This window comes from Poseidonibacter ostreae, assembly GCF_009208075.1.
Classification (GTDB): domain Bacteria; phylum Campylobacterota; class Campylobacteria; order Campylobacterales; family Arcobacteraceae; genus Poseidonibacter; species Poseidonibacter ostreae.
Genome location: NZ_WFKJ01000004.1, coordinates 1 through 57,671, shown reverse-complemented (window position 1 = coordinate 57,671; position 57,671 = coordinate 1). Strand labels below are relative to the sequence as shown.

The 57,671-nt window shown below is 28.3% G+C and carries 58 protein-coding genes (1 of these 58 running past the window's edge); 35 read left to right on the top strand and 23 right to left on the bottom strand.

Annotated features, from left to right (window positions below; translation table 11 throughout):
• The 8 genes from GBG18_RS02435 to mnmL all read left to right on the top strand — a co-directional run.
• Positions 1-1,182, top strand: the 3' portion of a protein-coding gene (locus tag GBG18_RS02435) for a DASS family sodium-coupled anion symporter (RefSeq protein WP_152188065.1). 231 nt of this gene lie to the left of the window's left edge; only the last 1,182 of its 1,413 coding nucleotides appear in the window; its start codon lies beyond the left edge, outside the window; the stop codon is at positions 1,180-1,182.
• Between the two features lie 87 nt (positions 1,183-1,269).
• Positions 1,270-2,076, top strand: coding sequence for a hypothetical protein (locus tag GBG18_RS02430; protein ID WP_152188063.1), 807 nt, complete (start codon positions 1,270-1,272; stop codon positions 2,074-2,076).
• Positions 2,077-2,108: 32 nt separating this feature from the next.
• A complete protein-coding gene (locus GBG18_RS02425) occupies positions 2,109-3,452 on the top strand; it encodes a PAS domain-containing sensor histidine kinase (protein WP_193311052.1) in 1,344 nt (447 codons plus the stop codon).
• Positions 3,449-4,105, top strand: coding sequence for a response regulator transcription factor (locus tag GBG18_RS02420; protein WP_152188059.1), 657 nt, complete (start codon positions 3,449-3,451; stop codon positions 4,103-4,105). Before GBG18_RS02425 ends, GBG18_RS02420 begins: the two co-directional genes overlap by 4 nt.
• Before the next feature lie 119 nt (positions 4,106-4,224).
• A complete protein-coding gene (gene trxB, locus GBG18_RS02415; protein ID WP_152188058.1) occupies positions 4,225-5,154 on the top strand; it encodes a thioredoxin-disulfide reductase in 930 nt (309 codons plus the stop codon).
• A gap of 17 nt (positions 5,155-5,171) precedes the next feature.
• Complete coding sequence (gene dapB, locus GBG18_RS02410; RefSeq protein ID WP_152188056.1) at positions 5,172-5,945, top strand: 4-hydroxy-tetrahydrodipicolinate reductase; 774 nt, start codon at positions 5,172-5,174, stop codon at positions 5,943-5,945.
• Positions 5,946-6,065: 120 nt separating this feature from the next.
• The gene (gene purF, locus GBG18_RS02405) at positions 6,066-7,415 is read left to right on the top strand and encodes an amidophosphoribosyltransferase (protein ID WP_152188054.1); all 1,350 of its coding nucleotides are present in this window, start codon (positions 6,066-6,068) and stop codon (positions 7,413-7,415) included.
• A gap of 1 nt (position 7,416) precedes the next feature.
• Complete coding sequence (gene mnmL, locus GBG18_RS02400) at positions 7,417-8,379, top strand: tRNA modification radical SAM protein MnmL/YtqA (RefSeq protein ID WP_152188052.1); 963 nt, start codon at positions 7,417-7,419, stop codon at positions 8,377-8,379.
• A 47-nt stretch (positions 8,380-8,426) separates the two neighbouring features.
• On the opposite strand, the gene GBG18_RS02395 is transcribed toward mnmL, so the two are convergent.
• Together GBG18_RS02395 and GBG18_RS02390 are read right to left on the bottom strand one after the other, a co-directional pair.
• Positions 8,427-9,950 (bottom strand): bifunctional GNAT family N-acetyltransferase/carbon-nitrogen hydrolase family protein, encoded by a 1,524-nt coding sequence (locus GBG18_RS02395; protein WP_152188050.1) that lies wholly within the window; start codon positions 9,948-9,950, stop codon positions 8,427-8,429.
• Positions 9,951-10,036: 86 nt separating this feature from the next.
• Positions 10,037-10,933: a LysR family transcriptional regulator gene (locus tag GBG18_RS02390; protein ID WP_152188048.1), complete on the bottom strand. Its 897-nt coding sequence runs from the start codon at positions 10,931-10,933 to the stop codon at positions 10,037-10,039.
• Between the two features lie 113 nt (positions 10,934-11,046).
• Here GBG18_RS02390 and GBG18_RS02385 point away from each other — a divergent pair, with 113 nt between their 5' ends.
• The 12 genes from GBG18_RS02385 to GBG18_RS02330 all read left to right on the top strand — a co-directional run bounded on the left by GBG18_RS02385 (position 11,047) and on the right by GBG18_RS02330 (position 22,859).
• Complete coding sequence (locus GBG18_RS02385) at positions 11,047-13,101, top strand: ATP-dependent helicase (protein ID WP_152188046.1); 2,055 nt, start codon at positions 11,047-11,049, stop codon at positions 13,099-13,101.
• Positions 13,102-13,118: 17 nt separating this feature from the next.
• On the top strand, positions 13,119-13,967 hold the full coding sequence (gene truB, locus GBG18_RS02380) for a tRNA pseudouridine(55) synthase TruB (RefSeq protein WP_152188044.1): 849 nt from the start codon (positions 13,119-13,121) through the stop codon (positions 13,965-13,967).
• Complete coding sequence (locus GBG18_RS02375; protein WP_152188042.1) at positions 13,964-14,728, top strand: 4-(cytidine 5'-diphospho)-2-C-methyl-D-erythritol kinase; 765 nt, start codon at positions 13,964-13,966, stop codon at positions 14,726-14,728. Before truB ends, GBG18_RS02375 begins: the two co-directional genes overlap by 4 nt.
• Positions 14,721-15,197, top strand: coding sequence for an SsrA-binding protein SmpB (gene smpB / locus GBG18_RS02370; protein WP_152188040.1), 477 nt, complete (start codon positions 14,721-14,723; stop codon positions 15,195-15,197). Before GBG18_RS02375 ends, smpB begins: the two co-directional genes overlap by 8 nt.
• 465 nt (positions 15,198-15,662) lie before the next feature.
• Positions 15,663-17,129, top strand: coding sequence for a cytochrome-c oxidase, cbb3-type subunit I (gene ccoN, locus GBG18_RS02365; RefSeq protein ID WP_152188038.1), 1,467 nt, complete (start codon positions 15,663-15,665; stop codon positions 17,127-17,129).
• Positions 17,130-17,143: 14 nt separating this feature from the next.
• Positions 17,144-17,827, top strand: a complete 684-nt coding sequence (gene ccoO / locus GBG18_RS02360; RefSeq protein ID WP_152188036.1) for a cytochrome-c oxidase, cbb3-type subunit II — start codon at positions 17,144-17,146, stop codon at positions 17,825-17,827.
• A 10-nt stretch (positions 17,828-17,837) separates the two neighbouring features.
• Complete coding sequence (locus tag GBG18_RS02355; RefSeq protein ID WP_152188034.1) at positions 17,838-18,056, top strand: cbb3-type cytochrome oxidase subunit 3; 219 nt, start codon at positions 17,838-17,840, stop codon at positions 18,054-18,056.
• A gap of 1 nt (position 18,057) precedes the next feature.
• The gene (locus GBG18_RS02350; protein ID WP_152188032.1) at positions 18,058-18,945 is read left to right on the top strand and encodes a c-type cytochrome; all 888 of its coding nucleotides are present in this window, start codon (positions 18,058-18,060) and stop codon (positions 18,943-18,945) included.
• Between the two features lies 1 nt (position 18,946).
• Positions 18,947-19,210: a DUF4006 family protein gene (locus GBG18_RS02345; protein ID WP_373279282.1), complete on the top strand. Its 264-nt coding sequence runs from the start codon at positions 18,947-18,949 to the stop codon at positions 19,208-19,210.
• 105 nt (positions 19,211-19,315) lie between these two features.
• A complete protein-coding gene (locus tag GBG18_RS02340; protein WP_152188031.1) occupies positions 19,316-19,951 on the top strand; it encodes a hypothetical protein in 636 nt (211 codons plus the stop codon).
• Positions 19,952-20,509: a hypothetical protein gene (locus GBG18_RS02335; protein ID WP_152188029.1), complete on the top strand. Its 558-nt coding sequence runs from the start codon at positions 19,952-19,954 to the stop codon at positions 20,507-20,509. It abuts the gene before it with no gap.
• The gene (locus GBG18_RS02330) at positions 20,499-22,859 is read left to right on the top strand and encodes a PD-(D/E)XK nuclease family protein (protein WP_152188027.1); all 2,361 of its coding nucleotides are present in this window, start codon (positions 20,499-20,501) and stop codon (positions 22,857-22,859) included. The genes GBG18_RS02335 and GBG18_RS02330 overlap by 11 nt, the downstream gene beginning before the upstream one ends.
• A 44-nt stretch (positions 22,860-22,903) precedes the next feature.
• Here GBG18_RS02330 and GBG18_RS02325 read toward each other — a convergent pair whose 3' ends face one another.
• The 6 genes from GBG18_RS02325 to plsY all read right to left on the bottom strand — a co-directional run bounded on the left by GBG18_RS02325 (position 22,904) and on the right by plsY (position 28,146).
• Positions 22,904-23,878, bottom strand: a complete 975-nt coding sequence (locus GBG18_RS02325; protein WP_152188025.1) for a virulence RhuM family protein/type II toxin-antitoxin system death-on-curing family toxin — start codon at positions 23,876-23,878, stop codon at positions 22,904-22,906.
• Between the two features lie 15 nt (positions 23,879-23,893).
• Positions 23,894-24,988 carry a peptide chain release factor 2 gene (gene prfB, locus GBG18_RS02320; RefSeq protein WP_152188024.1) on the bottom strand — a complete coding sequence of 365 codons (1,095 nt, stop codon included), beginning with the start codon at positions 24,986-24,988 and terminating at the stop codon, positions 23,894-23,896.
• A gap of 39 nt (positions 24,989-25,027) precedes the next feature.
• Positions 25,028-25,663 carry a c-type cytochrome gene (locus GBG18_RS02315; RefSeq protein WP_152188022.1) on the bottom strand — a complete coding sequence of 212 codons (636 nt, stop codon included), beginning with the start codon at positions 25,661-25,663 and terminating at the stop codon, positions 25,028-25,030.
• Between the two features lie 118 nt (positions 25,664-25,781).
• On the bottom strand, positions 25,782-26,879 hold the full coding sequence (locus GBG18_RS02310) for a porin (protein WP_152188020.1): 1,098 nt from the start codon (positions 26,877-26,879) through the stop codon (positions 25,782-25,784).
• Between the two features lie 332 nt (positions 26,880-27,211).
• Positions 27,212-27,526 carry a dihydroneopterin aldolase gene (locus GBG18_RS02305; protein WP_226896410.1) on the bottom strand — a complete coding sequence of 105 codons (315 nt, stop codon included), beginning with the start codon at positions 27,524-27,526 and terminating at the stop codon, positions 27,212-27,214.
• Positions 27,523-28,146, bottom strand: a complete 624-nt coding sequence (gene plsY, locus GBG18_RS02300; RefSeq protein WP_152188018.1) for a glycerol-3-phosphate 1-O-acyltransferase PlsY — start codon at positions 28,144-28,146, stop codon at positions 27,523-27,525. Before plsY ends, GBG18_RS02305 begins: the two co-directional genes overlap by 4 nt.
• 112 nt (positions 28,147-28,258) lie before the next feature.
• On the opposite strand from plsY, the gene nadA reads away from it, so the two are divergent.
• The 12 genes from nadA to ribD all read left to right on the top strand — a co-directional run bounded on the left by nadA (position 28,259) and on the right by ribD (position 39,661).
• Positions 28,259-29,248, top strand: a complete 990-nt coding sequence (gene nadA, locus GBG18_RS02295; protein ID WP_152188016.1) for a quinolinate synthase NadA — start codon at positions 28,259-28,261, stop codon at positions 29,246-29,248.
• A complete protein-coding gene (nadC, locus tag GBG18_RS02290) occupies positions 29,245-30,066 on the top strand; it encodes a carboxylating nicotinate-nucleotide diphosphorylase (RefSeq protein ID WP_152188014.1) in 822 nt (273 codons plus the stop codon). The genes nadA and nadC overlap by 4 nt, the downstream gene beginning before the upstream one ends.
• Positions 30,067-30,128: 62 nt before the next feature.
• Positions 30,129-31,115 carry a DHH family phosphoesterase gene (locus tag GBG18_RS02285; RefSeq protein ID WP_152188012.1) on the top strand — a complete coding sequence of 329 codons (987 nt, stop codon included), beginning with the start codon at positions 30,129-30,131 and terminating at the stop codon, positions 31,113-31,115.
• Positions 31,099-32,484: a M23 family metallopeptidase gene (locus GBG18_RS02280; RefSeq protein WP_226896411.1), complete on the top strand. Its 1,386-nt coding sequence runs from the start codon at positions 31,099-31,101 to the stop codon at positions 32,482-32,484. Before GBG18_RS02285 ends, GBG18_RS02280 begins: the two co-directional genes overlap by 17 nt.
• Positions 32,481-33,386, top strand: coding sequence for a UDP-3-O-acyl-N-acetylglucosamine deacetylase (gene lpxC, locus GBG18_RS02275; RefSeq protein WP_152188010.1), 906 nt, complete (start codon positions 32,481-32,483; stop codon positions 33,384-33,386). Before GBG18_RS02280 ends, lpxC begins: the two co-directional genes overlap by 4 nt.
• Before the next feature lie 9 nt (positions 33,387-33,395).
• Positions 33,396-33,848 (top strand): hypothetical protein, encoded by a 453-nt coding sequence (locus tag GBG18_RS02270; RefSeq protein ID WP_152188009.1) that lies wholly within the window; start codon positions 33,396-33,398, stop codon positions 33,846-33,848.
• Between the two features lie 12 nt (positions 33,849-33,860).
• On the top strand, positions 33,861-34,742 hold the full coding sequence (thrB, locus tag GBG18_RS02265; protein ID WP_152188007.1) for a homoserine kinase: 882 nt from the start codon (positions 33,861-33,863) through the stop codon (positions 34,740-34,742).
• A gap of 36 nt (positions 34,743-34,778) precedes the next feature.
• On the top strand, positions 34,779-35,054 hold the full coding sequence (locus GBG18_RS02260) for a DUF448 domain-containing protein (protein WP_152188005.1): 276 nt from the start codon (positions 34,779-34,781) through the stop codon (positions 35,052-35,054).
• Entirely contained in the window at positions 35,044-37,764 is a 2,721-nt protein-coding gene (gene infB / locus GBG18_RS02255; RefSeq protein ID WP_152188003.1) for a translation initiation factor IF-2, read from the top strand. Before GBG18_RS02260 ends, infB begins: the two co-directional genes overlap by 11 nt.
• Before the next feature lie 2 nt (positions 37,765-37,766).
• Complete coding sequence (gene rbfA / locus GBG18_RS02250; RefSeq protein ID WP_152188001.1) at positions 37,767-38,123, top strand: 30S ribosome-binding factor RbfA; 357 nt, start codon at positions 37,767-37,769, stop codon at positions 38,121-38,123.
• On the top strand, positions 38,123-38,551 hold the full coding sequence (rimP, locus tag GBG18_RS02245; protein ID WP_152188000.1) for a ribosome maturation factor RimP: 429 nt from the start codon (positions 38,123-38,125) through the stop codon (positions 38,549-38,551). Before rbfA ends, rimP begins: the two co-directional genes overlap by 1 nt.
• A 99-nt stretch (positions 38,552-38,650) precedes the next feature.
• The gene (ribD, locus tag GBG18_RS02240; RefSeq protein WP_152187998.1) at positions 38,651-39,661 is read left to right on the top strand and encodes a bifunctional diaminohydroxyphosphoribosylaminopyrimidine deaminase/5-amino-6-(5-phosphoribosylamino)uracil reductase RibD; all 1,011 of its coding nucleotides are present in this window, start codon (positions 38,651-38,653) and stop codon (positions 39,659-39,661) included.
• Between the two features lie 53 nt (positions 39,662-39,714).
• Here the strand turns inward: ribD and efp are convergent, their stop codons facing one another.
• The 7 genes from efp to pheS all read right to left on the bottom strand — a co-directional run bounded on the left by efp (position 39,715) and on the right by pheS (position 49,161).
• Positions 39,715-40,275: an elongation factor P gene (gene efp, locus GBG18_RS02235; RefSeq protein WP_152187996.1), complete on the bottom strand. Its 561-nt coding sequence runs from the start codon at positions 40,273-40,275 to the stop codon at positions 39,715-39,717.
• 95 nt (positions 40,276-40,370) lie between these two features.
• Positions 40,371-41,957 carry a phosphoglycerate dehydrogenase gene (gene serA, locus GBG18_RS02230; protein WP_152187995.1) on the bottom strand — a complete coding sequence of 529 codons (1,587 nt, stop codon included), beginning with the start codon at positions 41,955-41,957 and terminating at the stop codon, positions 40,371-40,373.
• Positions 41,958-41,969: 12 nt separating this feature from the next.
• Positions 41,970-43,625 (bottom strand): 30S ribosomal protein S1, encoded by a 1,656-nt coding sequence (locus GBG18_RS02225; RefSeq protein ID WP_152187993.1) that lies wholly within the window; start codon positions 43,623-43,625, stop codon positions 41,970-41,972.
• Between the two features lie 65 nt (positions 43,626-43,690).
• A complete protein-coding gene (locus GBG18_RS02220) occupies positions 43,691-44,527 on the bottom strand; it encodes a 4-hydroxy-3-methylbut-2-enyl diphosphate reductase (RefSeq protein WP_152187991.1) in 837 nt (278 codons plus the stop codon).
• Positions 44,528-44,530: 3 nt separating this feature from the next.
• On the bottom strand, positions 44,531-45,811 hold the full coding sequence (gene aroA, locus GBG18_RS02215) for a 3-phosphoshikimate 1-carboxyvinyltransferase (RefSeq protein WP_152187989.1): 1,281 nt from the start codon (positions 45,809-45,811) through the stop codon (positions 44,531-44,533).
• 42 nt (positions 45,812-45,853) lie between these two features.
• Positions 45,854-48,172 carry a phenylalanine--tRNA ligase subunit beta gene (pheT, locus tag GBG18_RS02210; protein WP_152187987.1) on the bottom strand — a complete coding sequence of 773 codons (2,319 nt, stop codon included), beginning with the start codon at positions 48,170-48,172 and terminating at the stop codon, positions 45,854-45,856.
• On the bottom strand, positions 48,169-49,161 hold the full coding sequence (gene pheS, locus GBG18_RS02205) for a phenylalanine--tRNA ligase subunit alpha (protein WP_152187985.1): 993 nt from the start codon (positions 49,159-49,161) through the stop codon (positions 48,169-48,171). Before pheS ends, pheT begins: the two co-directional genes overlap by 4 nt.
• 132 nt (positions 49,162-49,293) lie before the next feature.
• Here pheS and GBG18_RS02200 point away from each other — a divergent pair, with 132 nt between their 5' ends.
• Positions 49,294-49,623 (top strand): histidine triad nucleotide-binding protein, encoded by a 330-nt coding sequence (locus GBG18_RS02200; protein ID WP_152187983.1) that lies wholly within the window; start codon positions 49,294-49,296, stop codon positions 49,621-49,623.
• 55 nt (positions 49,624-49,678) lie between these two features.
• Here GBG18_RS02200 and accA read toward each other — a convergent pair whose 3' ends face one another.
• From accA to GBG18_RS02160, 8 genes are all read right to left on the bottom strand, one after another.
• The gene (gene accA, locus GBG18_RS02195) at positions 49,679-50,620 is read right to left on the bottom strand and encodes an acetyl-CoA carboxylase carboxyl transferase subunit alpha (RefSeq protein ID WP_152187981.1); all 942 of its coding nucleotides are present in this window, start codon (positions 50,618-50,620) and stop codon (positions 49,679-49,681) included.
• Between the two features lie 72 nt (positions 50,621-50,692).
• Positions 50,693-51,949: a beta-ketoacyl-ACP synthase II gene (locus GBG18_RS02190; protein ID WP_152187979.1), complete on the bottom strand. Its 1,257-nt coding sequence runs from the start codon at positions 51,947-51,949 to the stop codon at positions 50,693-50,695.
• Positions 51,950-52,071: 122 nt separating this feature from the next.
• On the bottom strand, positions 52,072-52,302 hold the full coding sequence (acpP, locus tag GBG18_RS02185) for an acyl carrier protein (protein WP_121627540.1): 231 nt from the start codon (positions 52,300-52,302) through the stop codon (positions 52,072-52,074).
• 94 nt (positions 52,303-52,396) lie between these two features.
• Entirely contained in the window at positions 52,397-53,140 is a 744-nt protein-coding gene (fabG, locus tag GBG18_RS02180; protein ID WP_152187977.1) for a 3-oxoacyl-ACP reductase FabG, read from the bottom strand.
• Positions 53,141-53,201: 61 nt separating this feature from the next.
• Positions 53,202-53,966 carry a 7-carboxy-7-deazaguanine synthase QueE gene (locus tag GBG18_RS02175; protein WP_152187976.1) on the bottom strand — a complete coding sequence of 255 codons (765 nt, stop codon included), beginning with the start codon at positions 53,964-53,966 and terminating at the stop codon, positions 53,202-53,204.
• Complete coding sequence (locus tag GBG18_RS02170) at positions 53,959-54,492, bottom strand: 6-carboxytetrahydropterin synthase (protein WP_152187974.1); 534 nt, start codon at positions 54,490-54,492, stop codon at positions 53,959-53,961. Before GBG18_RS02170 ends, GBG18_RS02175 begins: the two co-directional genes overlap by 8 nt.
• A 2-nt stretch (positions 54,493-54,494) precedes the next feature.
• On the bottom strand, positions 54,495-55,175 hold the full coding sequence (gene queC / locus GBG18_RS02165; protein WP_152187972.1) for a 7-cyano-7-deazaguanine synthase QueC: 681 nt from the start codon (positions 55,173-55,175) through the stop codon (positions 54,495-54,497).
• A complete protein-coding gene (locus tag GBG18_RS02160; RefSeq protein ID WP_152187970.1) occupies positions 55,168-56,391 on the bottom strand; it encodes a molybdopterin molybdotransferase MoeA in 1,224 nt (407 codons plus the stop codon). The genes queC and GBG18_RS02160 overlap by 8 nt, the downstream gene beginning before the upstream one ends.
• Before the next feature lie 93 nt (positions 56,392-56,484).
• On the opposite strand from GBG18_RS02160, the gene GBG18_RS02155 reads away from it, so the two are divergent.
• Both GBG18_RS02155 and GBG18_RS02150 read left to right on the top strand, forming a co-directional pair.
• Entirely contained in the window at positions 56,485-56,880 is a 396-nt protein-coding gene (locus GBG18_RS02155) for a hypothetical protein (RefSeq protein WP_226898688.1), read from the top strand.
• Positions 56,880-57,551 (top strand): 16S rRNA (uracil(1498)-N(3))-methyltransferase, encoded by a 672-nt coding sequence (locus GBG18_RS02150; protein WP_152187966.1) that lies wholly within the window; start codon positions 56,880-56,882, stop codon positions 57,549-57,551. The genes GBG18_RS02155 and GBG18_RS02150 overlap by 1 nt, the downstream gene beginning before the upstream one ends.
• Positions 57,552-57,671 lie beyond the last annotated feature (120 nt).

Genomic DNA, 57,671 nt, shown 5'->3' with positions numbered 1-57,671 from the left:
AGAACTTGGGCTTTAAGTGGTTTTTCAAATGGAGTAATATGGTTAATCTTTGCAGCATTTATGTTCGCTCTTGGTTATAGAAAATCTGGCTTAGGTAAAAGAATAGCTTTATTATTAGTAAAACTTCTTGGGAAAACGACTCTAGGTCTTGGATATGCAGTTGCTTTTGCTGATGGAATCTTAGCACCGTTTATGCCATCAAATACAGCAAGAAGTGCGGGAACTATTTTCCCAATAGCTATTAATATTCCACAAATGTTTAATTCAACTCCAGATAATGAGCCTCGAAAAATTGGTTCATATATTTCTTGGGTAGCAATTGCCGCAACTTGTGTAACTAGTTCTATGTTTTTAACAGCACTTGCACCAAATTTATTAGCAGTATCTTTAGTAGAAAAAAGTACAGGTATTACAATTGCATGGGGTGAATGGTTTAGTACATTAGCAATTATAATGATTCCTTTATTTTTACTAGTTCCATATTTAACATATATTGTTTACCCACCTGAACAAAAAAAATCTCCAGAAGCACCTGCTTGGGCTGCTAAAGAGTTAGTTTCAATGGGTCCTATTAGTAAAAAAGAGCTTATTATGTTAGGTCTTGGAATACTTGCTCTTGTTATGTGGATATTTGGTAAACAAATTGGAGTAAATGGCACAACAGCAGCCTTAGCAGTATTATGTTTACTTGTTTTAACAGATGTTATTACATGGGAAGATGTTATTACTAATAAAGCTGCAATAAATGTATTTATTTGGTTTGCTACTTTAGTTGCAATGGCGTCTGGCTTAAAACAAGTTGGATTCTTAAAATGGGCAGCAGGTTTAATTTCAGGTGGTTTAGTTGGCATGGATCCAGTTTCAATAGTAATACTTTTAGTTGTGTTATTCTTTGTATTTCACTATTTCTTTGCAAGTGTTACTGCACATACAGTTGCACTACTACCACTATTTTTAGGAGTTGCAGCAAATTTATTACCTGCAGAGATGATTCAACCTTTAGCATTACTATTAGTAGGTTCTTTAGGACTTATGGGGATTTTAACACCTTATGCAACTGGACCATCACCTATTTGGTATGGAGCTGGATATATTTCACAAGCAACATGGTGGAAATTAGGAGCAGTATTTGGAGTTATATATTTAAGTGCACTAGTTCTTTTAGGATATTCAATTCTTTAAACTCTCTATATTTAAAAAAAGGTAACAAGTCTATTTTGTTACCTTTTTTATATCTAATAGTTAGCAATAATCTACTATAATTGCTTTATGAAAAAACTATTAATTTTTAACATCCTTTTATCAACATTTTTTTTCTCATCTTTACTTTTTGCAAATTCTTCTGTTTTGATTATTAACTCTTATCACAAAGGTTATGAGTTTAGTGATAAGATAGTTTATGGATTAGAAAAAGTATTATATAAACATCAAGATATAGATTTTAATATTTTATATATGGATTCAAAAAGAATTACATCAAAAGAGTATTATAAAAATTTAAAAAATCTTTATAAAGTGCAACTTCAAAATCGTAATTATGATTTAGTAATAGCTGTTGATAGATTTGCTTATGATTTTGTTTTAGAAAACTACAATGAGTTTTTTTCTAAAGAATCTATTTTAGCTGTGGGAATTGAAAACTTTTCTCAAGAAAAAGCAAAAAAATATAATGTTGAAAATAAAGTTTCAGCTTTACTTGAAAAAAGAGACTTAGATTCAAATGTCAAACTAATAGAGACAATAATTCCAACAATTAAAAAACTATATGTAATAAATGATAAAAGCATAAATGCAAAACATACAGAACCATTGATAAAAGAGTTATTTGATAATTTTCATAATAAATACGAATTAATTTATTTAAGAGAAGATAATCTAAAAAATTTAGAGAAAAGATTTTCAAAATATGAAGAGAATAGTGCAATTTTATTTATTCGTTTTTATAAAAATAGTGATGGAAAACTAAATAAAAACCAAGCAATTGCTAAGTTTATAAAAAACTCTAAGGTTCCAGTATTTATTACAGACTCAATTTTAATAAAAAAGGCTCTGTTGGTGGGAAAATTGTTGATTTAGAAAAGTTTGGAAATAGTTCTGTTTTAATGGCTTTGGATATTATAAAAAATAAAAACTACGAGATTAAAAACTTTAATGATTTTGATTATGTATTTGATGCTAAAAAATTAGATCAATTTATACTTGCAGTAAATCAAGTACCTTATGAGTATGAAATTGTAAATAGAAGATTGACTTTTTATGATAAAAATAGAGGTTTAATAGATTTCGTTTTTACAATATCTCCTATTTTAGTTCTTCTAATAATTGGTTTATTTCATAATATATATTTACGTAAAAAAACAGAGAAGATGTTAATTCAAAGAATAGAGTTTGATTTAGTATTATTAAATGCTATTGAAAGTCCAATATTTTGGCAAAATAAAGATGGAAAAATTATTGATTCAAATAAAAAGTTTTGTAATTTCCTTAGTTTACAAAGTGAAGATATTTATGGTAAGAAATTAAAAGATTTTAAAGATAATGAAAATGCCTTAAAACTTTTATCAATATTTGATAAATATAAAGAGAATAAGAAGCTAAATACTCTTTTTAAATTTAAAACATCAAAGAATGAAAAGAAAATTTATTTTATAAAACAAGCTTCGTATTGTGATAGTAAAACAAAAGAGACAGGAACGGTTACTATTTTTACTGATATTACAAAAGAAAAAGAGTTTGAGTTAGAGCGTGAAAAGAATCAAGAGTTTGTAATACAGCAATCAAAACTTGCAGAAATTGGAGAAATATTTTCCTCAATTGCACATCAATGGAAATCGCCTTTAGTTGAAATTACAACAATAGCACAAGAGAGTTTTTATAGTTCAAACTCTAATACTAATGAAGATGAATCTTATGTAAAAGATATAATGACACAAGTTGATTATATGAATAAAACAATTAATGATTTTCAAAACTTTATTGTTCCCTCAAATGAAAAGAAGGTCTTTGATGCAAAAGAGTCTATTGATTCAATTTTACAGATTGTAAGTCATAATATCAAATATAACTATATAGATGTAGATATAAAAGTTTTTGAAAATACAAATACGAATATATATGGATATAGAAATGAGTTTATGCAATCTACTTTAAATATTATAAATAATGCTAAAGATGAACTTCTAAAAAATGATTTGAAAAATAGGAAAATAGATATAGAGTTTTATAATGAAGATGATAAATTAATTATAAAAATACAAGATAATGCAGGTGGAATTGAAAAAGCTAAAATAAAAAAGATTTTCAAACCTTATTATTCTACTAAAAAAGATGGACATGGAATTGGTCTGTATATGGCAAAAATGATTATAGAAGATAAAATGGATGGTAAAATCGAAGTTGAAAATATTAATAATGGAGCTTGTTTTAAAATGATTTTAGGGAATGTAGAGTGAAAATATTAATTCTTGAAGATAATGAAAGACTAATAAATGTTATGAAAATGGCTTTAGAAAAAGAGAGTTATAAAGTTGATACTTTTATAGATGGAGATGAGGCTTTAGCTGTTCTTGATAATGGATATAATTGTTTTATTTTAGATATTAATGTTCCTAATATTGATGGTATTTCACTTCTTGAATTATTAAGAATTAATCATAAAGATACACCTGTGATTATAATTAGTTCAAATCATGACTTGGAAAAAGTTCAAAAATCCTATGAATTGGGTTGTGATGATTATATAAAAAAGCCTTTTTATATCTTAGAATTAGTTCAAAAAGTAAAAAAATTATGTGTAATACAAAGAAGATTTCTAAAATTTGATGAGGTTTATGAATTTGATTTTATAAATCATATTTTGTATAAAGATAAAGAAGAGATAGAATTAACAAAAAAAGAGATACTTTTTTTAGAACTTTTTTCAAAAAACCTGCATCATGTAGCAAGTTATGAAGAGATCTCAGAGTATGTGTGGGAAGGTGATGACACTAATCTTACAAATATTAGAGCAATGATAAAAAGGCTAAGAAAAAAAATACCAAATGATTCAATAGTAATAACAAAAGGAATGGGGTATTCTTTAAATAAGAATGTAAAACTAATATAATAAAATTTATACAAAAGTTAAAATGGTTTTAATTAAACTATAACTTACAAAGATTTTAGTATTATTAGCTTTTTAATAAATACTATAAATTATAAACACTAAAATATAAGGAATTTGATATGTTAGATTTAGCAATTATTGGAGGAGGACCTGCAGGATTAACAGCTGGTCTTTATGCAACAAGAGGTGGTTTAAATAATGTTACAATGTTCGAAATGGGAATGCCTGGTGGACAAATAACAACTTCATCAGAGATTGAAAATTACCCAGGGCAAAAAGAAGTTGTAACGGGAATGGCTTTAATGGAAGATTGGCCAGAACAATGTAAAAGATTTGGTTTAAAACATGAAATGAACCAAGTTATGTCTGTTACAAAAAAAGATGAAGTTTTTACACTTACAACTGCAGATGGAAAAACTCAAGAAGCTAAAACAGTATTATTAGCAACTGGTTCAGTTCCTAGACGTGCAGGATTTAAAGGTGAAGATAAATTATTTGGACGAGGTGTTTCAACTTGTGCGACTTGTGATGGTTTTTTCTATAAAGGAAAAGAAGTTGCAGTAATTGGTGGTGGAGACACTGCTTTAGAAGAAGCTGTTTACTTATCAAAAATGTGTTCAAAAGTATATTTAGTTCATAGACGGGATACATATAGAGCAGCACCTTCAACTATTGAGCATATGAAAAATGCAGATAATATTGAAGAAGTTACAAACTGTGATATTGAAGAAGTTTATGGTGATAATATGGGAGTTACAGGTTTAAAAGTTAAATCTAAAATCTCTGGAGATATCAGAGATATTCCAGTTCCAGGTGTATTTGTTTTTGTAGGTCGTGATGTATTAAATGACTCATTAAAACAAGAAGATGGATCATTTTTATGTGAAACTAATAAAGCTGGTGAAATTGTTGTTGATTTAAGAATGAGAACAAATGTAGCAGGATTATATGCAGCTGGTGATGTTAGAATTGAAGCTTCTAAACAAGTAGTTTGTGCAGCAGGCGATGGTGCAACTGCAGCTGTTAATATTATTGAATATATTGGATAAAAGGGAAATTATAAAATATGATTAAAGTAGGAATTCTAGGTAGTACAGGAAGAGTTGGTTCATTATTAATTGATGATTTAGAGCATGATGAGCAAGCAAGAGTAGGTGCTGTTCATGTTTTTGATAAATTAACAAAACAATTACCTGAAGATACAGTTGTTACAAATGATATGAAAGTATTATTTGATTCTTCAGATGTAATTATTGATTTTAGTGCACCAGGTGCTACTGAAGCTTTATTAACAGAAGTTGTAGAAAATGGTGCAAGAAAACCTTTAGTAATTGCTACTACTGGATTTACAAAGCATCAACAAAACTTATTAATTGAAGCTAGTAAATTAGTACCTATTTTATATGCTACTAATATGAGTTTAGGAGTTGCTGTTTTAAATAAACTTGTAGCTCTTGCTTCTAAAACACTAGCAGATTTTGATATTGAAATTGTAGAACAACATCATAAACATAAAGTTGATTCACCTTCAGGAACAGCTCTAACACTTGCTGAACATGCAGCTGATGCTAGAGGTTTAGTTCTTGATGAAGTTAGAGTTTCTGGACGTGATGGACAAATTGGTGCAAGAACTAAAGATGAAATTGCAGTTATGGCATTAAGAGGTGGAGACATCGTAGGTCGTCATACTGTTGGTTTATATAATGATGGTGAATTTTTAGAATTAAATCATACTGCAACTGCTAGAAACACTTTTTCAAAAGGTGCTATAAAAGTTGCTAAATGGATAATTGCAAAAGAACCAAAATTATACTCAATCAATGACGCTTTAGGTCTATAAAAAGTAAATAATAAAATAAAATAAAACTAAGAGAAAAAAGACATTTTGACTGCAAGCAGTATTTGCTTCTTGCAGTCGTGCATCACTTTCACTTTTTTCTTTTTTTATAAGGTTAAATAAATGTGCGCAATAGTTGGAATTTATGGTAATGATAATGCTGCTAGATTAGCATCTTTAGCTCTGTTTGCAATGCAACATAGAGGTCAAGAAGCAACTGGTATTTCTTCATCATGTGATGGAAAAATTCACACGATAAAAAATAGAGGTTTAGTTTCAGATGTTTTTAAAGAGTCTGCATTAAAAGTACTAAAAGGTAATATGGCTATTGGTCATAATAGATACTCAACTGCAGGTGGAGATTCTATTTTAGATGCTCAGCCTGTATTTGCTAAGTATAAACTTGGTGAAATATCTATTGTTCACAATGGAAATTTAATCAATAAAGAAGAAGTGAGAAATGACTTAATTGATAAAGGTGCCATTTATCAAACAGGAATGGACACTGAGAATTTAATTCATCTAATTGCTAAAAATACAAAAGATAGATTAAGAGATAGAATTAAAGAAGCTTTAGAGCGAACTGTTGGAGCATACTGTTTTATTGTTCAATCAAGATCAAAACAGTTTGTAATTAGAGATAAATATGGTATTAGACCTTTATCTTTAGGAAAATTAAAATCAGGTGGTTATATTGTTGCATCTGAAACTTGTGCATTTGATTTAGTCGATGCTACATTTATAAGAGATGTTAATCCAGGAGAGATGTTAATCTTTAGTGAAGATTTTGAAGAACCAGAATCAATTCAACTTTTTGAACCAGAATTTAGACCATGTGCTTTTGAATATGTATATTTTGCAAGACCAGACTCTGTAATTGATGGAAAAAATGTATATAGAACAAGAGAACAAATGGGTAAGGCCTTAGCTAAAAATGATGCTAGTTCAACTATTAAGTATGATATGGTTGTTCCTGTTCCAGATTCAGGTGTTCCAGCTGCACTTGGTTATGCTGCTGAGAGTGGAGTTCCTTTTGAGTATGGAATAATAAGAAATCACTATGTTGGAAGAACATTTATTGAGCCAACACAAGAGATGAGAAACTTGAAAGTACGAATGAAGCTTTCACCTATGAAATCTTTAATTGCAGGTAAAACATTGCTTGTAATTGATGACTCAATTGTTCGAGGTACTACATCAAAAAGAATTGTAAAAATGCTTAAAGATGCTGGTGCAAAAGAGGTTCACTTTAGAGTTGCTTCTCCTGAAATAAAATTCCCTTGTTATTATGGTATTGATACACCTAATAAAGAAGAGTTAATTTCTAATAATATGAATAAAGATGAAGTATGCAAGTATATTGAAGCAGATTCTTTAGAGTATTTATCTGTAGATGATTTAGTAACAGCTATTGGATCTGATAGAAACTATGCATTAGAAAGCTTTGACGGGGATTATTTCGTAAAAGAGTAAAATGAATGAATTAAAAAATGTTTTAACTATTGGAAGATATTTCAAAAGTAAATTTGGTGAAAAAATATATAAAGTTCCTATCTCAATATCTGGGTTTACATGCCCAAATATTGATGGAACAGTGGCAAAAGGTGGTTGTTCTTTTTGTGAGAATGATTCCTTTTCTCCTAATTTACAAGAAAAGAAAACAAAGTTTAAACTAAACCCAAGAATAGAAGAAAATCCGTATTTAGATAATCAACTAAAACAGCTTGAAATGCAATTTAATGCAACAAGACAAAGATTAGAAAACAAGTTTGGAACTAAAAAATATATTGTTTATTTTCAATCTTTTACAAATACTTATGCGCCTTTTTCAACACTAAAAGCTTTATATGAAAAAGCTCTAAGTTTTGATAATGTAATTGGACTTAGTATTGGTACAAGAACAGACTGTGTTACTGATGAAATTTTAGATTATTTAAAAGATTTATCAAAAGATAAAGAGATATGGATTGAGTATGGAATACAATCTTTTTATGACGATACACTTGAGACTATTAATCGTGGTGATAGTGTAGAAAACATGAAATATTGGATTACTAGAAGTAAAGAAAAAGGTTTAAATGTTTGTGGACATTTAATATATGGACTTCCTAATGAAACTCAAGAGATGATGCTAGAGAGTTTTAAGCAAACAGTTGAATTAAATGTAGATTCTGTTAAGTTTCATCCTTTGTATGTAGTTAAAAATACATTACTTACAAATGAGTTTAGAAAAGGAAGATTTACTCCAATTAGTGAAGAGTTATATATTGATACAGTTGTAAAATCAATTGTTGATTTACCTTCAAATATTTCAGTTCAAAGAATAACAGCTGGAATTGATGATGATAGTTTATTATCACCTGATTGGTGTAGAAATAAACACTCACAAATGAAAAAAATTAGAACAGCTTTAGAAGAAGTTGGTTTTAATTATTAATTAATTTTAATTAGAAATTGAACCCTTAGAGTATATACTCTAAGGTTTTATTTTTTTAATTCAATCTCATATATATCAGTTCTTCTGTCTTTTAAATTTGTAACACTTCCTAAACTATGTAACTCTTTTAGCAATTCTAAATCAACATCAGCAATTAAAATCATCTCTGTATTTGGAGTAGATTCAGCTTTTATTCCATTTGCAGGAAATGCAAAATCACATGGTGTAAATACAGCAGATTGAGCATATTGAATATCCATATTACTAACTTTTGGAAGGTTACCAACACAACCAGCTATTGCTACATAACACTCATTTTCAATTGCTCTTGCTTGTGAACAAAATCTTACTCTTGAGTAACCATTTTGAGTATCAGTTAAAAATGGAACAAATAATATATCCATTCCTTCATTTGCAAGCATTCTTCCTAATTCTGGGAATTCACTATCATAACAAATAAGAACACCAATTTTTCCACAATCAGTATTGAATGTTTTTACTTCATTTGCACCTTTTAATCCCCAAACTTTCTTTTCATCAGGAGTTACATGCATTTTTGCATATTTTTCAACTGAACCATCACGTCTACATAAGAAACCAACATTATATAAATCGCCATCAACTAGTTCAGGCATACTTCCTGTAATAATATTTATATTATATGCAATTGCTAATCTTGAAAACTCTTCTTTAAATTTAGGTGTAAATTTAGCTAATTCTCTAATAGCCTCAGCTTCTCCTAAATGATTAAATGCAGCCATTAAAGGAGCATTAAAAAACTCAGGGAATAGGGCAAAATCACTTCGGTAATTTGATACTGCATCAACAAAATATTCAGCTTGTTCTAGAACTTCTTCAATATTTTTATAAGGTCTTACTTGCCACTGTATAAGTCCTAATCTTATTACAGTTTTTTGTTGCATTGGAGCCTTTGAAGGTTTTGAATAATAGATATTATCCCATGCTAATAATGAGGCATATTCACAACTTTCAATATCCCCTTCTAGATAGTTTTTTAAAACTCTTTTTACATAAAAATCATTTGATAGTTGAAAATTTAATACAGGGTCATAAATCTCTCTTTCTCGAACTTTTGAAATATACTCTTTTGGTGTTAATTCCTTAGAATACTTTTTATAATTTGGAAGCCTACCTCCAAATATAATACCTCTTAGATTTAGTTCTTCACAAAGCTCTTGTCTAAATTCGTATAATCTTCGTCCAAGTCTTAACCCTCTATATTTTTTGCTAACAAAAACATCTACACCATAAAGTGTATCTCCATTATCATCATGAGTGTTAAATGAATAATTTCCAGTAATTTCTTTATATGTATGTGAATCATCAAACTTGTTATAATCTACAACAATGCTAAGTGCAAATGCAGCAAGTTCTCCATCAACTTTTATTCCAACTTGTCCTTTTGGAAATTTTTTTAGAAGAATTGTAAACTCTTCTAAAGTCCAAGATGAATCATCTAAATGTCGATATTCATCATTCATAAGAAATACTATTTTTTTATGATCTTCAATTGTAAGATATGTAAGTTCTATTTTATCAATTGCATCCATTTTATGCCTTTAATTTTAAGTACATATATAAGTAGTTATATAAGGATGTGTATTATAAGATAATTATTAGGAATTAATCCTAATAATTATTTGATTTTAAGTAGATAGTCAACAACATTGTCAATAAAGGCATCATGTTTTCTATCTTTTCTATATGCAATATATAGTTTTCTTACCATTTTTTGATTATTTATTCTTGATTCAAATAATGCACCTGATTTAAGTAATGATTCAATTGCATTTCTTGAAACAATAGAAACAGTTGGTGTCATAGTTTTGTCTGAATGTAAAACAGTCTGTACAATAGTTGTTGCACTTGTAACTTCACTTGTAACATCAAAAGTATCACAATCAGGAAAATCAGCTTTATCAAGGTTTTCTTTAAAAATAGCTCTTGTATTTGATTCAGGATTTCTACAAACCCATTTATATGATAATAAATCTTCAGCTTTTGCTTTTGCTGGTAATTTTTGATTGGAAAATATTACTATTTCATCTTCCATCCATTCTCTATAAATAATATCATCATTAGCTACATAGTTTTCAACTAATGCAATATCAATTTTTTTATCTAATAAATCCTCAATAGCTTCATGTGAAACTGAAACATTTATTGAAACTTCATTATTAATATTCTCTTTTAGATTGTTTAAAAATCTTGGTAATATGTAATTCCCAATAATAAATGATGCACCAAATACAAAAGTTACATCTTTATTCATAATCTTTAGTAATTCTTTTTCTCCATTAGAAACACATTTTTCTATTTTTAAAGCAATAGAGTAAAGCATTTGACCCTCTTTTGTAAGTCTAATACCATTCTTTTTTCTATCAACTACTTGAATATCTAAATAATCTTCAATAAATCTCATTTGTTGTGTAACCGCAGGTTGTGAAATACCAAGTTTTGCTGAAGCTTTTGAAAAAGACTTTTCTCTAACAACAGTTAAAAAAGTCTGCAATTTAGCAAAATCTGTTAGCATTATATCCTCCGTGAAATAATTTATGATTATCATAACATTTATTTATATATAGAATAATTAAGAATAATGAATTTATTTAATATATGCTATAATTATATATTATGGGAGAAGAAATGTCAGAAAATTTATTATCATTATTAAATGATTCGCAAAAAAGTGCAGCTGAACACATTGATGGTTCACTACTAATTCTTGCAGGTGCAGGTTCGGGGAAAACAAAAACAATTACGACAAGATTAGCTTATCTAATTTCTATAGGAATAGATCCAAGTTCAATATTAACCTTAACTTTTACAAATAAAGCGGCTTCTGAAATGAGAGAAAGAGCACACAGCTTAATTAATCAAGCATTTTTAAATACTCCACCTTTATTATGTACATTTCATAAATTTGGATTATTATTTCTAAAGTTTCATATGAGTGAACTAGGAAGAAAAAACAACTTTATTATAATCGATACAGATGATAAAAAAAGAATTATAAAATCTATTGATAAAGAGATTACAACATCACTTTTAGTATCTGAAATATCTAAATATAAAAATACATTAATATCACCAACAGAAGCAATTGCAGCTGCTCAATTAAAGCTATATCAGCAAATTGCACTTGTATATCAAAAATATCAGGAATATCTTTTAAAAAACAATCTAGTAGATTTTGATGATTTGTTATTATTGCCTTATGAAATATTAAAAAAGAATCAAAAATTAGCAGAGCAAACAAGCCAAAGATATCAATATATTATGGTTGATGAGTACCAAGATACTAATGAACTTCAATATAGATTATTAAGACTTTTATGTTCAACTCACAATAACCTTTGTGTAGTTGGGGATGATGATCAAAGTATTTATGGTTGGAGAGGTGCAACTATAAAAAATATTCTAAATTTTTCGAAAGATTTTGAAGATACAAAAGTAGTGAAATTAGAAAAAAACTATAGATCTACAGATACTATTTTAAATCATGCAAATCAATTAATTGAACACAATCGTGATAGATTAGGTAAAAAATTAGAAGGAACTAGGAAAAAAGGTGATTCAATAAAAGTTTATGAATCACATGATGAAAATGAGGAAACTAGAAAAATAATTGATGATATTAAATCATTATTAGATAGTGGAACTAATGCAAAAGATATAGCAATATTATTTAGAGTTAATGCACTTTCAAGGTCGCTTGAAGAAGGCTTTAATAAAGCTGGATTAAACTACAAATTAGTAGGTGGTATGAAGTTCTATGAAAGAGCTGAGATTAAAGATTTAATAGCATTTTTTAGAATTTTAACAAATGCAAATGATAACTTCTCTTTAAAAAGAATTGTGAATAAACCAAAACGTGGTATTGGTAAAACAACAATTGATAAACTTGAAGCAAAATCAATAGAAACAAAAAAACCAATTTTTCAACTTATTCAAGAGTTAAATGCTGATGAATTAGCAGGAATTGTTGGTAAGAAAAATTCAAGAACATTAAAAGTTTTTGAAGCTTCAATAATGGATTTAAAAGATGTTTTAGAAGAATCAAAGATGAAGTTTTTAGATGCATTTGAAGATACATTTGATTACAGAGCTTCATATGATAATGTTCCAGATGGTTTTGAGAGACAAGGAAATGTTGATGAGTTCTATGGATATATTAGAGACTATTTTATTCAAAATCCTCACTTAGAGTTAAAAGACTTTTTAAATGAAATTGCTTTAGAGAGTGAAAATGGTGAATATAATAATGAAGCTATTTCTATGATGAGTATTCATGCTTCAAAAGGTTTAGAATTTAGAAACTTGATTATAATTGGACTTGAAGAAGGATTCTTCCCGCTAACAGGAGATGGTTCTGATATTGAAGAAGAAAGAAGACTTGGTTATGTTGCAGTTACAAGAGCTATGGATAACTTAACTCTATCTTTTGTGCATTCAAGATTTTATAAAGGGAAAAGAGCAATTTTACAAAAAAGTAGATTTTTAAGTGAATCTGGACTTATTAAAGGTTCTTTAACAATTGAAAAACACTCAGCTTATAGAAAAGGTGACTTAGTACAGCACAAAATTTTTGGTATGGGAAGAGTTCAAAAAGCAAATAAAGCTGGAAAAGATTATAAGCTTACAATCAATTTTGGTGGTACATCAAGAGATATTTTATCATCATTTGTTGAAAAAATATAGAATAAGACAAAAGCATCATGCAAAAAAGACTTTATAATAAAGAACCCTTAAATAAGTTAGTAGTTGTTAAAAAACCAATTTTTACATCTTCTAATTCATATTTAAATAGAATAAAAAGAAAATACAAAAATAAAAAAGCAGGATTCTCTGGAACTCTTGATCCTTTTGCTTGTGGATGTTTAATTGTAGCTTTTGGACAATATTCAAAACTATTTAAATATCTTTCAAAAACTCCAAAAACATATAAAGCAGTTATTTGGTTAGGAGTTCAATCAGATTCTTTTGATATAGAAAATGTAACAAGTATAAATGAGTCAAAAACTTTAGATAAGCAAAATATAATAAAAGAGATTGAAAAACTAAAAGGTGAAATAGAATACACTCCTCCAAAATTTTCAGCAAAGAAAATTGATGGAAAACGAGCTTATGATTTAGCACGTGATGGAATTGAGTTTGAAATGAAAAAATCTATAATGAATATTTTAGATACAAAGTTTATAAACTATAATCATCCTTTTATAACTTTTGAAGCTAGTGTTAGCGAGGGTTCATATATAAGATCATTAGCACAAATATTGTGTGAAAGATTAAATGCAAAAGGAACTTTATCTTATTTAGAAAGAATTAACGAGGGAAAATTTTTTTATGAAAATGAAAAAGATTTAAATCCTTTAGATTATTTAGATATTCCTGTAAATAATTACTTAGGTACAAAACAGTGGTTATTTGATGGTAAAAAAATCTCTATTGATTATTTAGAAACAAAAGAAAATGGAAAATATTTAATTGTTTTTGATGATTTTTTTAGTATTGTTGAAATTATAGAAAAAGATGTAACTTACTTATTGAATAAGGTAACAAGATGACAAACTATAAGTCATATGCAAAAGTTAATATATTTTTGAAAATTGCCAATAAGAGAGATACTTATCATGAACTCGTATCCAGATTTGTACGAGTTCATAATTTGTACGATAATATGTCATTTGTTAAAACTAATAAGAAGGCTATGGATATTATAGGAGATTTTGGATGTAAATTAGAATCCAATACTGTATATAAAGCATACATTTTACTAAAAAAATACAAAGGTGTTGAAGAATTTTTTAATACTTATAGTGTAAAAATAGATAAAAATATCCCTGAGTTTGCTGGACTTGGTGGTGGCAGTTCAAATGCTGCTACATTTCTTATTATGGTAAATAAATATTGTGAATTAAATCTATCAAAAGATGAACTTTGTAAAATTGCAATGAAAATAGGTGCTGATGTTCCTTTTTTTGTTTATGAATATGATAGTGCAAATGTAAGAGGTATTGGAGAAATTGTAGAAAAGTTTGATGAAGAAGTTTTAGATATTGAAACTATTACACCAAAAATTGAGTGTAATACAGGTGAAATATTTAAAGTTTTTAGAGAAAAGTTTTATAAACAAATTTCAAAAGAAGATGCTAAACGCTTATTATCAATGAATTCTTTAGATATTTTAAAAGAGTTCAATATATATGAAGCAAATGATTTATATGAACCTGCTATTACTACAAAACCAGAATTAAAAGAGTATGCAAAGAAAAACTGGTATTTTAGTGGTAGTGGAAGTTCATTTTTTAAGGTAAACAATGGCTAAGAAAAAAGAAGAAAAAAAGAATTTAGTTTTCAAAAATAAAAAAGCTTTTCATGATTTTACAATCATGGAATCAATGGAAGCTGGAATTGTATTAGAGGGTAGTGAAGTAAAAGCTATGCGTGAAGGACGTGCAAATTTAAAAGACTCATTTGTTCGTATTATTAAAGGGGAAGTGTTTTTATTTAATATGCATATTTCTCATTTAAATACAGCTCATGTAACATATAGACCAGATGAACGAAGAGAAAGAAAACTTCTTTTACATAATAAACAAATTGCAAAACTTTTTGAAAAAGTTACTAAAGATGGAATCTCTATTGTTCCTTTAAAGATGTATTTCAATGCAAAAAATAAAGTAAAAGTTCAAATTGCTACTGCACAAGGTAAAAAACTTCATGATAAAAGAGAAGATTTAAAGAAAAAAACTATGCAAAGAGAGACTCAAATAGCTATCAAAAACTGGAAGTAATTATAGTAATTAATTGCTTCATCAAAGTAGCATGAAAATGACAAAAAATAATTATTTTTTTACTTGTAAAAACTTCACAAATGAAATTATGATTAAAATTAATTTACTAGCTTAGATAAAATAAAATTTAGATTTTTCTTTTTTCTATTATGGTTTTGATAATTGTTATGATTATATGTATAGCCTAAATATAGCGAAACAGGACAAATTATATCTCTTTTAGACAAATATCAATATTTAAATAACTATAACTTAAACTTATAATTCTTCAAATATTAAGAAATACACTCTTTATCTCAAACTTTATAATTCCCATAAGTTTAGATTTATCGCTTAATATTATTTTTTATTAAATATTATTCTTAAATTGTACTAAAATTAAGTAAATATTTAGAGCATTTTAGTTAAGATATTTTCATAAGTGACGTATTGTGACTTGTATATAAAATTAGTAGGAGGAGATTGATGCAAAACGGTGCACAAATTGAGTACGATTACTCAGTTGCAAAAGCCTTTACATTTGCAACAATTTTGTTTGGTATCATAGGTATGACAATTGGTGTTGTACTTGCGTTTCAATTGGCGTTTCCTGAGTTAAATAACTTAGCTGGGGAGTATGGTACGTTTAGTAGATTAAGACCTTTACACACAAATGGTGTTGCTTTTGGTTTTACTTTAAGTGGTGTTTTTGCTTCGTGGTATTACATTGGGCAAAGAGTATTAAAAGTTTCTTTAAAAGAATCTCCATTTTTAATGGGCGTAGCAAAATTACATTTTGCAATTTATTTTATCACTATTCTTTTAGCTGTAGTTACTCTATTCATGGGTATTACAACTTCAAAAGAGTATGCTGAATTAGAATGGCCATTAGATATTTTAGTTGTTGTATTCTGGGTTTTATGGGGAGTATCAATCTTTGGACTAGTAGGAATTAGAAGAGAAAGAACTCTTTATATTTCTTTATGGTACTTTATTGCTACTTTTATTGCAATTGCAATGTTATATTTATTCAATAACATGGAAGTTCCAACTGCATTAGTATCAGGATATGGTTCATGGATACATTCAGTTTCTATGTATGCAGGTACGAATGATGCATTAGTACAATGGTGGTATGGACACAATGCTGTTGCATTCGTTTTCACAACTCCAATTATTGCAATGATTTATTATTTCCTTCCAAAAGAATCAGGTCAAAATGTTTATTCATATAAACTTTCGATTTTAGCTTTCTGGGGATTAATGTTCGTTTACTTATGGGCTGGTGGTCATCACCTTATTTATTCAACTGTTCCTGACTGGATGCAAACAATGGGTTCTGTAATGTCAGTTGTATTAATTTTACCATCATGGGGATCTGCTATTAATATGCTTTTAACTATGAAAGGTGAGTGGCAACAGTTACAAACTAATACACTAATTAAGTTTATGGTATTAGCATCAACATTCTATATGTTATCAACTATTGAAGGTCCTATTCAAGCGATCAAATCAGTAAATGCAATTGCGCACTTTACAGATTGGATTCCAGGTCACGTTCATGATGGTGTTTTAGGATGGGTTGTATTTATGGTAATGGCAGCATTATTCCATATGGTTCCAAGAATGTATAAAAGAGAACTTTACTCTAAATCATTAATGGATACACAATTCTGGTTACAAACTACAGGTATCGTTTTATACTTTACTTCTATGTGGATTGCAGGTATTACTCAAGGTATGATGTGGAGAGCATATGATGAATATGGTTCTTTAGTTTATTCATTCATTGATACAGTAACTGTATTACAACCATATTACACAATTAGAGCAGTTGGTGGGTTATTGTACCTTATTGGATTCTTTATGTTCGCGTTTAATATTTATAAAACTATTAAATGTGGAAGAGTATTAGATAAAGAACCTACAAACACTACACCTGTAGCTGCGTAAGAAAAGGAGAAAATATGTTTCATTGGTTTGAACAAAGACCGTTTTTCTTTGCGGTTCTAGTATTCGTGTTTGTTGCATTTGCAGGTATTATTGAAATTATTCCAGATTTTGCAAAACAAAGTAGACCTACTGTTGGTACTAAACCTTATTCAGTTTTAGAATTAGCTGGTAGACAAGTTTATATTAAAGATAGTTGTAATGCGTGTCATTCACAACTAATTAGACCATTTAAATCAGAAACTGATAGATATGGTATGTATTCATTATCTGGTGAGTATGCTTATGATAGACCATTCTTATGGGGATCAAAAAGAACTGGTCCAGATTTAATGAGAGTTGGTAATTATAGAACTACTGACTGGCATGAAAATCACATGATGGATCCAGCTTCTGTTGTACCTGGAACTGTTATGCCAGCATATCCTCATCACTTTGAGAATATTACTGATTTAGATACAGCATATGCTGAAGCTTATACAGTTAAAACTGTTTTCGCTACTCCATATGATCAAGATTTAGATGGTGACGGTAAAGTTGACGTTGAGTTAGGTGATCACGCGACTGCTATAGCAAAAGCTAAAGCAGATGCACAACTTATTGCAGCTGATATGAAAAACAAAGCTGTAAAAGATGCTGTTGCAAACGGTCAGATTCCTGAAATAGTTGCATTAATTGCATATTTAAATTCTTTAAAATAAGAGGTTAAAAATGGATTATGAAACATTATTGACTATTCAAGGTTATACGAAGTTCTTTTTAATTTTATTTGTATTTGTTGTATTTTACTCTTATGCTTATTCTATATATAAAAGAGACAAAACTGGTGAAACAGATTTTGAAAAGTATTCAAACTTAGTTCATGATGATGCATCATCCTCTTCTCCTCTTGAAGAAAGAGAAAATAATATAGATAACAAGGAGAAATAGTATGAAATCTATGGTTATAGGTGGAATTATTCTTGTCATCGCATTAATAGCAGGAACTTACTTTGCGGCAGGTGATGCTTTTATCGGTGACGATTATATTAATAGTTTAACAATGTTAGGTGCAATTGCGATTATTGTAATTACAGTATTCGTTTCACTTAAATATGTTAATCAAATGAAAAATGATACAGCTAGTGGTGAATTAGCTGAAGAGAGTTGGGACGGAATTGGTGAATACCAAAATAAAGTTCCTACAGGTTGGGCATTAGCATTTATTGGAACAATTCTTTGGATGTTCTGGTACTTTACTATTGGTTATCCAATTAATAGTTTCTCTCAAATTGGTCAATGGAATGAAGAAACATTAGACTATAATGCAAAATTTGAAAAGAAATGGGAAAACCCTTCTAAAGAAACTTTAGAAGCTATGGGTCAATCTACTTTCTTAGTTCAGTGTTCACCTTGTCACGGTGTTGATGCTGAAGGTATTGAAGGTAAAGCGCAAGATTTAACTAAAAGAATTGCAAAAGATCAAGTTGTTCATGTTATTAACAACGGTTCTAATAGTTTAAAAACTGCATATCCTGGTGGAATGCCAGCTGGTATGGCGTTTGGACCAGATGTTGAGATTATTGCTGAGTATGTTGCTGGTGGATTTAAAGGTGAACAACCTGCTGCTTATGCTACTTGTGCAGGATGTCATGGTGCAGATGGAAAAGGTATGCCTTACGTTGCTCCAAATATTAGAGAATATGATGATGCACTTGTAAGTGCTGTGTTAAAAGATGGTAAAAAATCAAATATCGGTATCATGCCAAGTTTTGATGGAAGATTAAATGAAACACAACAAAAAGCTCTTGCTGCATACTTAAGAAGTTTAGGAGAGTAAGATGGCTGGAAATACACAAATGAACGAGAACGAAAGAGGAATCTTTAAGTTAAGTGGTATTACTGGTATGTTAATTGCTACAGTATTGTTATTAACAATACTTGTAGTATTAACTATTAGTGGTATTAAAGTACAACAAGATCAATCAACTAATTTTTATAAAATAAACCAAGATATTAATGGTTTAACTTCTGGAAGTGTTTTCTCTGATAGAAAACAAAAAACTCCTGAAGAGCAAAATAAAAATTATATTCTTGCTAAATAAAAGGAGCTAAGATGGACAAAATTATAGGATTATTACTAGTAGTATCTGCGGTTATGACTTTATATTTTAGCTTTTTTAACGACGCAAAAATATTTATAGGTTAATATGAAGACTATTAAAAGTTTAAGAATAGGAGTGATTTTTTCACTCCTATTTTTTTTATCACAAAATATATCAGCAAATGAGTTTATCTTAAGTGACGATGGATTAATTGATCCAAGAGCAAAAGAAAAAATCACTCAAATGGGTTTAGAATCTAAAGAAAAATTAGGTGTAAATATTTACCTTTATGTAAAATCTACTTATGGTTTAGGTCAAAAGATTAAAGGTGAAGATAAGATTATCTATCTAAAAAATCATGAAGCACAAGTATTAAAAGTATTAAAAGAACCATATGCTTTAATGACTATGTCAATTGAAGAACAACATGTTAATTTACTAGTAAGTAAAAGTTTAGAAAAAATTATAGATAAAAATGATATTTTAGATGGATATGTAGTACCACTACTAGCTTCAAAAGATAAAAATACATTATTTGCAAAAGTAAGTGCAGCAACATTAAATGGTTATGCTGCTATGGCAGATATTATAGCTGAAGATAAAAATATAAAATTAGAAACAAGTATAGGAAGTCAAGGTAAAATAGCAAGTACAATATGGAGAGTAATGATGTATACTCTAGTTGTTATTGGGCTATTGGTTTATACATTTGTTGTTTTAAGAGAAAAGAGAAGAAAATAGATGAAAAGAAACTATTGGCCATTACTATTTATTAGTATATTTACTTTTACATTAGGAATGATTATTTGGACTGTTATGAGTGCAATTAAACTTCCTGTAAATGAAGATGAAAGTTTTTTAAGAAGCTACCAAGATGTAGATGCTAACTATAATACTATTATGATTTCAAATCAAATTTTCTTAAAAAAGTATGATTTTAATCTTAATATAAATGGTAAAGATTTTGATTTAACAACAGATGATATTAAATACTCTCAAAGAGTTTTAGAAAAAAAATCTTTACATAAAAATTTATTAAAATATGGAAAGAATGATTTAATATTAGTTGTTCGTGATAAAGTTACAAAAGAAAAAAAGAGTGTTGATGTTTTATTAAAAGTTACAAAAAGTATTTCAAATAAGTTTGATATACTTCTTAAAAATGATAACTTTAAGAATAATGAAAATGAATATACAACATCATTTGAAATTACTGATAAAAACAATTGGAATATTACAGGTAGCTTTAGAGTTGATGGTACAACAGGATCAATTTATATAAAGACAAATGCAAACTAAACAAAAACTTTTAGTTTTTCCAACATCAAGAGCTGTAAGATCTTTTATATCCTTACAAAAAGACAAAAATACTTTGTTACCATCAATACTTACAATTGATGAGTTTTTAAAAAAATCAATATCTTTTGATAATAAAAAATATATTGATGAAGAACAAAGATTTTTGTACTTAAAAGAATCTATCAAAAATACTGATATAAAAAAACTCGGAATCTCAGACAACTTTACAAAATTTTTAAAACAAAATGATTATATTTATCGTTTTTTTCTTGAATTATCAAGTGAGAAAGTTGAAATAAGTAAAATTAGAGATGCTGATACATACGAATATTTTAACGAACACTTATCAATCTTAGAACAAATCAGAAAAAATTATATTAATATCTTAGATGAGAATTCTTGTGTTGATAGAGTTAATATGTCAATGCACTATAAAATAAATAAAAATTTTTTAAAAAGATTTGATTGTATTGATTTTATATTTGAAGGATATTTTACAAATGTTGAGTTTGATATTATCAAAGATATTGCTTCAATTGTAGATTTAAATATAAGTTTTTATTCAAATGAATATAATCAAAAATCTTTAGAAAAATTTGATTTTTTAGAAGAGAAAATTGAGCTAAATAAAAAATATGAAATCTCACTTTCTAATAAATCTTTAATCAACAAAGATGAAATAGAAAATAATCTGATATCTCTTGATATAAAAGGTTTCAATTCAAGAATAAATCAAATCGCATATATAAAATCAAGTATCACAAAAGCTGTATCAAATGGAGTTAATCCATCTAATATAGCTTTGGTATTACCAGATGAGAGTTTTGCCTCTTGGCTTCAGTTATTTGATAATGAACAGTATTTTAACTATGCTATGGGAAGAAATATTAAAAATTATAAGTTATATCAAGTAGCTTATGCTATAAACTCATATCTAAATGAAGATGAAGTAAAAAATCTTTCTAATTTAGAGTATTTAAAAATTGAAAAAACTTTTATAGATAAAGAGATAAAAACTATATGGAATAAAATCTGTACAAAAGAAAATTTTGATTTTATTTGTGCATATATAAAATCAAATGAAGAAAATATTGAGATTATTGAAAAGTATGATGAAGTAATTTATAAGTTAAATTTCCTTCTTTTTTCAAATGAAAACAGTATTTTAGTAAAAGATTTATATAAAATATTTTTACAAAAAATATCTAAAATAACTCTTGATGATGTAAACTCAGGAAAAGTTACTGTTTTAGGATTATTAGAGACTAGAGCTGTTAGTTTTGATACTGTGATTATTTGTGATTTTAATGAAAACTTTATTCCTAAGCGATCTATAAAAGATAAGTTTTTATCAACAAAAATAAAAAGTATTGCAAATCTTCCTACTTCACAAGATAGAGAATCTTTACAAAAATATTACTATAAAAGATTGATAGATTCTTCACGTAATCTTTATATTTGTTATGTGAACTCAGACACAAATCAAATTTCAAGATTTGCAAATGAGTTATTTCCAAATAAAATTGATACAAATCGAAGTGATAATTTATATAAACATATTCTATACAATAATCACAATATCACTCATTTTGAAGGTGATATTATAAAAAATATTGACTTGACACAGTTTGAATGGTCAGCAACTTCATTTAAAAACTTTTTAGAGTGTAAAAGAAAGTTTTATTTTCAACATATTTTAAAAATAAAAGAGCATACAATTTCACTAAAACCAAAAGGTTTTGAATTAGGAAGTATTGTTCACTCTATTTTAGAAAAATATTATATCAATCAGTCAAATGATTTATCATATAAAATTATTGAAGATTTATTTTATGAATATAGAACTTCAAATCCTTTTTTAGCACTTGATTTAGAGATTTGGAAAAAGAAACTTTATGATTTTTATCTTTATGATAAACAAAGACTAGAAAATAGAAAAATTATAGCACTTGAAAAGAATTTTAATATTATTTTTGATGATATTAAAATAAAAGGTGTTATTGATAGAGTTGATATTTTTGAAGATACTTATGAGGTAATTGATTATAAAACATCAAGTTCTTTGAAAATTGATTCTCTAAAAAATTATGAAAAATCAAAAGATTTCCAATTAGAATTTTATTATTTGGCTATGAGTGAAATATATAAAACAGATAAAGTTAATGCTTTTTATTATGATTTAAATAATACAAAACTAGAAGAAGAAATAGCACTAGATAAAAAGTTAGAATTATTAACTCAAAAATTCTCAGAGATTAAAGAGTTATCAAAAAAAGAGATAAGTTTCCAAAAGTGTGAAGAAAAAGTAGTTTGTACCTATTGTCCATATTCAACGATATGCAATAGGTAAACTTAAACAATAACTATTTTAAATTTGAGATTAAAACATATTCTTTAATTTTCAAAGATAAGATGCTTTATAAGCTTTATTAAAATATTTTTCTCTTTTGGATTACTTGATGCTATTAGTAAAGTAAGTGCTGTTAGAGCATTTTCATTTATCTTTTTTTCTCCATTTTCTTTGTATAGATAATTACATTTATCTAAGAAATAAACAAATAAAAAAGATGCTGTTCTTTTGTTTCCATCATTAAAGGGATGATCTTTAATTATAAAATATATTAAATTCGAAGCTTTATCTTCAATACTTGGATAAAGCTCAACTCCTCCAAAGGTTTGGTAAAGATTTCCAATAATACCTTTAAGATGATTATCTTTTTCATTTCCAAAAAGTTCACTTGCTTCTTTTTTTGCCATAAGGTTTGATTTTAATGTTGAGATAACTTTTTTAGTCTCTTCATAACTTAATTCATATCTTGAAGTTTTTCCATCAAAATCTTCTATAGTTGATTTGTCATAGTTTTCAAGAAGACTTAGTGTTTTTGTGTAGTTTTGAAGAAGTGATAAAATTTCTTTTTCTTCTCCAATTTCTTTTGTAGCTAAAAATTCTATAGTTTGTTTTAAATTATTTAAAATAGTTTTTGTTTGCTTTATTTTATTTTCATTTATTGCATATCCATCTAGTAGATAACTTTTTAAAATAGAAGTTGCCCATTTTCTAAAGTTTGTTGCTAATTTTGAATTGACTCTATATCCAATGGCTATAATCATATCTAAATTATAAAAGTCAACTTTTCTTGAAACTTCCCTTTTCCCTTCTTTTTGAACTATTTCCATTTTGGAAATAGTTGAATAGTCAAGTTCTTGATCATCAATTATATTTTTAATATGTTTATTAATAGCAGGAATTTTTGTACCAAATAACTCTGCAATTTGTTTTTGGTTTGCCCAAATAGTTTCATGTTCACTATCACTTTTAAACTCTATTTGACCATTTGCTGCTTGATATATTTCTATTTTATTTTCCATTTTGAACCATTCTTACTACTTTAAATTAGAAATTAAAACGTCCTCTATTATTTTTGTAATATCTCCATCAAGTATTGCATCTACATTTGAGTATCCAATATTGCTTCTTGTATCTTTTACTTGTTGATATGGTTGCATTACATAAGATCTGATTTGATGTCCCCAACCAATTTCTGACTTTTCAACACCATCTTTTGCTGCTTGCTGTTTTTCTAATTCAAACTCATAAAGACGTGATTTTAACATCTTTAAGGCACTTGCTTTATTTTTGTGTTGAGATCTGTCATTTTGACATTGAACTACTATATTTGTTTCTATATGTGTGATTCTAATAGCACTTTCTGTTTTATTAACATGTTGACCACCAGCTCCACTTGCTCTATATGTATCAATTCTAATATCTTTATCTTCTATTTCAATATCAATATTATCATCAACTTCTGGACTTACAAGAACTGAAGCAAAAGAAGTATGTCTTTTTGAGTTTGAATCAAAAGGTGAGATACGAACAAGTCTATGAATACCATTTTCTGTTTTTAAATATCCATAGGCATTTTCACCTTTTATAATAAATGACACATCTTTGATACCAGCTTCCTCTCCTGGTTGGTAATCAAGAGGTTCAATCTTAAAGTTTTGTCTCTCTGCCCATCTTAAATACATTCTATAAAGCATTGCAGCCCAATCTTGTGATTCTGTTCCTCCAGCTCCTGGATGAATAGTAACGATTGCATTTGAAGCATCATCAGGATTTGAAAGCATTACTTGTATTTCTGTAGATTTAATAAGCTCTTCTAAATCTTGGGCTTCTTCAAAAAGAAGTTCAAATGTTTCTTCATCTTTTTCACTAGTTGCTAATTCATAAAGTTCATTTGTTCCACTTAGAGCTTCATTTGCTTTATTAAACTTAGAAAGTTTTGATAATATTCTATTTTTTTCAATACCAATTTTTGTAGCATTTGCTACATCATTCCAAAAGTTTTGGTCTGCTTCTAGATTTATGATTTCATCTAATCTGATTCTTAATAAATCAGGTTTTAAAATACTTTCAATATTTTCTAATTTAGTATTTAATAGTTTTAAAATTTGCGAATATTCGTATGCGTCCACTTATATATAGTCCTAGTGTTTATTTTTCATTTTATATGTTTATTTGTTTACTGAGTCTAAATAATCTTTTATTTTTGCTAATTGTGCTTTAGTTGTATTTGCAGCAATTGGTTTCATAACCATATTATAATCATATCCATAATCACTTCTATTTGTGTATTGACCAATAGCATGTTCCATATCATCAAGTGAAAGATCTTTTAAAGGTTTTGCTACATTATAAGCTGATATTTCACCTTTATCTCCATGACATGATTGACATTTGTTTATATAGATTTCTTTACCTTCAATTTTACTTTTAAGTATTTTTTCTATTTTTAACTCTTTTTCTTCTTGAACTTTTTTATCTTCAAGTCTTTTTAAAATCTTATCTTCTAAGTCTTTTTGATTTAAGTTCGCATTTGCAGCTACTAAAGTAGTAGTTGTAGTACCTTTTTTTAGTATATAAATAAAGCTGTATTTTGAGTCTTTTGTTGTGATTTTTATATCATCAACACTCCAACCTTTTGCTTTCATATCATTTAGTGTGTATGTACTTTTACACTCTCCACCATCAAGTTTTGTAGCTTCGATTGTAGACATTGAGTTGTGATTTTCTTTAAAACACATTGTTGTTTGTGAAAAAAGTGCAGTAGTTGCAAAAAGTGTAATTGTAAGTGGTGCTAATAGTTTCATATAAATCCTTTTAAAAGAAACAGTTTAGCATAAATATTCTTATATTTTAGGACATAAAAAAAGGCTAGAAGATAAATCTTCTAGCCTTTAATAAGTTTAGTAAAATACTATCTAAGAATTAGAAAGAGTATCTAGCTTCAACTCTACCTCTAGTATAATCAGAACCTTTATCTTCAACATCAGCAAATCTTACATAAGTTGTTAAGTTTTTAGCAACTTTATAAGTAATTTGACCTAATGCTTCAGTAACGTCATTATTTATTCTATTTCCTTCTTCACCTGCAGAATATGCAGCTCTTAAAGAAATAGCTGGAGTAACTGCTACAGATGCGTCAATTGTAAATGCAGAGTAATCATCTCTTCCTGAAGTACCAACATTCCATAATAATGCTTCAGCAGGTGCTTCTAACTCTTCAGCTACAGAACCAGAACCATTATCTCCTGTTTTTGCATAAGATAATTTAGCTGAAACAATTCCAACTTTTGCTGAAACGTAAGCTTTAGCTGTACTTCTATCATCTGCTAATGCAGCTGTAGTATATGATGGGTGTCCCATATCAATTTCAGATTCAGTATATTCAGCACCTATCTTAATCATTGCAACTGAAGCATCAGCTTTTAAGTTAAAAGTTTTTGCAGCATCTACAACATCTGCGTATTGTCCTAATACAGAAACAGGTCCAAAAGTACCCATTGCAATAACAGAATAAACATCTTCTTCAGTACTTAAAGAGTTGTTAGCAAATGCAGCTGCACCTACTGTAACGTTTCCTAAGTTATATAAAGCAACAACACCGTCACCTTGAGCACCATCAGTAATTCTTCCTGGAATATTTTGTTGACCAGCATTAACTGTTATTGCACCTTGGTTGTATGAGAAGTAGTAATCTTCAATATCTAAATAATCTTGGTTATCAGTACCAGTTACTTTTGTAGCTCCTGCATCAGTAGTATTTCTAGTAGTATCAATTTTGAATACGGCTTTAACATTTTCAGTTACTGGAACTTTAACACCTACTTCAATTTCAACATCAGTATCATTATTTCCTGCAGCTGGAGTTAATCCAGTTGTATCAGATCTATCGTTTGCTCTAAATCTAAATTGACCAGATACATCTACACCTTTGATTGCTTCTTCTAAAGATGCTGCGTTTACGTTAGTTAATCCTGCTACTGCTACTGCAGCTACTAAACTTAATTTTGCTAATTTTCTCATATTTTGTTCTCCTAAATTTCGAAATCTTTTTTCAGTTTGTCGGAGCGCGCGAACTCATTCAAAATGATTTATTTGAACCTTTTCCGACATCCCGTTACGGCTATTCTACACCACTAAATTTTAAAGTTTTCTTAAAATAAGAGTTTTATCTGTTATTTAACTGTTAATTTAAGGTTAATTTTAGATAGAAAGCCGTTAATACTTATACATTGGGATTTTAGGATTATTTAATTTTAATAGAAAAATTATAAATTTTTTAAAGTATTTAACTTAGATATTTTAATTATTGATTATTTGCTTTATACAGTCTGTATAGTTTGAATAGTTTATTTTCAGTTTGATACTGAAACAATACAGTTTTTTAAAATATCTGGTTTTGATATCATTATATATAGGTTTTTTATTTTATAGTTTTTATATAGTTTTTTTTCAAAGTAAAGTATCGCATCTTCTATAAGTAAAAACTTTTTCTTTTTCATTTGTGTTTGTATAAATGCTGATACTTTACTATAGTCAATAAATTCATCTTTTTTAAATGTATATTCAAAAGATATATTTATTACTACTTTTTGTTTTTTTATTCGCTCGAAATCTAGAATTCCTATAATACATTTAAAGCTTAAGTCTTTTATCTCAACTTTCATCATACAACTCTTTTCTCCTCCCCCTTGATTACTCTAATGATATTTGGAATATGTTTGTAGTATATAATGAATGCAATAATATACATAGGAATATTTGAACCTATATTTAATCCATCATTTAAAAAACTTGCAACTACAATTACAGCTGTAAGTCCAAGAAGTGAAGATAATGAAGAAATTTTAAGTAACTTTGCACAAATAATCCAAACGCTCGCACCTATTAAAGTAGGAATTGGAATAAGTGCTATAAATACACCAAGTCCTGTTGCCACTCCTTTTCCACCTTCAAGTCCTAAGTATATTGAATAACAGTGACCAAGTACAGATAAAACAGCAATTCCCCAAAGTGTAGAGTCACTAGCTCCCATACTCATAGCAACAAGTAAAACAAGTGTTCCTTTAAGTGCATCAAGTATAACAGTTGCAGCTCCAAGCTTTTTAGCTAGTGCAGGATTTGTTTCTTTTACTACTCTTAATACATTCGTAGCTCCAATTGAACCACTTCCCGCACTTTTTACATCAACTCCTGCAAAAAACTTTGCAAGTAGTAGTCCAAAAGGAATAGATCCTATTAAGTAAGCGCTTATGTAAAATAAAATATTTGAGTTAGTGAAAAAATCCATTTATTACCTTTTATATTAATGTTTAGTTTTTATTATTTGTTTTAATTAAATGGATTATAACAAACATTTTGTTATATTATCATTTATAAAAACATTTAATTGAAGGTTTGTTTTGAATTTAAAAGAAGAAATTATAAAGCTAAAAGAAGAACTAGATGTAACATTAGTAGCTCACTTCTATCAAAGAGATGAAGTTTTTGAGTTAGCTGATATTACAGGTGATTCTTTAGAATTAGCAAAAAGAGCAAAAGCTACTGATTCAAAGTTTATTGTATTTTGTGGTGTTGGTTTTATGGGTGAAAGTGTAAAAGTAATGAGTCCAGAAAAAACTGTATTAATGCCAAAAATTGCATGTTGTGCGATGGCAAGAATGATTGATGAGGGTTATTATGAAGAAAACCTTGTAAAAATCAATGAAGCTGGAATCTCAAATGATGATATTTTACCAATTACTTATATCAACTCAAGTGCAGCAGTAAAAGCTAGAGTTGGAAAAATGGGTGGAATGGTTTGTACTTCATCAAATGCATATAAAATTATTGAAAAAGGTCTTAAATCTGGAAAGAAAATATTTTTTGTACCAGATAGATGTCTAGGTCAAAACTTTGCAAAATCTTTAAATCTAAAATCTGCAATAGTAGGTGATGGAAGTGATTTAAAAGAAGCTGATATTATTTGTTATAACGGTTTTTGTTCAGTTCATCAACAATTTACTGTTGAAGATATAGAGTTTTATAGAGAAAAATATCCAGATATTTTAATAGCTGTTCATCCTGAATGTGATCCAAAAGTTTGTGATGCTTCAGATTTTGTAGGTTCAACTTCTCAATTAATTACATATATTAAAGAGTTGCCTGAAGATCAAAAAGTTGCAGTTGGAACTGAATTTAATATGGTAAATAGATTAAGAACAAAAAATACTTATATTTTATCTTCAACGAAACCTGAATGTCCAACAATGAATGAGACTACTTTACAAGATGTTTATAATACTTTGAAATCAATCAAAGATGATAATATTATAAAAGAAACAGAGATTGTTGTCTCAGAAGAGAATATTAAATATGCAAGACTAGCTCTTGAAAGGATGTTTGAAGTATGATTAATATTAAAAAGTTTGTAAAAAATGCAATTATAGAAGATAATGGAAGAGGAGATTTATTCTTTGATGTTGCTCCAAAAGGTAGATTTACAGCTCGAGCTATTGCTAAATCTGATGGAATAATTGCAGGAATTCAATACGCAAAAGTATTAGCAAGAACTGAAAAATTTGATTGTAAGTTTTTGAAAAAAGATGGTGATGAAATTAAAGCAGGTGAAGTTATTGCTGAGCTTGAGGGAAAAGCATCAATTCTTTTATCAAGTGAAAGAACTTTTTTAAATATGCTTCAACATGCATCTGGAATTGCAACAATGGCAAATAAGTATGCAAAACTAATGGAAGGAACGGGTGTTGTTTTACTTGATACTAGAAAAACAAGACCACAGCTTCGTGATTTTGAAAAATATGCTTCAAGAGTTGGTGGTGCAATAAATCATAGACTTGGACTTGATGATTGTTTAATGCTAAAAGATACTCACTTAAGAACTATTGATAATTTAAAAGAGTTTGTAAAAAAAGCTAGAAAAAGAATTTCATGGGTTACAAAAATTGAAATTGAGTGTGAAACTTTTGAACAAGTAAAAGAAGCTATGGACGCTGGTGCTGATATTATTATGTGTGATAATATGACACCTGAACAAATCAAAGAAGTTGTAAAGTATAGAGATGAAACTTATCCTCATATTTTATTAGAAGCTAGTGGAAATATTGATTTAGACACTATTCGTTCATATGCTCTATCAGGAGTTGATGCAATTAGTAGTGGAAGTATAATTCACCAAGCGACATGGTTAGACTTTTCAATGAAGTTTGACTAATCATTAACTTTTGGTTAGTTTTAATTATATAAGATTAAGAGTTTAAATTATAAGGATAGGTATTGAAAAAAGATTTCATAGTAAGTAATAAAATTGATATGTCAGCATATACTAAAGCTTTAGAGTTAATTGAGAAAAGTAGATATATATTGATTATTACTCATGTAAATCCAGATGCAGATAGTATCTCTTCTGCACTTGCTTTATCAAATTTATTTTATGAAAATAAAATAAAACATAAAGTTTTTAATATAAGTTCTGATTTACCACAAAATTTAGATTTTCTTAATAGATTTGACAAGATTACAGATCAATTACCAAAGTTTTTTGATTTAGCGATAAGTGTTGATTGTGGAACATATCCAAGACTTGGGTTTAAATTAGATGAAAATATTCCTCTAATTAACTTTGATCATCACAAATCAAATAATGACTTTGGTACTTTAAATATAGTAGATCCCCTGAAAAGTTCAACAGCTGAAATAATCTATGATTTTTTTAAGCATAATGGTTTATATATCACAAAAGATTCAGCAACAGCACTTTATGTAGGAATATATGATGATTCTTTAGCTTTTTCACTTTCACGTTGTGATGAATTGACATTTGATAAAGTTAACTTTTTAGTTCAATGTGGAGCAAGTCCTTCAGGTATTGCAAATAAACTTTTAAGAAGAGACTCTTTAGCAAAGTATAGAATAATACCTAAAGTTTTAGATAGTTTAGAGCTATTTAAAGAAGGTGAAATTGCTACAATACATGCTAAAAAAGAGTGGTTTGAGGAAACTGGAGCGCATAATAGAGATTGTGAAGATGCCTTAGATATGATTATGAGTATGGCAATAGTAAAAGTTGCATTTTTTATAAGAATTGTTTCAAATAGAGTTAGAGTATCATTACGTTCAAAAGGTAGTGTAGATGTATCAAAAATTGCAGGATATTTTAATGGTGGTGGCCATTTTAATGCTGCTGGATGTTCAATAGATACAGATGATATAGAAAAAGCAAAAGAATTAGTTTTAAAGGAAATTTTTGAGTTATACAAATAGAAGAAATAAAAACAAAGCAAAGATGGTATTAATATATATAATTATTGCAATAATAATAGGACTTGGAGCTTTTGTATTTTTATCTCCTACTTTTGAGAAAAATAGTCCTAAAATTTCATTAGAAAATGAAATTTTTTGGAATTTGACATCACCTTTAAAGGTTAATTTTACAGATGATAATGAAATTTCATCTTATGTAATTACATATTTTGATGATAATAATGAGATTAAATTAGATACAAAAACATTAAGTTCATCAAAAGGTTCAATTGATTTAAATATTATTGCACCTAAAATTGATTTAAATGCTAAAACTAATAATGCAATGCTTAAAATCGAAGTTTCAGATACAAGTAAATGGAACTTCTTTATGGGAAATAAAGCTAGCAAAGAGATTAAAATAAAAGTAGATAAAAAAAGCCCAATAGCTAATGTATTATCAAACTCTTATTTAATAAAACAAGGTGGAAGTGCTGCTGTTGTTGTTGAAGTAAAAGACGAAAATTTAAAAGATTTCTATATCTCTTTTAATAATGAAGAGAGATTTGAACTATTTCCATTTTATAAAGATAATTTTTATATAGCAATTATTGCATGGCCAATTGAAATAGAAGAGTTTCAAAGAGTTAATTTAGTTGCCATTGATAAAGCAAGAAATAAAACAGTTACAAAAGTACCTTTATATATAAAAGAGTTAAAAGCAAAACCTGATAATATTAAAATATCAGATAAGTTTATTAATAAAGTAAGTAAAAATGTACTTATGAAAAGTGGGTATGATATTCCTACTAGTCAAGCAGAAATTTTTGTTAAGCAAAACAAAGATGTAAGAAAAAGAAATATTGATACTATTAAAAGTGAAACAAGAAACAATATGTTTAAAGAAAAAGTTTCAAAATTTGATATAAAAGAGTTTAAACAATTACCATCATCGATGACTTTTGCAGGTTATGGGGAAAGACGTCATTATACATACAATGGAAAAAAGATTCATGAAGCTTGGCATCTTGGTATGGATTGGGCAAGTGTTAAAAAAGCAAAAATTTTTACTACAAATCCTGGAAAAGTTATCTTTAATGACTACTTAGGAATTTATGGTGAAACAATTATTATTGATCATAAATTTGGTTTAGCAACACTTTATGCACACACAAGTAGATCTGTAGTAGAAGTAAATGAGGAAGTAAAAGCAGGACAATATATAGCAAATACTGGTTCATCAGGTGCTGTATTTGGTGACCATTTACACTTTGGAGTATTAATTCAAGGAATTGAAGTTAATCCATCTGAATGGCTTAGTAAATATTGGGTAAGAGAAAATATTACTAAAACAATTGACAATGCAAAGAAAGTGATTAACAGCAAATGAAACAAAGAACATTAGCAAAAGAAGTTGAAATTGTAGGAATAGGTCTGCATAAGGGTGTTCCTGTAAAGATGAAACTAGAACCCCTAGAAGCAGATGCAGGTATAATTTTTTATAGAGTTGATGCAGGAGTTACAATACCTTTAGCAATTGAAAATGTAGTAGATACTAAAATGGCTACTGTTATTGGAAAAGATGGTGTTGTTATTTCTACTATTGAGCATTTATTATCTGCCTTATATGCATATGGAATTGATAATTTAAGAGTTGTAATTGATAATGATGAAGTTCCTGTTTTAGATGGTAGTTCATCTGGATATTGTATGCTTATTGAAGAAGCTGGTATTAAAGAACTTAATAAAAGTAAAAAAGCTATTAAAGTAAAAAAAGCAGTTGAAGTTACTACAGAAGATGGAAAAAGAGTAACCTTAAAACCTTCAAATAGAATTATTTATGATTTTGAAATATCTTTTGACCATCCATCAATTGGAAAACAAAATTTTCATTTTGATTATTCTATTGGTGAATATAAAGAAAATATTTCAAGAGCTCGAACTTTTGGTTTCTTACATGAAGTGCAATATTTAAGAAGTATAGGATTAGCTCAAGGTGGTTCTATGGAAAATGCAATTGTACTTGACCAATCAAAAGTCTTAAATCCAGAGGGTTTAAGATTTGATGATGAGTTCGTAAGACATAAAATACTTGATGCAATTGGTGATATGGCATTATTAGGTTATACAATGATTGGTGAATATGATGCAGTTGCAGGAAGTCATCATTTAAATCACTTATTAACAAAAAAGCTTTATAAAGATGCTTCAAACTATGAAGTTATAGACTTAGAAGAAGCTAGTGAAGAAGCTGAAGTATTTGAATTAGCATATTCAAAAGTAGAAGTATAAGGTTCTTGATTGATTGAAGTTTTAGTAATTAGTATTTCAAAGCCATTATTAATTGGTATTTATGAAAACAAAATATTAATAAAAGAGTATAAATTAGAAGGTAAAACTTCTGATTTATTACCATCTTTATTTTCTAATATTTTAAAAGAGTTTGATATAAAAAGAATAAATTATGTGAACTCTCCTGGCTCTTATATGGCAATAAAAGTTGCTTATATCTTTCTAAAAACTATTAGTATTTCCAAAAGTATTGAATTTATGGCTTGTAATGGCTTTGAATTTAATGAAAACTCTCCAATAAAAGCATTAGGAAAAAAATACTTTATTCAAGATGAAAATGGGATTAAAGTTGATTTTTTAGAAAAAGACGATATAATTCGCGACTTTAAATTACCTAATAGTATAGATAAAATAAATTTTAATAAACAAACACTGCCAATATATAATTTACCAGCTGTTTAAATAAGGAAATAGATGAAAGTAAGTGTTCCCGCAACTAGTGCAAACTTGGGACCAGGTTTTGATTCATTAGGCTTAGCAATTGCCATGAAAAACCAAGTAATAATTAAGCCATCAAAATTTCATAGTGTATCATTAAAAGGTGAGGGCGCTAATAACCCAGTACTTAAAGATAACAATATGTTTATTTCGATTTTTAACGATTTTTATCATAACTTAGCAGTTAGAAAAAGACATTATAGATTTGAATTTTATAATGAAATTCCACTATCACGTGGATTAGGAAGTTCTTCTGCTGTAATTGTATCTGCAATTGCCTCTGCTTATGCAATTGAGGGAATAAAACTAGAAAAAGATAAATTATTAAATTTAGCACTTGCTTATGAAAATCATCCTGATAATATAACACCTGCTGTTATGGGTGGATTTAATGTGGCAACTGTACAAGATAATGAAGTAAGATTTATTAATAAAGCTATTCCAAATATTTTAAGAGCTGTAGTTGTTGTTCCTAATAGACCAATTTCAACTCAATTATCAAGAAAAGCACTTCCTTATAAATATTCAAAAGAAGATACAATTTTTAATATTTCACATTCATCACTATTAACAGCTGCTTTTATGAGTGAAGATTGGAAAATGCTTAGATCTGCATCATTGGATAAAGTTCATCAAAAATATAGAATGAAACAAATGCCAGAGTTATTTGATGTACAAAAAACTTCATTAAGATCAGGCTCTTTAATGAGTACACTTTCAGGTTCTGGTTCTACACTATTTTCTATCTGTTTTGCAGAAGATGCAAGAAAAATAGAAAAAGCACTTAAGAGTAAATTCCCACATTTCAAAGTATTTATAAGTGACTTTGATAACAGTGGTGTACGTGTAGAAATTTAAGTTTTTTTGATATTAAGAATATTTTAGGTATAATCGTTGGCTAATTTAAAAATAACACTTCGAACATGTATTGTTTGTAGAAAAAAAGCAGAACAAAAAGAACTTTTTAGATTAAAATGCGAAGATAAAAAACTTGTATCCTATAACAATTATGGTAGAAGTTTTTATATCTGTAGGGATTGTATTAATTTATTACAATCAGATATTAATCAAAAAGCCTATAGAAAAATAGAAAAGTCACTTTTTAGAGAGTGCAAAAATAAAGATAAGTATGTTGAACAACTTAAGGAGATGCTAACAGATGTCAGATAAAGTAAGAGTTTATGAAATTGCAGAAGAGGCAGGAGCTTCTAGCTCAGATGTAATTGCAAAAGCAAAAGATTTAAATATAGAACTTAAATCAGCTCAAAGCGCAGTATCATATGAAGATGCTGAAGAAATTGCAAATTATATAATGACTGGTAAAAGTTCTAAGTTACAAAAGAAAGAACCAGTAAAAGTAAAAAAAGCTGCAGTAAAAAAAGTAATAGAAGAGACTAAAGTTGAAGCTACGGAAACAAAAGTAGAAGAAAAAGTAGTGGATACAAAAGTTGAAAAGAAAACAACTGTTAAAAAAGTTGGTATCTCTAAACCTAAACCTGTAGAAACAGAAGTATCTCCAAAAGAAGACATAGTAGAAGCAAAGAAAGCACCTGAAGAAAAAGTTGAAAAAGAAGCGGAATCTGCAAAAAAAGTTGATGATGCTGATTTGGAAGTTCCTAAAATTAAAAAGATTATTCCTAAAAGAAGAGGTCTTAAAATTGTTAAGAAGAAAAAGCCAAGAGAAGTTGAAGCTCCAAAAGTAGAATTCAATACTCCAGTAGCGGGCGCTCCTAAAAAACAAATGAAATCACTTAGTGAAATTTTAGGTAACAATAATGAAGAGAAAAAAGATTTAGCAGAAGTTAAATCTAAACCTAAAAAAGAAAAAAAGAAAACAAATGTAAGAGCTCAAGATCATGGAAAAAGACTTGATGTTCATAGAAAAACTCCTGATGAATTCTCTAATAGTACAGATTCAATTTTAGGTGAAGAAGTATTCTTACTTGATTTAGGATTAGCAGATAAATCAAAATTACTTGAAGAACCAAAACCTCAAAACCAAAACAAACAATCTAGATCTTCTAGACCAGCTGCTTTTGGAAATAGACCACAAGGTTTAAAAAGAGGTAAGAGAAAGAAAAGATTTAAAAGAGCAGAAGAAGAAGTTGAAATCACTGATGTTACAATTCCTGAAGAGTGTAGAGTATATGAATTTGCAGAAGCTTGTGGAAAAACAGCATCTGAAGTAATTTCTGTATTATTTGGTTTAGGAATGCTTGTTACTAAAAATGACTTCTTAAAACAAGACGAATTAGAAATTCTTGGTGAAGAGTTTGGTATTGAAGTTACAGTAAGAGATGCTTTAGAAGATGTAAATTATGTTGAAGAGTATGCTGATGAAGATATTGATGAAACTAATTATGTAACTCGTCCTCCAGTTGTTACAATTATGGGACACGTTGATCATGGTAAAACTTCATTATTAGACAAAATTAGATCTGCAAAAGTAGCTTCAGGTGAAGCTGGTGGAATTACTCAACATATTTCTGCATATACAGTTGATCAAAATGGTCAAAAAATTACATTCGTAGATACACCAGGACATGCCGCTTTCTCTGCTATGAGATCAAGAGGTGCTGATGTTACTGATATTATTATAATTGTTGTTGCTGCTGATGATGGTGTTAAACCTCAAACAGAAGAAGTGATTTCACATGCAAAAGCATCTGGATGTCCAATTATTGTTGCAGTTAATAAAATTGATAAAGAATCAGCAAATATGGATATGGTTAAAGCTCAAATGGCAGAGAGAGAAATGACTCCTGTTGATTGGGGTGGAGATGTTGAATTTATTGGAGTATCAGCTTTAAATGGTACTGGTATTGATGATTTATTAGAAAATATTTTAATTCAATCTGAGATGTTAGAGCTTAAAGCAGATCCAACTGCAAAAGTAAAAGGTGCAGTTGTTGAATCATTACTTGAAAAAGGTAGAGGTCCAGTTGCTACTATTATTGTTCAAAATGGTACATTAAAAGTTGGTGATAATATTGTTTGTGACACTACTTATGGTAGAGTAAAAGCAATTACTAATGATCAAGGTAAACCAGTAAAAGAACTTGGTCTTTCTGAAACAGGTAATGTTTTAGGTTTAAATGATGTTCCTGTTTCTGGTGCTGTTATGGTTGCTCAAGATTCTGAAAAAGAAGCTAGAGAAATTGCAACAACTAGAGCTGAACACGCACGTGCTAAAGAGTTATCAAAATCTACTAAAGTTACTTTAGAAGAGATGAGTGGTTTAATTGCAGAAGGTAAAATCAAACAACTTCCAGTAATTATTAAAGCTGATGTTGGTGGTTCTTTAGAAGCTATTAAAGGTTCATTAGAAAAAATTGCTAATGAAGAAGTAAAAGTTAAAGTTATTCATGCTGCTGTTGGTGGTATTACTGAATCAGATTTAGTTCTTGCAGGTGCATCTGAGGGTTGTATTATCTTAGGATTTAATGTAAGACCTACAGGTTCTGTTAAATCTAAAGCAAAAGCTGATGGTGTAACAATTAATACTTATACTATTATCTATGATTTACTTGATGATGTTAAAGATGCATTATCTGGAATGATGAGTGCTGTTATTAGAGAAGAAAATACAGGTCAAGCAGAAGTTAGAGATACATTCGTTGTTCCTAAAGTAGGAACTGTTGCAGGATGTTTAGTAACTGATGGTAAAGTTATCAGAGGTGGTCATGCAAGAATCATTAGAGATGGAGTTGTTACTTATACAGGTAAAATTTCATCATTAAAAAGATTTAAAGATGATGCTAAAGAAGTTGCTAACGGTTATGAGTGTGGTATTATGTTTGATAAATTCAATGATATTAAAGTTGGAGATTTCATTGAAACATTTATTCAAATTGAAGAAAAAGTTTCGATTGACGACTAATTATGAAAAGTGTTAATTTACAAAGAACTGAATCTTTATTAATGGAGTTAATTCCTGAAGCACTGTCTGATTTGGCAGATGCTAGGATTAACTCTTTAGCAATTACAGGTGTTAACTGTAAAAATGGTAAATATGATGCACAAGTTTATTTTGATGGTTCTGATTTTGATAAAAAAGAGATAAATCAAATAGTATCATTATTAAATAAAGCAAATGGAAGATTAAAGTCACATATTCTAGCAAGTACTGGTTGGTATAAATGTCCTGATTTTAAATTTGTTAATGATACTTCATTAGAAAAATCAAGAAATATTGAAGCATTATTTGCTCAAATTAATAAAAATAAAAGTGAAGATTAATGAATTTAGAAGAATCAATTAAATTAACGGTTGAAAGTTTAGGCGTAGAATTATACGATATTACGACTGCTAGAGAACACAGTGATACTATTTACAGAGTTAGTATTACATCAAAAGATGGTGTAAACTTAGATAAATGTGCTGAAGTTTCAAGAATGATTTCTCCAATATTAGATTTAGATGAACCTCTTGGTGGAAATTATAAACTAGAAGTTAGCTCTCCTGGAATTGAAAGAAAATTAAAATCAACTAATCATTTTATTGCTTCAATTGGCGAAAATGTAAAAGTAAAAGATATTGCAACTGAAGTTTACAAAGGTAAACTTACAAGTGCAGATAAAGAAAAAATCACAATTGAAACTGAATTTGGAGAAGAAACTATAGAATACGGTTCTATTTTATCTGCTTCAACTTATTTTGAATGGTAATAATAGAGCCAAGCTCTATTATCCTTTAACTCCTAATTAATTACTCTTTAAATATACTAACTTTCAAAATTATATACTATTTACGAAAGAATTAAACTAATGAAAATAAATGACGAATTTTTTATGAAACTTGCCCTTGATGAAGCTTGGAAATATCAGTTTTTAACTTATCCTAATCCTGCTGTTGGCTGTGTAGTTGTAAAAGGTGAAAGTGAAATATTAGCTATTGAAGCACATAAAGAAGCTGGAATGCCACACGCAGAAGTTAATGCACTTAAAGCAGCTTTTTTAAAATACCATCCAAATGATTTATTAAAAACAAAAAAGACTTCAAATGAGATACATGAATATTTAATCTCTAACCATAAGGATTTTTTTAATGACTGTAAAGTTTATGTAACACTTGAACCTTGTAATCATATTGGAAAAACACCAGCTTGTGCAAATCTATTAAAAGTAATAAAACCCAAGAAAGTAATAATAGCACATGAAGATATCAATAAAGAGGCAATAGGGGGCATTAATACATTAAAGGATGCTAATATTGATGTTGGCTTAGGATGTATGAAAAAAGATGCCTATAACCTTTTATATCCTTTTATAAAATGGAATAGTGGAAGTTTCATCTTTTATAAAATGGCTCAAACATTAAATGGTTCGATTGAAGGACAAATATCTGAAAATAGAGCAAAAGCTTATGTTCATGCATTAAGAGATAAAAGTGATTTAATGCTTATTGGTGGAAATACAGTAAGAACAGATAGACCAACTTTAGATGCAAGATACATAGCCGGTCGTGCACCAAATGTAATGATTTATTCAAAGAATAAAATCTTTGATAATAAAATACCACTTTTTCATGTACCCAATAGAGATGTAATTATAAGTGATGATTTATTCAAACTACTTGATTATAAACTTATTATGGTTGAAGGTACTTATAATCTACTTGATATTTTAAGAGAAAAACTTGATTTTATAATATTGCTAATAAATCCAAAAATAAAAAAAGGTTTAAATGCTTTAAATGAAATTGATATGGATTTTGAAATAATACACGAGAATTATATAGGTAATGAGAAGATAGTTTTTTTAAAAAGAAAAAATTAGGCAAAAAAAAACCTATATCGTTTGATATAGGTTTTTTTATGAAAAGAAGTTAATTACTTAACTTTCTCAACGTATTCACCAGTCTTAGTATCACATTTAATAATGTCACCTTCGATTAAGTGAAATGGAATTTGAACAACAGCACCACATTCTAGAGTTGCTGGTTTTCTTCCACCTTGTGAATCACCTTTAAAGTTAGGTGGTGTTTCAACAATTTTCATTTCAACAGTAGCTGGTGGTTCAACAGTAATTGCTTCACCTTTAAAAAACATCATATCAACATTCATCCCGTCAATAATCCACTTTTCAGCATCACCTACTTGTTCATAAGTTAAACCTATTTGATCGTATGTTTTACTATCCATAAATTGTAACATCTCACCATCGTCATATAAAAATTGCATAACTTTTTGTTCTAAATCTGGAATACTAAATTTATCACCTGCGTGAAATGTTTTTTCAATAGTTTTTGCGTTTAAAAAGTTTTTGATTTTACATCTTACAAATGCTGCACCTTTTCCAGGTTTAACATGTGCGTAATCTGTGATTCTATATGGAATACCATCCACTTCAATCTTCATACCTTTTTTTAAATCACTCATTCCTAAAGCCATATTTCTTCCTCCAATTATATTCATTCTTCATATGTAATTTACGGTTCCAAATCTAAAGAAGTGAAGCAGTTCACTTCTTTTATACGATCTTTGCCTTAAATTTCTGCATAAGCAACAGATATTGCTGCTTCTAAGTTTTCTAATCTTTTTACTGTATTACTACAGATTTTTTCATCAACAAGAATAACAGCTAAAGCACCATCTTTCCCTCTAGATAATCTAAAGTCAGCAATATTAATATTATCATCACCTAAAAGTTTTCCAACTTCTCCAATAACACCAGGAATGTCATTGTTTCTCATAATAATCATTTTACCTTTTGGCTCAATATCAAATACAAAGTTATTGATTTCTACTATTCTTTGAACATTTTCATCAAAAACAGTTCCAGAAATTGTATTTACACCTTTTTCAGTTGTAATTTTAACTGTAACTTTATTGCTATAACCACTTGTATTATGTGTTACTTCACAAGAATCAATAGTTATACCTTTTTCTTCTGCCCAGAATTTAGAGTTAACATAATTAACTTCATCTCCAGAAGAAACTGTAAGTGCTCCTACAGTTGCAAAAGTGTTTAATGAATCTAAATACTCAGAAATCTCACCTTGTGCACATACTGAAATAGATCTGATTGCAGATTTATCAATTTGTGCAGAAAGGAAAGCCATCTTTTGAGTTAATTCAATATATGGTTTTACAAATGCTGGAATTTTACTTTCATCAATTGGTAAATTTAAAGCATTAGGGTAAGCAATCCCACGTGCAGATTCAATTGCATTTTCAGCAGCTTGAATTGCAATTTGCTTTTGTGATTCTTTAGTATTTGCACCTAAGTGTGCAGTTACAGTGATATTTGGTAAATCTAATAATGGGTGATCAATTGCAGGTTCTTTAATAAAAACATCAATTCCTGCCATTGCAATTTTTCCAGATTTAAGGTTGTTAAATAATGCATCTTCATTATATAATCCACCTCTAGCACAGTTAATTAAAACTACACCATCTTTCATTTTTGCAATTTCTTCTTCACCAATCATATCAAGAGTTTCTTGATTTTTAGGAGTGTGAATAGTGATAAGGTCACAATCTAAAATATCTTGAAAATTATTAGTATATTTAATACCTAAATCAGTTGCTTTTGTTGAAGGAATATATGGGTCGTATGTTACTACGTCCATTTCAAATGATTTAGCTCTTAATGCAACTCTATGTCCAATGTTACCAAAACCAATAACACCTAATTTTTTACCATAAAGTTCATTTCCATACCAGTCTTCTCTTTTCCAGATTCGATCTTGTTTTAATTGGTTATGAGCATATGGGAATTTTCTCATACAAGATAACATATGTGTCATTGTTAATTCAACAGCTGCTATCGTGTTTGCAGTAGGAACGTTCATAGCAATGATTCCTCTTTTGCTACAACCTTCCATATCTACATTATCATAACCAACACCAGCTCTAATAATAGCTTTAAGATTTACAGCTGCATTTAAAAACTTCTCATCAACATCTGTTGAGGATCTAGTAATTGCTACATCTGCATCTTTAATTACATTTAAAAGTTCAGTTTTATCAATATCTGCTGCATATACATAGTTTACATCTTCAGTATTTTGAAGAATATTTAATCCATCTTCATGTATATGGTCACAAACTACGATTGTGTGTTTACTCATTTTTATTAAGTCCTAGTTTTTAATTTGGTCTTTTAATAAATCACCTAAAGTCATAGATGAAGTATCATTTACTGATTTAAGAACTTCTCTTTCTTGTTGTTGCTCTAATCTTTTAACAGATAATCTAACTCTATTTCTTTTAGTATCAATGTTAACTACAACAGCTTCGATTTCATCACCACTTTTAATTTCTTCAATTACTAATGGCTCTACATCTTCATTTCTAATTAAACCATCAAGGTTATCTTCTAATTTAATGAATACACCGAAATCTTTTGCATCTTTAACAGTTCCTTTAACGATATCACCAATTTTGTGAGTATCTTGGAATCTTTTTGCAGGAGAATCAGCAATTTCTTTAACAGATAATGAAATATTTTCTTTTTCTCTATCAATTTTGATAATTTTAACTTCTACTTCATCACCTTTTTTGAATAAGGCTTTACATTTAGCATTAGTTTCCCAAGAAGATTCTTCATTATGTAATAAACCATCAACATCACCAATAGTAACGAATGCACCAAAATCAGTTAAAGTTGCGATTTTACCATTAATTACATCACCAACTTTATGTTCTTTAGTGAATTTAGCAAAAGGTTTTTCTTGTAAGTTTTTAAGAGATACTCTTAATCTTTTAGCATCAACATTAAGTTCAATAACTTCAACGTTAACTTCTTCACCTAAAGTTAATAACTCTTTTGGGTTTTTAACGTTTTTATTCCATGAAATTTCAGAAATATGTAATAAACCTTCAATATCATTTCCTAAATCAACAAATGCACCATAAGATTCGAAGTTAGAAATAGTAACAGTAATAGTATCACCTACTTCTAATTCATCTTTAATTTCTTCCCAAGGGTTAGAAAGTGCAGCTTTAATTGATAATGATAAGTGTTGTTTTGCTTTATCATAAGATAATACAACTACAGTAACTTCGTCACCTTCATTGTAGTAATTTGCAGGATTTACAGGACCTTTGTAAGAGATTTCATTGTAATTAACTAAACCGTCAATTCCATCTAAATCTACAAACATTCCATAAGAAGTGATTTTTTTAATAATACCATTAACTGGTTCTGCTTTTTCTAAGATATCAGCAACTCTAGAATCTTTAATTGCTTTACCTTCTTCAATTAATTTCTTTCTAGAAACAATAATTGAATTTTGTGCTTCGTTTACTTTTAAAACTTTCGCTTTAACTTTTTTACCAACAGCACCAATTGCTTTTAAGTAAGACTGAGCCATAGGCATGAAGTATTCACAACCTTCTTCGTCTTCAATAATAAATCCACCTCTTTGCTTAACAGAAATGATTTTACCTTCAATCGTTACATTTTCAACATCTTCACCATGTTTTTTAACAAATTCGTCAAATTTTAATTTTTGAAGAACTTTCTTATGTGAAATATTAGGTCTTTCACCTCTATTTCCCATTAACATAACAGGGATTGTATCACCCTCTTTAAATGCAACTTCACCATTAATTGTAATTTCAGATAAGTAAATCTGACCTTCAACTTTTTGACCAACATCAACTAAAACTCTATCACCAGAGATTTCAACAATTACACCATCAACTACAGAGTTATTCTCAGCATTCTCGAAAGACTCGTTAAGCATTTGCTCAAAATCAAAATCTTCGCCTAAATCAATATCATCGATACCCATTTTATTCCTTCATATTAACCGTTTTTATTTAATGCACGATTATACAAAAAGAATACTTAATTTACTTAATTGTAACTTTCTACTGAGTTTACTACTTGCTGAATTATCCAATCAGGTGTACTTGCACCCGCCGTTATACCGCATAATGTTTTATTTTCAAACCATTTACTATCTAGTTCTGATTCGTTTTCTATGAGATAAGAATCTATACAATTTTCTTTACAAATAGAGTGAAGTTGTTTTGTATTTGAAGAATTTTTTCCTCCAATTACAACCATAACATCTACTTCACTTGAAAGTTCTCTAGCTGCATCTTGGTTCTCAAATGTTGCATCACAAATTGTATTAAAGACTCTAACTTCTTTATTTTTTAGAATTAATGAATTTACAATTTCAAGATATTTTTCTTTCTTTTTAGTTGTTTGTGCAATTGTTGCTATCTTATTATGCTTAAAGTTTAGTGCTTCTAAATCTGATGGTTCTAAGACAATATGAACATCTTCTTGATCTTGTCCATAAGATTGAACACCTTTAACTTCTGGATGATCTGCATCCCCAAAGATTAAAATAGAATAATCTTCTTTTGACATTTTTTTAACTATTTGCTGAGGAGTTGTAACAAAAGGACAAGTTGCATTTATAACTTTTGCATTTTGTGCTTTTAAGTTTTTTAAATCATCTTTTGGAATACCATGAGTTCTAATAATGATTGTATCATTATCTTTTACATCTTTTAATTCTTTATAAAGACCAACATTATAATCATTTTTTAATCTATTTATTTCATCTTGATTATGAATTAAAGGTCCCATTGTTGATGCATTTTCATAAGATTCTGCTATTTTAATAGCTCTTTTTACACCAAAACAAAATCCATAATTTGAAGCTAATTTAACTTTCATTTTCTAAGTCCTTAATGAATCTAAAATTTCTTTAAAATTAGGAAAAGAAGTATCAATACATTGCGTATCTTCTATTTCCATATCACAATTTAATCCTGCAACTGCAAAACTCATTGCAATTCTGTGATCTCCACAAGAATTAATTATTGCTTTATTAATATTTCCACCTGTTATTTCATAACCATCTTCAAACTCTTTATAATCAACACCACAAAGTTTTAAGTTATCAATTACAGCAGTAATTCTATCTGATTCTTTAACTCTTAATTCTTGCGCATTTGATACTTTTGAAGTTCCTTTTGCTAAAGACATTGCAATTGATAAAGCTGGAAGTTCATCAATTAGCCATGAGATATTTTCATCTACATTTACAGCATTTAATTCATTATTAATTACTTCAATATCTCCTATTGGTTCATAAATATTCTCTTTTTCAATAAAATTAACTGTTACACCCATTTTCTTTAATACATGATATGCACCAATTCTAGTTGGGTTTAATGTAACATTTTTTATTAATACTCTTGCATCTTTTGTAATAGCAGCTGCAAGTGCAAAAAAGAAAGCTGATGATGGATCTGTAGGAACTGTGATATTTAAAGGCTTTAACATTCCTTCTAAAGGATGAATATTTATAAAACCTTCACTATCTGTTGAAAGATTTGCACCCATACCTTTTAGCATTCTTTCTGTATGGTCACGTGTTAGTTCATTCTCTTTATACTTTGAGATACCAGTTGCTCTTAAAGCTGCTAAAATCATTGCAGATTTTACTTGTGCTGAATCTACTGGTGAATGATAAGTAAAAGGTTTTAATTCTTTTACTCCTCGTATAAATAAAGGAGCTTTATTTCCATGCTCTCTTCCATCAATAGAAGCACCTATACTTCTTAGTGGTTTTGCAACTCTGTTCATTGGTCTATTCATTAAGTATTTATCACCAACAAGTGTAAATGCACCATCAACTGAAGCTAATAGACCACAAAACAGTCTCATTGCAGTTCCAGAGTTTCCACAATCTAAGATATCTTTTGGTTCACTTAACTTTGATGTTGGAGTAATTTCAACAGTTCCCCCATCTCTTTTTATTGTTGCACCTAACTGCTCTACAATACTTAGAGTATTTAGTGTATCTTCTGCTGTTAAATAGTTTTTGATATAAGATGTTTTATCAGAAAAAAGTGAAAACATTGCACATCTATGAGATATTGATTTATCACTTGCTATTGAATCTATTTCAATATTAAATGCTTTGTCTAATTTCTTTATACTAAATTTTTCCACTTTTTTAACCTTTTAATATTTATTAATTACTTTTTAATTGTTTTATCTTAATCCAATAGATAATTTTGCTTCTAAAGCTTCTAATATATTATTCATAGAAGCTGTAATATCTTCTTCTTCCATTGTCTTCTCATCATTTTGTAAAACAAATCTAATTGTAAGACTTTCATTTTCACCTAAGTTTTCATCAGTATAAACATCAATTAGATTATATTGTTTAATGTTGACATCATCTAAAGAATTGATTACGTTTTTTATCTCTTTATATGCTAAAGTTTTTGGTGTAATAATACTTAAATCTTTTTTAGATGCTTGGAATTTTGAATAAGATTTTGTTTTAACTAATTCATTTTTAATTGAATCAAAATCAATTTCAGCAATAAATGTATCTGATAAATCGTAATCTTCACATACACTTGGATGCACTTTTGAAATAAAACCTATAATTTCACCATCAACAATTACATTTGCATTTTGATATGGATGTATAAAATCATTAGTAATCTTTTCCATTGGTTCTAAATCAAATTTACCTATAGTATTTAAAATCTTTTTTGCAAATTTAAATAAATCTACATTTCCTGGTTTTCCAGAGTTTGATACATCTTCAAGTTCGTTTGCACCTGTTTGAATAAATGATATCTTTTTTGATTCATTTCTATTTTCATCAAAAATTGTTCCAATTTCAAAAAATGATGTTGCTTTTGCACCAATTTTATAGTTACTTGCACATGCTTCAATTAAATTTAAAACTATAGTTGTTCTAAAAGTATTTAACTCTTTTACAATTGGATTTAATAATTCTAACTCTTCTTTTACTACAGGGAAAGAGTATTTCTTTAAACTTTCTCTTGAAGCAAAAACATAAGTTAATGTTTCATCAAAACCATTTTCGCAAGCTTTTGCTCTTAACTTATTCTTTTTGATTAAATCATTTGTTGTATGGTTTATTCTATTTACTTCATCGATTGCCATAGGTTTTGCTTGAATATTATCAATACCAATTATTCTTACAATCTCTTCAGTTACATCAGCAATATTTTTAATATCATGTCTAAAGAATGGAATTTTTACATTTAAAATGTGATTTAGTGTATCCTTAACTTCAAATCCTAATGAACTTAAAATTCTTTCAACTTCTAACTCAGGAATATCTTGACCTATAATTGCATTAACTTTTGCTATTGCTACATCAAGAGTTGCTTTTTGGCTATCTTCTATAAAAGATTTTCTACCTTTATAGATTTTTGCTCCTAGTGATGAAAGGAAAGTTGTTAAATAATCAATTCCATAAGAGATATCAGGTTCAGAACCTCTTGAAGTTCTGTAATAAATTTCTCCTGTAGTAATCTTTGTTTCAAATACTTGCATAGAAAGTTTTTCTGGATTTAAATAAGATGCTTCAATAATAAAATCTGTATCACTATTATCTATTTTTTTATGGTCAATACAAATAGTACTTAGCTCTTCTTTCCCATAAACAGTATCAAAATTATTTTCATCTTTTCTGATTTCTAATAAGCTTAGGTTATCTTCAGTTTTTGATTTGTTTTTTTCATAAGCATTTAAAATCACACCAGTGCAATGTGTTGCATAAGTTAGTGCATTTTTAACGTCATTATCTTCTTCATGTTTACCAATAATTGCAGTTCTTAATTTTGTCATAATATCTAATTTAAAATCTTTTAAATCTACAGCTTTAAAAATTAAAGATGCATCAATATCACTTGCTTGAATATCAAGAATTTGACCAATTCCTAAATCATTATGAGTAACATTTTTTTCAAATGTATTTAAAGGAATGTTATAAAAAGCACTAAGTTCTCTAGCAACTCCATTTATACTTAAACAGTCACCTCTATTAGCAGTTAGTTCAATTTCAATAATATCATCATTTAAAAGTTTATACTCACTTAACTCACGTCCAAGAATTAATTCACCAATTGAATCATCAAGTTCTAAAATTCCATCATTAAGTTTTGCAAGTCCTAACTCAGTTGATGAACAAATCATTCCATTTGACTCAACACCTCTAAGTTTTGCTTTTTTAATTTTAAAATCAGGTGATAATTTACATCCTACAACTGCAACTGGTACGAATTGTCCTGCATCAACATTTTTTGCTCCACAAACAATTTGTACAGTTTCAACTCCTATATCAACTTGACAAATATTTAATTTATCAGCATCTGGATGTTTAACTTTTTCTAAAACTTTTCCTACTACAACTTTAGGTGCAATTGAAACTTGTTCTAAACTATCTACTTCTAAACCAATAGAGTTTAATGTTTTGCAAATATCATCAGTTGATATCTCACTGATATCAATAAATTCTTCTATCCAAGTTCTTGTTATAATCATTTAAATTGTCCTAATAGTCTTGTATCACTTTCAAATAGTGATCTTAAATCTCCAATATTATGAATAAGCATTGCAAACCTTTCAACACCTAATCCAAATGCATATCCAGATTTATTTTCATATCCAACTGCTTTAAATACATTTTGATCAACTACACCACAACCTAATACTTCAAGCCATCCTGTATGCGAACAAACTCTACATCCATCACCTTTACAGAATACACATGAAATATCTACTTCAGCAGAAGGCTCTGTAAATGGGAAGAATGATGGTCTAAATCTAACATCAACATCCCCAAACATATGATGTAAAAACTCAACTAATACATGTTTTAAATTTGCAAATGAAATTTTATCTGCCTCATCAACTACTAGTGCTTCAATTTGGTGAAACATTGGAGTATGTGTAATATCAAAATCACGTCTAAATACAGTTCCTGGTGCTATCATTCTAATAGGAGTATCTTGTTTTAGCATTGTTCTAATTTGAACAGGAGATGTATGTGTTCTTAAAAGTGTGTAGTCTTTATTGTAAAAAGTATCTTGCATATCTCTTGCTGGGTGATATTTTGGTAAGTTTAATGCTTCAAAGTTATGAAAATCATCTTCAACTAAAGGTCCTTCTTCAACAGCAAAATTTAAATTCTGAAAATAAGTTACAATTCTGTCCATTGTTTCAACAACTGGATGTGTAGCTCCACAAGATAAAGTATTATTAAATCTTGTAACATCAATTTTTTCATTTTCTAGTTTTTTATCTAATGCAATTTTTTCTAAAATAACTTTTCTTGTCTCAATTGCATCTGTTACTTTTACTTTTTGTTCATTTAAATTTTGTGCAAATGCTTTTTTCTCTTCATTTGGAATAGTTTTCATTTTTGCAAACTCTAAAGTTAAAATACCTTTTTTACCTAATGTATCAATTCTAAGGTTTTCTAACTCTTCTAGAGAGGCTGCATTGTTTATGTTTTCAATCAACTCTGTCACTTACATCTCCTATTTTTTTAAGAACAATATATAATTATTTGAATTGTTCTATTTCTATATTCTTGCGATTATACTTAAAGATTTATTAGAGTTTGGTTATAATTATTTACTATTCAAATTCAAGGAAAAACAATGTGTATATTTTGTAAAATTGTAAAAGGTGAAATACCAAATCAAACTATATTAGAAGATGAAGACTTCTTAGCATTCAATGATATAAATCCTTCTAGAAAAATCCATGTTTTAATTATTCCAAAAGAACATTATGATTCATTTGATGTAATTCCTCCAAAAATAATGGCAAATATGACTAGTTTTATTCATAAAGTTGCTTCAAAATTAGAGATTAGAAAAAGTGGTTATAGATTAATTACAAATATTGGAGATGATGGAGGACAAGAGGTTCATCATTTACATTTTCATTTATTAGGTGGAGAGCCAGTAGGGCGATTAGTTAGATAGTAAAAATCTACTAATAAACTTGTAGTTTTATACTACAAGTTTAAGTTATAAGGATTTATTTTCCTTCTTGAAAAGATCCTAAAGCCATAATTTTTTCATATTTCTTTTGGTATCTTTGTGCTGGTGTTAATTGTTTTAATTCATTAACTGAAGTAATAAAATATTCACCTAAAGCTCTAATAGCTTCATCTTTTTGTCTATGTGCACCAATTAAAGGTTCATTAATAACATCATCAACTAAGTTTAATTCTTTTAAATTATCAGAAGTGATTCTTAATGCATTTGCTGCTGTTTCAACTTTTGTAGGATCATTCCATAAAATAGCAGAACAACCCTCAGGTGAAATTACTGCATAAACTGAATATCTCATCATTGCTAATTTATCTGCAACTGAAATTGCTAGTGCTCCACCTGAACCACCTTCACCAATTACAATTGATACTGTAGGTGTTGTTAAATCTGCAAACTCATATAAGTTTTTAGCAATTGCTTCAGATTGATTTCGCTCTTCAGCTCCTAATCCTGGGTATGCACCTGGAGTGTCAACTAACATAAGAATAGGAATTTGGAACTTTTCTGCCATTCTAGCAGCTCTTAAAGCTTTTCTATAACCCTCAGGTTGTGGCATACCAAAGTTTCTATATAACTTATCTTTAGTTCCTCTTCCTTTTTGTTCACCAATAACCATAACTTTTTGTTCACCTATATATCCAAGAAAACAAACAATAGCTTTATCATCTACATAGTGTCTATCTCCATGAATTTCGTAAGCGTCAGTTAATAAGCCAGAAATATAATCCATAGCATAAGGACGATCTGGATGTCTTGCTAATTGAAGTTTTTGATAATCACTTAAATTTTTAAAAGTTTTTTCAACTTCTTTTTCAAGTTTTTTTTCTAAGATTTCTACAGCATGTTCGTCTGCTTTAGTTCTTGCAACTATGATATCTTCTTCTATCTTTTTAATTTTATCTTCAAATTCTAAGTAAGTTGCCAAGTTTTCCCCTTTATATTAAAAAAAAAGAGCTAGTATTAACTAACTCTTTTTAAATTCAATTATATTTTATTTTTATGCTTCAAATTTTTTGAAAATTACAGAACCATTAGTTCCACCAAATCCAAAGTTATTACTCATAACTGTAGTTAAATCTACTTTTCTTGCATTATTTGGAACATAGTCTAATGGACATTCTGGATCTTGATTTTCAATATTAATTGTTGGAGGAATAATTCCTTCATTTAAGGCTTTAATAGCAAAAATTGCTTCAATAGCACCAGCAGCGCCTAAACAATGTCCAATTTGACCTTTTGTTGAAGTTACTGGTGGACAATTTTGTGCACCATCAAATAATTCAGCAATAGCTTTAGATTCATTTACATCTCCAACTGGTGTTGATGTTCCATGAGAATTAATATAATCAATTTTAACATCTTCACCTAAGTGAGCTGTTGCCATTGCAAGTGCTGCTTTCATAGATCTTAGTGGACCATCCATAACAGGTGCAGTAATATGGTTTGCATCACCAGATTCACCAAATCCAATAATTTCACAATAGATTTTAGCTCCTCTTTCAAGTGCAGAATCTAAAGTTTCAACAACTAATGCTCCAGCACCTTCACCCATTACAAAGCCATCTCTATTAGTATCAAATGGTCTTGAAGCAGTTTTTGGGTCATCGTTTCTTGTTGATAATGCTTTCATAGCAGCAAAACCACCCATCCCAGCACCACATATAGCACTTTCAGCACCTACAACTAAAATTTTATCAGCACCATTTGTTGCAATCGTTTTAACTGCATCATTTAATGCATGAGTTGAAGCTGCACAAGCTGTTACATGAGATAAAGAAGGACCTTTTAAACCATGAGCAATTGATATAAAACCACTTAACATGTTTACTAAAGATGAAGGTATAAAGAATGGAGATATTCTTTTTGGACCTCTATTTGCACATACAACAGAGTTTTTTTCAATTGTTGATAATCCACCAATTCCAGATGCAGAAATAATTCCAAATCTATCACCAATACTTGTATCAACTTTTCCATCTTCACCTGCTAATCCACAATCATGCATTGCTTCATGTGCTGCTTTTATACCTAATTGAATAAATCTATCAGCTTTTTTAACTTCTTTTTTGTCCATTACTGTTGCTGGATCGAAATCTTTTACTTCTCCTGCAATTTTTACAGGAAATTCACTAATGTCAAATAGTGTGATAGTATCAATTCCACAAACACCGTCAACTACAGCTTTAAATGAATCTTCAACATTATGTCCTATTGAGTTAATAGTCCCTAATCCTGTTATTACTACTCTTTTCATGAAATATACTCCGTCTAATTATTTATTTATTCAAATTATTCAATTCTTATATTAAAAAATTCAATAATTAAAATTAAAAATAGAAAACTAGTAAACTAGCTTTCTATTTATTAGCGTTAAAATTACGCGTTATTTTCGATGTATTTTAAAGCATCTGATACTGTTAAAATACCTTCTGCATCTTCATCAGGAATTTCGATATCAAATTTTTCTTCTAAAGCCATAACTAACTCAACTACGTCAAGTGAATCTGCACCTAAGTCTTCAATGAACTTTGAATCTTCTTTTACTTCTGCCGCATCACAATCTAATTGCTCAACTACAACTTCTATTACATCTTCTAATAATGCCATATTTAAATCCTTTTATAAAATTGTCTTAGTATTATAACAAAAAAGATTTTAAAAAGTCTTTTAAATTATAATTTTTTTTAAAACGTGATTTTGATTATACGTATAATCCACCATTAACTTTTAAAATTTCACCTGTAATATAAGATGAATGATCACTTAAAAGGAAAGCTACCGCATCAGCAATTTCACTCGCTTGACCAAATCTTGATAAAGGAATATTCTTTTCATATTCAGCTTTAACTTCATCTTTTAATTCATGTGTCATATCAGTTTGAATAAAACCAGGTGTTACAGCGTTATATCTAATACCTCTTGCTGCTGCTTCTTTTGCAAACGCCTTAGTCATAGCATTAACTCCACCTTTAGATGCAGCATAATTTGTTTGACCAGGATTTCCCATTTCTCCAACTATTGAAGAAATATTTACAATAGAACCAAATTTTTTCTTACCCATAAATTTTAAAGAAGCTTTACATCCAATAAATGTAGATGTTAAGTTTGCAGATATTACATCATTAAAATCATCAACAGACATTCTTAATGCTAATTTGTCTTTTGTAATTCCTGCATTATTAACTAAATAAGATAATTCTCCATCTGCATCAACAATAGTTTTAATTGCGGCTACAAACTCTTCTTCACTTGTAACATCAGCTTTAATTATTGCAGCTTTTCCACCAGAGGCTTCAATCTCTTTTTGAATTTCTTCAGCAGCTTGTGCTCCACTTCTATAATTTATCCATACTTTTAATCCGTATGATGCTAATGTTTTAGCAATTTGTGCACCAATTCCTCTACTTGCACCAGTTACTAATACGTTTGAACCTGTAAAATTCATTTTTATCCTTTATTAAAATTTGATTGTTGTAAGATTATTCTTAAATAATTGCATATTATATCTATACGCCCCTTTTATTATCCCAAACTCGTATATGTAATCTATCACAATATTTATATCCATAATCAATTGCCATTTGAATCACGTCTTCGCAATTTTCATTTATACTTTGTGCTGTGTCACCTAAAGGCATTAAATATACTTCAACTTTTGGGATATTTGATAGAATTTCTTCTATCTCTTTTTTTACTTCATGTAATAAATCTTTATTTATTACGAATTTTAAATATGAGTTTGAAGTGTTTGTTAAAATTTTATTTAGAGTTTCATAATTCACTCTTTTTTTCAATGATTCTAGTGAATTACTAAGTTTCACACTCATTGAAAAGATAATTTCTTTTTGATACTCTTCTTCAAAATTGAGATTTAAAGATGCATTTGTTTCAATAGTTACTTGATGTCCAGCTTTTATATAGTGTTTTAATAGTTTTTGAAACTCTTCTTTATTCCAATATAATAGTGGTTCACCGCCAGTTATTACAATATCCATTTTATAAACACTTGAAGATTGTTTTGTTAAATCATCAACTTCTTTTACTATCTCTTCATAAGATTTGTAGTTTGTCCATGAATTTTTAAACTCTTTATCAACTGCATAAAATGAATCGCATCCACATTTTTTAACTCCACTTGGAGTTTCATATTCAACATTAAAACCAACACAGTTAAAATTGCATTTTCCAAAACGAATAAAAACAGATGGAGTACCTACAAGTTTTCCCTCACCTTGAATAGTTGGTCCAAATATCTCATTTATCTCAAGCATAAAAAGTACTTTTACTCTTTGGTGTTTCTAAAAACTCTATATGAGAAACTTTTACATTTAATTTATTCATCTTTTTTTGAACAATTTTTAAAAACCATGCAGATAAGTTTTCACTTGTTGGAATAAAATCAACAATTATATATCCCTCATAAAGTTCTTTTAAATGTATAGCTTCATTTGAAAACTTAGTTAAGTTAATAATTGAGTAACCTTCTTCAAAAGGAATTAACTCATCTTTTTGCACATTTGGAATTAGAGTTTGAAATAAAGGGTCATTTATATCTAAAATAAATTTGTGATCTAGAACATCATCTATAAAAGCTTTAAACCAATTTAGGTGTTTAAAATCTGTAACCATTCCATCTTTTAATTCATCAGCTTCTAAATAAACTAATATTTTTCCTTGATGTCCATGTAAATGTCTACACTTTAAACAAGAATCTAGTGAAAACTCAGGATTTAAAGTCTGAGACCAAACTCTATGTCCATAACAAAAATCGAATTCTTTTGATATTTTCCAATGCATTTTTATACTTTATATGGAATTGGATCTTTAATATTTGCAAGTTTAAATCCATTTAATCTAAGTCTACATGAATCACAAACACCACAAGCTTCATCACTCTCTTTATAACATGACCAAGTATGCTCCAAAGGCACATTTAACTCTTTTGCATATTGAACAATTTGTTGTTTACTTAAATGCACTAAAGGAGTAATAATCTCAATATTTGTAGTCTCTTTTGTTCCTTGATTGATTGCTTTTGTAATATCACTTATAAACTCATCTGTACAATCAGGATATCCTGAACTATCTTCTTGAACAACACCAATATACATAGCTTGTGCTTCTTCTTTTTCAGCAATTGCAGCTGTTATTGAAAGAAAAATACCATTTCTAAATGGTACATAAGTAATTGGTACTCCACTTTCTACTCCATCTACAGGAACATCAATTGATTCATCTGTTAATGCTGATGCTCCAATTTGTGTAAAAAATGGAATATCAATTTCATATTTATTTACAATATCTAAGTCACTACAAATATCTCTAAATGCCTTTAATTCTCTTTGTTCTGTTCTTTGTCCATAATTAAAATGAACAGCTATTATTTCATAACCATCTTTTTTTGCAATATAAGAAGATAAAGTTGAATCCATACCTCCACTTAAAATACATATTGCTTTTTTGGTTGCTTTGTTACTCATTACTTAAAAAGTCCTTTTTTTCTTTACTAAAGAATTTCCAATTTATTGGTAATATTTTTACTTTTGAATCTTTTTTTAAATATTCTACACTTTCATCTAATATTATTAAACTATTACAATCTGCTAGAATTGAAACCATTCCAGGCGACCTTTTTTTGGATACGTAAAAAGATACTCCATTGAATGTTCCTGGGATTATTGTGATTCTTCCTTTTCTTGTTTTAAAATCTTCAGAAATTTTTGTTTCTATATAAGCTGGATGTACTTCATTTGAACCTAATAGTTTTTGAATTAATATTTTTCCAAATAGCTCAAAAATTAATGCAGATGCCAAAGGATTTCCTGGAAGATTTAATATAAATGTATTATCAATTTTCCCAAAAATTGTAGGTTTTCCAGGTTTAATCATAATTCCATCAATTAAAGTTTCAAAATCTAATTCATTAAAAGCATCTCTTGTAAAATCAGCATCTCCAACAGAAACACCTCCTGATGTAACAATTAAATCAGCATCAAGTGAATTTAGAACTAATCTTTTTATATCTTCAATTGTATCTTTTGCTTGTCCAATAAATGTTACATCACAACCTAATTCTTTTACACGTGCAAATAAAGTTGGAGTATTTGAATTATATATTTGATGGTCTTGAATTTTTTCATAATGAAGTTTTAACTCTTCACCACTTGAAAATACAACTATTTTAGGTTTTTTATAAACTTTTATATGTGAAATTCCTTGACTTGCAAGAAGTGTAATTTTTGCAAAATTTAATTCATCTCCAATATCAATTAATTTTTCTCCAGATCTTATATCTTCACCAATAAATCTTATATGTTGAAACTCTTTTACATTTTCTAATATTTTTATTTTTTTATCACTAATTGTTTGTATATCTTCTTTTGGAATAATTGCTGTTGTGTTTTTGGGAACTCTAGCACCTGTCATTATTTTAATACAAGTGTTTTCTTTTAAAATTGTATGATTATCATCACCTGCAAAAATTGTATCAATTACTTCTAACTCATTATTCTTGTCAGAATAAATAATTGCATAACCATCCATTGCAGAATTGTCAAATTTTGGTAATGAACTTGTTGCTATTACTTCTTGGGCACAAATTCTATTTTGAGCTTCTTCAATAGCGATAATTTCGAATTTTAATTTTAATTTGATATTTGAAATAATATCTATAGCAGCATCTACACTAATAGCCATTTTATTCCTTTAATTTATTTAAGATAAAAACTTATGACAAGTTAGCTATAATAGCGAAAATTTTTAAAAGTGAGATAAACAATAATGGAATTAATGCAAAGTGCAATCGATACACACGTCTATGTAATATATTTTTTTCTAGCAATTATGTTATTTAATTTATATTCAGTACTAACACAAAAAGAGTTCATAAGATTAGCTAAAAGACTAAGAGCTATGACACCTTTATACCATGTAACAAACGCAATAGTTATTTATACAGGAGCAATAGTTGCTTTTTATGCACATGTTATGAGTGTAACAATCTTTTTAATGATACCTGCTTCTATATTTTTATTAGTAATTGAAATAAAAAGATATAAAAAAATGAGAGTAATTAAGTTTGAGCAAGTTGAACTTCAAAAAGAGTTTTATGCTTATGCTAAAAAGATTTATATAATTGAAATTTCAGTTATTGTATCTATTTACATTATAAGTAAAGTATTTTAATGCAATTTACTTATGATATTAATTGTGGAGCTTCAAACTTAGAAATAAGTGAAGATACATATAAATATTTGATAAAAGCTAGACGCCATAAGATAAATGATGAGATTTATTTTAGAAACCTAAATGATAATTTAATTTATCTTTATAAACTAATATCAATTTCTAGAAGATCTGCAATATTTTCATTAATTTCTAGTGAAGAAAAAGAAGTTGAAAATAAAAAGGATTTACACCTAGGTTGGTGTTTAGTTGATCCAAAAACAGTTGAGAAATATTTAGCTTCATTAAATGAATTAGGTGTTAGTAAAATTACATTTATTTTTTGTGAATATTCGCAAAAGAATTTTAAACTTAATATTGAAAAACTAGAAAAGATACTTATAAACTCTTCCTCTCAGTGTGGAAGATCAAGTATTATAAAACTTGAAACTTGCGATAGTTTAGAACAGTTTGTAAAAGAGAATGAAGATACATATTTTTTAGATTTTTCTAAAACTTTTGTAGATGAAAAAAAAGATGATATTAAAACTTTAGTTATTGGCTGTGAGGGTGGTTTTTCAAGTGATGAGAGATTTACTTTTAATAAAGATAATATTGTAGGATTTGACTCTTCTTTAATCTTACGAAGTGAAACAGCAGTTATAGGTGCTAGTTCAAAAATTTTAATATAAAAGAAGAACTTTAGAGTTCTTCTTTATTTTACCACTTTCTTACAATCGCATGACACTTAGAACATGCATTTAACATATCTGAATATGCATTTGCAGCATTTAAATATGCTTTATTATCTA

Bases quoted from the DNA above. Each gene is read 5' to 3' on its own strand.
- GBG18_RS02430 (WP_152188063.1), top strand. From the start codon at position 1,270: ATGAAAAAACTATTAATTTTTAACATCCTTTTATCAACATTTTTTTTC.
- trxB (WP_152188058.1), top strand. From the start codon at position 4,225: ATGTTAGATTTAGCAATTATTGGAGGAGGACCTGCAGGATTAACAGCT.
- dapB (WP_152188056.1), top strand. From the start codon at position 5,172: ATGATTAAAGTAGGAATTCTAGGTAGTACAGGAAGAGTTGGTTCATTA.
- purF (WP_152188054.1), top strand. From the start codon at position 6,066: ATGTGCGCAATAGTTGGAATTTATGGTAATGATAATGCTGCTAGATTA.
- mnmL (WP_152188052.1), top strand. From the start codon at position 7,417: ATGAATGAATTAAAAAATGTTTTAACTATTGGAAGATATTTCAAAAGT.
- GBG18_RS02395 (WP_152188050.1), bottom strand. From the start codon at position 9,950: ATGGATGCAATTGATAAAATAGAACTTACATATCTTACAATTGAAGAT.
- GBG18_RS02390 (WP_152188048.1), bottom strand. From the start codon at position 10,933: ATGCTAACAGATTTTGCTAAATTGCAGACTTTTTTAACTGTTGTTAGA.
- GBG18_RS02385 (WP_152188046.1), top strand. From the start codon at position 11,047: ATGTCAGAAAATTTATTATCATTATTAAATGATTCGCAAAAAAGTGCA.
- truB (WP_152188044.1), top strand. From the start codon at position 13,119: ATGCAAAAAAGACTTTATAATAAAGAACCCTTAAATAAGTTAGTAGTT.
- GBG18_RS02375 (WP_152188042.1), top strand. From the start codon at position 13,964: ATGACAAACTATAAGTCATATGCAAAAGTTAATATATTTTTGAAAATT.
- smpB (WP_152188040.1), top strand. From the start codon at position 14,721: ATGGCTAAGAAAAAAGAAGAAAAAAAGAATTTAGTTTTCAAAAATAAA.
- ccoN (WP_152188038.1), top strand. From the start codon at position 15,663: ATGCAAAACGGTGCACAAATTGAGTACGATTACTCAGTTGCAAAAGCC.
- ccoO (WP_152188036.1), top strand. From the start codon at position 17,144: ATGTTTCATTGGTTTGAACAAAGACCGTTTTTCTTTGCGGTTCTAGTA.
- GBG18_RS02355 (WP_152188034.1), top strand. From the start codon at position 17,838: ATGGATTATGAAACATTATTGACTATTCAAGGTTATACGAAGTTCTTT.
- GBG18_RS02350 (WP_152188032.1), top strand. From the start codon at position 18,058: ATGAAATCTATGGTTATAGGTGGAATTATTCTTGTCATCGCATTAATA.
- GBG18_RS02345 (WP_373279282.1), top strand. From the start codon at position 18,947: ATGGCTGGAAATACACAAATGAACGAGAACGAAAGAGGAATCTTTAAG.
- GBG18_RS02340 (WP_152188031.1), top strand. From the start codon at position 19,316: ATGAAGACTATTAAAAGTTTAAGAATAGGAGTGATTTTTTCACTCCTA.
- GBG18_RS02335 (WP_152188029.1), top strand. From the start codon at position 19,952: ATGAAAAGAAACTATTGGCCATTACTATTTATTAGTATATTTACTTTT.
- GBG18_RS02330 (WP_152188027.1), top strand. From the start codon at position 20,499: ATGCAAACTAAACAAAAACTTTTAGTTTTTCCAACATCAAGAGCTGTA.
- GBG18_RS02325 (WP_152188025.1), bottom strand. From the start codon at position 23,878: ATGGAAAATAAAATAGAAATATATCAAGCAGCAAATGGTCAAATAGAG.
- GBG18_RS02315 (WP_152188022.1), bottom strand. From the start codon at position 25,663: ATGAAACTATTAGCACCACTTACAATTACACTTTTTGCAACTACTGCA.
- GBG18_RS02310 (WP_152188020.1), bottom strand. From the start codon at position 26,879: ATGAGAAAATTAGCAAAATTAAGTTTAGTAGCTGCAGTAGCAGTAGCA.
- GBG18_RS02305 (WP_226896410.1), bottom strand. From the start codon at position 27,526: ATGATGAAAGTTGAGATAAAAGACTTAAGCTTTAAATGTATTATAGGA.
- plsY (WP_152188018.1), bottom strand. From the start codon at position 28,146: ATGGATTTTTTCACTAACTCAAATATTTTATTTTACATAAGCGCTTAC.
- nadC (WP_152188014.1), top strand. From the start codon at position 29,245: ATGATTAATATTAAAAAGTTTGTAAAAAATGCAATTATAGAAGATAAT.
- lpxC (WP_152188010.1), top strand. From the start codon at position 32,481: ATGAAACAAAGAACATTAGCAAAAGAAGTTGAAATTGTAGGAATAGGT.
- thrB (WP_152188007.1), top strand. From the start codon at position 33,861: ATGAAAGTAAGTGTTCCCGCAACTAGTGCAAACTTGGGACCAGGTTTT.
- infB (WP_152188003.1), top strand. From the start codon at position 35,044: ATGTCAGATAAAGTAAGAGTTTATGAAATTGCAGAAGAGGCAGGAGCT.
- rbfA (WP_152188001.1), top strand. From the start codon at position 37,767: ATGAAAAGTGTTAATTTACAAAGAACTGAATCTTTATTAATGGAGTTA.
- rimP (WP_152188000.1), top strand. From the start codon at position 38,123: ATGAATTTAGAAGAATCAATTAAATTAACGGTTGAAAGTTTAGGCGTA.
- ribD (WP_152187998.1), top strand. From the start codon at position 38,651: ATGAAAATAAATGACGAATTTTTTATGAAACTTGCCCTTGATGAAGCT.
- efp (WP_152187996.1), bottom strand. From the start codon at position 40,275: ATGGCTTTAGGAATGAGTGATTTAAAAAAAGGTATGAAGATTGAAGTG.
- serA (WP_152187995.1), bottom strand. From the start codon at position 41,957: ATGAGTAAACACACAATCGTAGTTTGTGACCATATACATGAAGATGGA.
- GBG18_RS02225 (WP_152187993.1), bottom strand. From the start codon at position 43,625: ATGGGTATCGATGATATTGATTTAGGCGAAGATTTTGATTTTGAGCAA.
- GBG18_RS02220 (WP_152187991.1), bottom strand. From the start codon at position 44,527: ATGAAAGTTAAATTAGCTTCAAATTATGGATTTTGTTTTGGTGTAAAA.
- pheT (WP_152187987.1), bottom strand. From the start codon at position 48,172: ATGATTATAACAAGAACTTGGATAGAAGAATTTATTGATATCAGTGAG.
- GBG18_RS02200 (WP_152187983.1), top strand. From the start codon at position 49,294: ATGTGTATATTTTGTAAAATTGTAAAAGGTGAAATACCAAATCAAACT.
- GBG18_RS02190 (WP_152187979.1), bottom strand. From the start codon at position 51,949: ATGAAAAGAGTAGTAATAACAGGATTAGGGACTATTAACTCAATAGGA.
- acpP (WP_121627540.1), bottom strand. From the start codon at position 52,302: ATGGCATTATTAGAAGATGTAATAGAAGTTGTAGTTGAGCAATTAGAT.
- fabG (WP_152187977.1), bottom strand. From the start codon at position 53,140: ATGAATTTTACAGGTTCAAACGTATTAGTAACTGGTGCAAGTAGAGGA.
- GBG18_RS02175 (WP_152187976.1), bottom strand. From the start codon at position 53,966: ATGCTTGAGATAAATGAGATATTTGGACCAACTATTCAAGGTGAGGGA.
- GBG18_RS02170 (WP_152187974.1), bottom strand. From the start codon at position 54,492: ATGCATTGGAAAATATCAAAAGAATTCGATTTTTGTTATGGACATAGA.
- queC (WP_152187972.1), bottom strand. From the start codon at position 55,175: ATGAGTAACAAAGCAACCAAAAAAGCAATATGTATTTTAAGTGGAGGT.
- GBG18_RS02160 (WP_152187970.1), bottom strand. From the start codon at position 56,391: ATGGCTATTAGTGTAGATGCTGCTATAGATATTATTTCAAATATCAAA.
- GBG18_RS02155 (WP_226898688.1), top strand. From the start codon at position 56,485: ATGCAAAGTGCAATCGATACACACGTCTATGTAATATATTTTTTTCTA.
- GBG18_RS02150 (WP_152187966.1), top strand. From the start codon at position 56,880: ATGCAATTTACTTATGATATTAATTGTGGAGCTTCAAACTTAGAAATA.